The following is a 57671-nucleotide window of genomic DNA, read 5'->3' as shown; positions in this document are numbered from 1 at the left end:
CTGGCTTATATGCAGCAATTAGTGCTGAATGAGCGGATGCAACAAAGCTGCGAACGCGATGCCCTGTTTACTCTGCATTATGCCTTACGCGACCGACTGGAAGCACTAAGAAAGACCTGCGGAATTTTGGAGCGGGTCGCCCATCCGCAGCCAATAAATTCCAACCTTACGCTTCTTGAATAAGTCACTGTGATCGGTGCCTGAGGTGTCTGCCATTACACCCCGCACGATCACCTCTCATGGGCGCCCTGCTGGTCTGCGGCTCCACCACCCATCCGCAGGCCAGCGCTTTGCTCCAGCAAGCTTCCAAACAAAACAAACCCCGCCATGAAAGACGGGGTTTGATAATATCCGGCGGACTTGTAGGGCATCAAGGCCGGCAGGATTACCTTGCTGGTCTACCAGCCGCAGGATTTGTCTTTGTTCTGCTCATCCAAATAGGCTTTGAGCGGAGCAAAATACTCAAGAATAGCGGTCGCATCGGCCTCACGGCTGCCAGTGAAAGCTTCCAGACTGTCCTGCCACGGCAGAGCGGAGCCCGTTTCCAGCATCGCATTGAATTTCTTGCCAACTTCCTTGTTGCCATAGATGGAACACGCAGCCAGTGGTCCTTCCCAACCAGCAATGCGGCAGGCCTCACGGTAGAACTGGAACTGGAAGATATGCGCGAGGAAGTAGCGGGTGTACGGAACATTGTTTGGAATGTGATACTTGGCACCTGGATCAAATGCATCCGCTGCCCGCTCAACTGGTGCAGCAACACCTTGATACTTCTCACGAAGCTCCCACCAACCGTCATTGTAGGTCTCTGGCGTCAGTTCACCGTTGAACACCTTCCAGCGCCACTGATCCACCAGCAGGCCAAACGGCAGAAACGCGATCTTATCCAGCGCCTGCGCCATCAAAATGTTGGTGTTCACCTCCTCTGAAGCATCCAGAGGCAGAAGGCCAATCTGTTTCAGATACTTAGGCGTGATAGAAAGGCTCACCATATCGCCAATCGCCTCATGGAACCCGTCATTCGGGTCATCCTGATACATGGGCGACTGGTGGTTATATGCACGCTGGTAGAAGTTGTGCCCCAGCTCATGGTGAACGGTGTTGAAGTCCTCCCCCGTCACCTCGGTACACATCTTGATGCGCAGATCCTCTTTGCCATCCACGTTCCAGGCAGATGCATGACACTGCACATCCCGGTCGCGCGGCTCGGTGATCAATGAGCGCTCGTAGAAGGTCTCAGGCAGCCTATCAAAGCCAAGTGAAGTGAAGAAACCTTCTGCCGTTTGCACCATTTTCAGCGGCGTATAGTTCTGCTCTTCCAGAAGTTTGGTCAGGTCATAGCCCTGATCGTCCCCATCAGCCGCAACCAGCGGATAGATGTTGCCCCAGGATTGCGCCCACATGTTGCCCAGCAAATGCGCAGGGATTGGCCCATCCGCAGGCACTTTATCGGCCCCGTAATGATCCACCAGCTTGCCACGCACATAGCAATGCAGGCTGTCGTAAAGTGGCTTCACCTCACCCCACAGGCGATCAACATCCTGACGGAAATCATCCGGATCCATATCGTATTTGGAACGCCACATGGAGCCAGTGTCTTTGAAGCCAAGCTCCTGAGAACCCTGATTGGCGATACCAACCATCTCCGCGTACATGTCCTTCATAGGCGGAGAAACAGTGCGCCAGCCTTTCCAGACCTCCAGCAGCTTATCGTAGTCACGGCTGGTCGCCATGATGCGGCTCAGCTTGGAAAGAGACAGCGCCTCACCATCAATCTCATACTTGCCGGTGCCATAGATGGTTTCCATCTCGGTATTGAGCTGAGCAAGCTTCTTGATCTTGGCAGGGTCGTTTTCAGGCGCAGGCAGTGTCAGATTCAGCTTCAAAAGCTTCATTTTGCGGGCAAGATCGGGCGGAAGATCAAGCCCATCAAACTGCTTTGTCTGGTTGGCGAGTGATACGTAAAGTTTCGTGGTCCGCTCAGACATCAATGCGTTCAGCCAGTTGGTGTCATAAGTGATGAAGTTGGCATTCACCCACGCAATGCGGCCAGCTTCCTCTCCAATCTCCTGAATGGCTTTTTCTGAGGACTCGATGAATGCTTTCGCATCCTCAACCGTAACGGCCTTCTCCCCCTCAGCCTGCGCTGCACTCAGCGGAATAAGCGCAAGCGAAAGTGCAGGCAACACAGATAAAAAACGCTTCATGAGAGCCTCCCCCAACCATGGCGTACTTAAGAGATTTCAAATGTATTTCTTATGCATAATCTCTCTGTTATGCCGTTACGGTAAGGGTTTTATCCTGTAAGTCTAGCCCGTTTATCCGCGATATTTATCCTATTTTGACGATAAAATCGCAAAATTATTGCACGTGCATCAATGGTAAATTGCAACCACTTAGTTCTCTTCAGCAGCTCTATGTCTATTACTGAAGCTGGCTAACCATTGCGGCTCAGTACATCGTTTCTGGTGCGCAATGGTCACCATCGTGAATCACCAAAAGCAAGCGTTCTGTCACCCAGGCAAAAACGATCACGCAACGTTCACTTGTCTGTCTATATGTGCTGTGTTTAATCCCTCTAAGGGTCACGATCCCTCTTAATCTGAGTAGAACATGACAGAGATCTCCAGACGACAGCTCCTGCTCTCCGCCGCTGCCTTTTCCGCTGCTCCCCTCTTCATTGGGCGCGCTCAGGCAACGGATACAGATGTGGTGGTCATCGGAGCTGGTGCCGCTGGCATTTCTACCGCTCGAGCATTGAAGAGCCGTGGCTACTCAGTCATCACCATAGAGGCATCGGGTCGTATCGGCGGAAGAATTCTGACTGATAACGAGAGTTTCGGTGTTCCCTTCGATATGGGCGCCTCTCGCCTTCACAACCGGGAAAACAACCCCTTTGCAGATTATGGCCTCGCCAACGGCTTTGATATCTACCGCGCACCTGATGAAACCCTCATGTATGTCGGCGATCGCCCGATAAATGACTCTGAACAAGCAGCGTTTTTTCAAGCACAGCGCAAAGCCCTCCGTGCCATGTGGCGTGCTGGCCGCGATGAACTGGACGTCTCTCCCGCTTCCATCATTCCGGATCTGGGAGATTGGGGCCTGACCGTGGACTTCCTCATCGGTGCCTACGAAATCGCCAAGGATCTCGACAGCTTCTCCTGCGTGGATTGGTACACCGCAGCAGGCGGCAGTGACTTCTATTGCAGACAAGGCATCGGCACTCTGTTTCAGCACTCCGCCCGTGATGTTGCTGTACAAACCGATGTAACGGCAGAGAAAATCCGCTGGGGCGGGCAAGGTGTAACTGTCGAAACCAGCGAAGGCACCATCACAGCAAAGGCGGTTGTGGTCACCGTCTCAACAGGTGTGCTGGCCTCCGGTGATATTGAGTTCGATCCTCCGCTTCCGGTAAGAAAACAGGAAGCAATTCAAGAGCTTCCAATGGGCCACTACTTCCATGTCGGCCTACAGATGAGCAAAAACATCTTCGGCACCGGAGCTGATGCCTACTTCAACTACAAAGTGGATGAAGAAGTTGACGGCTCTCCCAAAGCCTTCGGTGCGCTCACCAACGCAGGCGGCACAGATCTTTGCTATTTTGATATGGGCGGAGATTTCGCCAAACACCTGCTCGAAGCAGGCAACAACGCAGCCTATGACTTTGTCGTTTCAGAACTGAAACGGATGTTTGGCAACCACATCGAAAAATACATCGTAGAGTCCAACAGCTACGACTGGCTGCACGATCCTTACACCTACGGCTCCTATGCTGCAGCCAAGCCTGGTGGGTTCTGGGCAAGAGATGAGATGCGCGAAAACATAGCCGACCGCATCTGGTTCGCAGGTGAGGCCATGAGTGATGATGATTGGTCCACCATCGCTGGCGCCCACAAATCCGGCCTCATCGTTGCCGAGGAAATCTCAAAGGTTCTTTAGAGAGCTGACGGCCCAAGGCGATCTCATAGCCCCATAATCTCTGGATAGGATCAAACTACGGTTTTTGTAGTGTTGCAGGACTTGATGACCAGCTACTCAGCTATCGTTTCCTGTAGGAGCACGCATGACCAAAGTTCTGATCCTGTACTATTCCACCTACGGGCATATCGAAACGCTCGCCAACGCGATGGCTGAGGGTGTTGAAGCGGTTGGAGCAACGGCAACCATCAAACGTGTGCCAGAATTGACGCCGGAAGATGTCGCGCGGGCACACAACTTCAAACTGGATCAACCAGCTCCAATCGCTGAGCCAAATGAGCTCGCTGATTATGATGCCATCATCTTTGGCACCCCAACCCGCTTCGGCAACATGGCATCTCAGATGCGCAGCTTTCTGGATCAGACTGGCGGCCTATGGGTTCAGGGCAAACTGGCAGGCAAGGTTGGCAGCGTGTTTACATCCACCGGAACCGGCTCAGGCAACGAAACAACCATCAGCTCGTTCTGGACCACCCTCGCCCATCAGGGAATGGTCATCGTCGGATTGCCCTACACCTGCCCAGAAATCTCGGATATTTCGGAGGTGCTGGGTGGTTCGCCTTACGGAGCAGGAACTATTGCCGGGGGAGACGGGGCGCTGAAGCCAAAGGAAAAAGAGCTGAACATGGCTCGTTATCAAGGGAAACACGTCGCCGAAATCGCGAAAAAACTCAGCGCCTGACACTCCTGCAAGGCAGTCGCCGAGATACAAACGAGGTATTGAGGGGGCTTGTCCGCGAGTTGTGTTAAATCCCGAGAGGCCTGCATTTCCGCTTCAAAAACTGATAAGATTTCTCGAAATTTGTCCTTGACCTCAACTTAACTTGAGGAGCTAGAACGCCCCAAAACGCCAGCAAAAAATATAAGAATCCGCTGGTCAGATCGTTCTTGAAAGGAACTGAAATGCAGGAACCGGGCGCAAGCGCCAACAGCAGTTGGGCTGAAATATTCACGGGCAAGCAAGCTGTTGCTTCACTGGTCCTTTCTGGTGGGATCGCGCTGCACGCAGTGAACACTTACATCTCCGCAACCATGCTCCCCTCCATCACCGCAGATATCGGCGGGCTGGACTATTATGCATGGAACACCAGCCTTTTCATTCTCGCTGCAATCCTCAGTGCAGCCGTAGCAGGCAAAGTGCTGCAACGTATTGGCGCCCGGCATTCATTCTTTCTGGCAGCTGTTGTGTTCATGACAGGCAGTGCACTGGCAGCCATCGCCCCTAATATGGGCGTCATGCTTCTGGGGCGGTCTGTTCAGGGGGCTGGCGGCGGCCTCATCTTTACCCTCTGCTATTCCATGATCGCTTTCATGTATCCGGAGCGTCTCTGGTCCCGTGCCTTCGCGCTTCTTTCCGGCACATGGGGCATCACAACCCTGTTCGGCCCCGCCATTGGCGGCATTTTTGCCGAGCTTGGCGTCTGGCGTGCAGGTTTCGGTGTCCTCGTTCCGGTGACGATTCTGTACATCATGGCGACGCTCGCCCTTTTGCCAAAGCATCAGGAAAACGGCGGCTCAGAGCACCCAATCCCGCTTGGTCAGCTGGCTCTTCTCGCAGGATCCGTGCTCGTGCTCTCCATCACCAGCGTGTTTGAAGGCATCATCTGGAGCGTTCTCGGCTTTGCCCTGTCCATTGCAATGATCCTCACCCTGATGAAACGCGAGAAGAAGGCATCTACTCGGCTTTTTCCAAAAGGAGCCTTGGAGTGGGGCTCGCCGTTGTTCTTTGTGTTTGCCAGCATGGCGCTCTTGATCCTCTGCGTGAACACGGAATTCTTCATGCCGTTCTATCTCCAGAAGCTGTTCGCTGTTTCTCCGTTATGGGCTGGATACATTGCAGCAACGGTTTCAATTGGGTGGGCGTCCATGGAGGTCTATAGTGCCCGCTTTACAGATCAGGCCATGCGCCGCGTCGTGAACGTCGGTCCTGTTCTCATGGCCATTGGGTTGATAACACTGGCCGTCGTTCTGCCGATTGGCACTGCAGGAAACCTCATGGCGCTGGTAGTAATCACCCTCGCTCTCATCTGCATCGGTGCCGGCATTGGTATCGGCTGGCCACATCTGGGCGTATTCGCGCTTCACTTGACGCCTGATGATGACAAGGAAAATGCCGCTTCCGCACTGGCAACCGTGCAGACCTTCGCAGTTGCATTCGGAACAGCGCTCGCGGGCCTCATTGCCAACTCAACCGGCTTTAACAGCACTGTTGGCACCGCTGGCATCGCCAATTCAGCCTTCTGGCTCTTCTCCAGCTTTGCTGTTTTCGGTGTTCTCGGATTTTTCAGTGCGCGCAAGATCACCAAGTGGCACGCCAGTCACGGTATGGAAGAGGCACAAGCTCAGACTTAAGACATTGAAGAGAAATAGTTTTAGAGCGCCAGTGTGATCCTTGTTTCTCCTAAAGATCTAGCAATGCTTGCTTAAGGCAATTATTAGATTGCGGGTTACCGTAAACGTAAGTTGGCAATCTCACTGTGATACCACCCTCAGAACAATATGAGGAGAAGTGTCATGTTGAGGAAACTTGGCGCAGAATTTGTAGGAACCTTTGCTCTGGTCTCCGCGGTGTGCGGCGGGGCATTGGTTTCTTACGCACCGGTTGAATGGTATGGCGGATCTGGCCTGCTGGGTGTGGCTTTTGCTGTTGGTCTTTCAGTTGTTTGTATGGCCTACGCTTTTGGCAATGTCTCAGGTGCTCATTTCAATCCATCGGTGACCATCGGCCTATGGGCCGCCAAGCGGTTCCCAACCGCAGATGTAATTCCCTACATCATCGCCCAGGTCATCGGCGGCACTGCCGCCGCCTTCGTGTTCTGGACCATTCTCGCCCACGGCCCCGGTGATCCTCCAGGCTTCGCCTCCAACGGCTATGGAGAACACTCCAACGGTGGCTTCTCTGAAATCGCAGTGGCGATTACGGAAATCACTGTGACTGCCCTCTTCCTGATCGTGATTATCGGAGCAACCTCGAAAAAGGCTCCCGCAGCCCTTGCACCACTTGCCATTGGCCTCATGTTGGCCTGCATGCACATCATCGCAATCCCGATTTCCGGTGCATCCTTGAACCCAGCTCGTTCCACCGCAACAGCTATCGTCAACGGTGGTTGGGCTCTTGAGCAGCTCTGGATGTTCTGGTTTGCCCCAATCGTTGGCGCTTTAGTCGGAGCAGCAGTCTGCTGGATCATCGGCACCTGCGGGCGTGAAGAGACCGATTAACCTACAGAATTTACAACACAAACTAGCCCTGCTCACGTTTGAAAAGATGTGAGTAGGGCTTATTACATCTGCTCATTAAATCCCCAGCTAGGGAAAACCCCTCAATTAAAACTTGACTATTATACTCATATTTATAAAACACAGCTAGAAACAACGTTTGCAAAATGCAGACTCAAGCTAGCTAAAGCAGCGTCTCAGCCAGCCACTCCCATACAAATTCAGACTGAGGCGATCATGTCTAATTCGCGCTACTCCCGTGCGGCCCTCCTGGCCAGCACGACCCTCTCGCTCGCCCTGATTTCTGCAGCTGTTTCAGCGCAGGAAGCTGCAGATCCAGAAAGTGATACATCCACTTTGCTTGATGAGATCGTTGTCTCTGCTGGCACAGACAAGGTCGCCATTGATACGCCGCAAGCGGTAACCGTCGTTACTCAGGACGCAATTGATGAAGGCGTGGTTGGCACCGCGAGTGAACTGTTTGGCAAAGTACCGGGGGTAAACGCTGCAGGTGGAGACTCAATTTTTGGCCAGAACTTCAACATCCGCGGCTTTGGGCCTGAATCGACTGGATCTGGGCAAGAAGGCCGCGTTTTGGTACGGGTTGATGGCGCAACAAAATACTATGAGTCTTATCGGTTTGGTGGGTTCTTCGGAGAGCCTGAGCTCTATAAGCGTGTTGAAGTACTTCGTGGGCCTGCGTCAAGCATCCTCTATGGAACAGGTCTTATTGGTGGTACCGTTAGTTTTACCACGAAAGATGCTTCGGATTATCTGGAAGAAGGTGATACTGCTGCCTTACGCCTAAAAGGAACATACAGCAGCAACCAAGAGGGCTTCAGTACAACTGCAATTGCAGCAGTAAAAGCGGCAGAAGATCTCGAGCTGCTCTTTGCGGGTAACTTCCGAGATTTCCAAAGCTTAGTTGATGGGAATGGAGATGAGCATTTCCTCGCTGATAGAGGCACTCCGTCTGGTCTCGCAAAAGCAACCTATTACGTCGGAGGAAATCGTGATCGTGTCCTCCGTGCCTCCTATGAGCATACTCATTTTGATGGCGAAACGTCTACTACGCCGGGAGGGACTCCTTTTGACCCATCCAGTAGAACTGAGCGAGTTGTAGAAGGTATAACCGCCAAGGTTTCCTATGAGCATTCAGATGATGCCAATCCTTGGCTGGACTTGAATTTTAACGCGTCATATTCAAAGCAGAGAAACTCAGATGATGAGTTTATTAATGCTGATATGAGTTACACGTATTATGAGGCAAGACTAGAAAACACACTTGAATACAACTTTGCAGGTTATGAGAACTATTTCCTGCATGGTATCGACGGAAAGTTCCAAGAGCGCCGTCGTGAAGATCTCGATAATACTTCTGTTAATACGCATCCTGAAGGTGATGAGACAACGATTGGTCTCTTCGCCCAGAATGAAACACTGTTTAACAAAAATCTTTCACTTACGACCGCTTTTCGTGGCGAATGGAAGCAAATGAAAGCCATTGGCTCAACCTTGGAAGATTCTGACGGTGATCCTCGGGCTATTTTACCTGACGATGTAAATGGTTTCTCATTTGCGGCTTCTATCGCACCACGATATGAGTTCAATAACGGATTTGCGGTATTTGCTTCATACGCATATGGTGAGCGTCAGCCTACAATTGATGAAGAATATAGCTGGTTTGAGCATGTGCATCAGACCATTAATCCAGGAACTGTCACCACAATAGTTCAAGGCAACCTAGAGAATGAGAGATCACATTCTCTGGAGATTGGCTTCAGTCAACGTTTAGATGACCTTCTGTCAGAAGGTGACACCTTCTCGTATAAGCTAACAGCATACAATAACTACATCTCCAATATCATTGAACGTGGCACAACAGTTATTGATATTGTGCCTGGTCGATCTGGCCCCACTGATGTTACTATTGCTCCTTGGGAGAACGGATCGAATGGCCGAGTTTATGGTGTTGAGATTGAAGCTAGTTACGATGCCCAGTTTGTGTTTGCAGACGCAGGTTTAAACCTGACACGAAGCTCTGGCGTGGCAAACACGCACCCTGTTGCAGATCGTATTGCGCCTGACGAACTGTATTTGACTGTTGGTGGTAAACTTCCAGAGTATGATCTGCGATTTGGCTGGGATGGACGCTTTGTCGATGCAGTTGATCGACCTACCAGTGGAGCGACACGTTCAACAAAAGGCTTCGCCGAACACGACTTGTTTGTGACATGGAAACCAACAGAGGGCCTTTTCAAAGGCCTTGAAGCGACTGCTCGCGTAGATAACGTATTTGATAAGCACTATGAGAACTACCTTGTAACCAGCACACCTGCAAAAGGTCGTGACTTCAAGCTTTCTTTGGCAAGAACGCTTAAATTCTAAGCCTCTTTTCGGCGCGCTGTGAGAGCAGTGCGTTTGGCAATGCTGGTGAGACAGATTTGCCTGAATGAGGCCAGGCCCTTTGTGGCGGAGGGCTGGAGACGGCGGGGAAGCAATTCTCCGCCGCTTTCTTTTTGCAGCGTATCGCTGAAAAGTGAGGGCCGCTTTAGGTAATGACGAGAGTGGCTTAGCCGTGCTCCGCTTCCAGCATTTCGGCCCAGGTCTTTGGACTGTCGCCGTTAAGTGGGTTTTTCTTGGAGCGTTTGTATTTGATGGTCTCAAAATGCATGCTCAGGGTATCAGCCAGCAGCATGCGCCCGATCAGGCCTTCACCAAACCCAACAATCTCTTTGATTACCTCAAGAGCTTGAAGCGTACCGACAAGGCCGGTCAATGCACCCAGCACGCCTGCTTCGGTACAGGTTGGGATCGAGCCAGCTTCAGGGCGTTTCGGGAAAAGACAGCGGTAGGTTGGGTTAATGTAGTTGCCGTCATCATCCTGTACGTAGGGCTTCAGCAGCGTAACAGACCCGTCAAACTGCCCCACAGCAGCGGTAACCAAAGGACGTCCGGCATAAAAACACGCATCCGAAACGAGGTAGCGGGTAGCAAAGTTATCAGAGCCATCAACGACGATATGGTAGTCATTGATCAGCGCCATCGCATTCTGCCCGTTAATGCGGGTCGGATGCGGAACGACGCGTACATTCGGGTTCAGACGCGCAATCGCTTCCGCCGCGCTGGCAACCTTTGGCTCCCCAAGTTTCTCAGTATCATGAATGATCTGACGCTGAAGGTTGGAGAGAGATACAACGTCATCATCAACAATGCCGATGGTACCAACACCCGCCGCGGCAAGGTATTGCAGAACCGGAGCACCAAGTCCCCCTGCTCCAATCACCAGAACACGCGCAGCTTTTAGTTTTTGTTGTCCTGGGCCGCCAACATCGCGCAGGACGATATGACGAGCGTAACGTTCCAGTTCAGAAGCTGTAAGGGAAAGCAAGTGGGACTCCAATAGTTTAGCCGAGCAGGCGGCTCACCAGTCGGGCTGTGTAATCCACCATGGGAATGACACGCGCATAGTTGAGACGAGTCGGCCCGATAACACCAAGCACGCCCACAACGCGCTGTTCACTATCGCGGTATGGGGAAACGATCAAGGAAGAACCGGAAAGCGAGAACAGCTTGTTTTCCGAGCCGATAAAAATACGTACGCCTTCACCGCCCTTGGCAAGATCCAGCAGCCGTATCAGCTCGCTCTTGTTTTCAAGGTCATCAAATAACAGACGAATGCGCTCCAGATCTTCCTTTGCGCCCACGTTTTCCAGCAGGTTGGAGCGCCCCCGCACGATTAGCGTACCGGGATCATTCTTGTCTCCACCCCAAACAGCAACACCTGCATCCACCACCTTAGAGGTGAGTGTATCCAGCTCTGCCTGAAACTCGTTTCGCTGCCGAACAAGCTCAGATTGCGCCTCGGCAAGCGTACGGTTGCGGATGATGGAGTTCAGGTAGTTAGAAGCTTCTGTCAGAGCGGAAGGCGGCAGGCCAGCAGGCAGATCAACAACACGGTTTTCGACCGAGCCATCCTCGCTCACCAGCACGACGAGCGCTTTCAGCGGCTCAATCTGCACAAACTCGATATGGCGAAGCGTTGTGTCGGTCTTGTTGGAAAGAACAACCCCTGCCCCTCGGCTCAAACCAGAGAGCATCTGGCTGGCTTCCGTCAGCACCTGTTCCGGCGTTTTATCTCCGCCCTTAGCCTTCACCTGAACAGCAATCTGCTGGCGTTCTTCCTTGGTCAGGTCACCCACTTCAAGGAAACCATCCACGAACAGGCGCAATCCCGACTGTGTAGGCAAGCGGCCTGCGCTGGTATGCGGGGAATAGAGCAGCCCATGATGCTCCAGATCTGCCATCACATTGCGAATGGAGGCGGGAGAAAGAGGCTGGGAAAGGCCGCGTGCAAGGTTACGGGAGCCAAGCGGCTCACCAGTATCAAGGTAGTTTTCAACGATGCGCCGGAAGATCTCGCGGGAACGCTCATCAAGATCCTCAAGAGGGACAGAAGGAGGAACGCTCGTCACGGTTTCGGTACTCCACATCAACAGCAGGTTTCGGGCAAAGGCCTCCTTCAATCCCTAGCACAGGACAACTGAACAGCCAAAACGCAATTTTCGCAGAAAATCAGCTCCCAAACCAAAACCAGTCTTTGCGCTTGCGGCAATCCGCAGCTAAAAGATCCGCAATACCATTTGTGAGATTATAGCTATTAAGCAACCCGAGGGAGCTTACCTTGAACCGTCCATCCAAACGTACACCTGAAGAAATGCGTCCAGTCAGCCTGGAGCGCGGTGTTGCAAAGCATGCCGAAGGCTCTTGCCTGATCAAATTCGGCGATACCCACGTTCTGTGTACAGCAAGTTTGGAAGAGCGTGTTCCGCCGTGGCTCCGTGGTCAGAACCGTGGTTGGGTCACAGCAGAATACGGCATGCTGCCACGTGCAACACACGATCGTATGCGCCGTGAGTCCTCCGCAGGCAAGCAGTCTGGCCGTACTCAGGAAATCCAGCGTCTTATTGGCCGTTCTCTGCGTGCTGTTGTTGATCTGGGTGCGCTGGGTGAGCGTCAGATCACCGTTGACTGTGATGTCATTCAGGCAGACGGCGGCACCCGCACAGCGTCCATCACCGGCGCATGGGTTGCTCTGCATGATTGCCTGAAGTGGATGGAAGCGCGCGACATGGTCAAGACCGACAAGGTTCTGAAAGACCACATCGCAGCAATCTCCTGCGGCATCTACGAAGGCACTCCGGTTGCTGATCTGGACTACGCAGAAGACTCTTCTGCTGACACCGATGCAAACTTCGTCATGACTGGCAAAGGCGGCATCGTTGAAATTCAGGGCACTGCTGAAGGTGAGCCATTCTCTGAAGAAGAACTCGGCCAGCTCATGGGCCTTGCAAAACAGTCCATTTCCAAACTGGTTGAGCTGCAGAAGCTGACGGTGCTCTAATGCAGGCAGAAACAACAGAAAGTCGCCGCCTGGAACCTGGCAAGCTTGTGCTTGCCAGCCACAACAAAGGCAAACTGCGCGAAATTCAGGATATGCTTGCCCCGCACGGCTTTGAAGTTCTCTCTGCTGGTGATCTGGACCTGCCAGAACCGGTAGAAGATGGCGATACATTCGAAGCAAACGCGGCAATCAAGGCTTTGGCGGCAGCAACGGCAACCGGCCTGCCAGCTCTTGCAGATGATAGCGGTTTTTGTGTAAACGGCCTGAACGGCGATCCGGGCATCTATTCCGCACGCTGGGCAGGGCCGGGCAAAGACTTCGGCGTTGCCATGCAGTCTGTGCAGGACAAGCTGACAGAAACTGGCGCAACAGATCGCACCGCTTACTTCGTCGCTGTGCTGTGCATGGCTTGGCCGGATGGTCACACCCAGTTCTACCGTGGTGAAATCCACGGCGAGCTTGCCTGGCCACCACGCGGTCTGGAAGGTTTCGGCTACGATCCAATGTTCGTACCAGAAGGGTTCGACAGAACCTTCGGCGAAATGGACAAACAAGAAAAACACACAACGAAGGAAGGCGAGGCCCTGTCTCATCGCGCCCGCGCCTTTGTTAAGTTTCAGAAAGAGTGCTTGCCGGCGTAATACGCGTTCCTGAAAAGTGGCTTCCGGTTTTCGGATTAGAACTCGTACAGAAAAATCTTTGGCAAGCGCAAAGGAAAAAGAATGACTGTGTCACCGGCTGGCGGCTTTGGGATTTACGTGCATTGGCCATTTTGTCTGGCAAAATGCCCGTATTGCGACTTCAACTCCCATGTACGCCATCAGCCGGTCTCACAGGAACACTATGCCAAAGCTCTGGCAACAGAGCTGGCACGCTATGCGCAGATGGTGCCGGGCCGTACGGTCGACTCCATCTTCTTTGGCGGCGGCACACCTTCTCTTATGGAGCCCAAAACCGTTGAGACCATTCTCAACGAGATCGCCCGCCTCTGGCATCTGCCGGATAGCGCTGAAATCTCCATGGAAGCCAATCCAACCAGCGTGGAAGCGACCCGCTTTGCAGGCTACAGATCCGCTGGTGTAAACCGCCTGTCCGTCGGTATTCAGGCGTTGGATGACAAGGAACTGAAGATCCTTGGACGTCAGCATTCTGTTTCGGAAGCGATTCAAGCCGTTGAAATTGCGCGCAAAACATTCCCGCGCATTTCGTTTGACCTGATCTACGCTCGCCCAAACCAAACCTTGAAGGCATGGGAGCAGGAACTCAACCGCGCCATCGATCTGGCGGCTGACCACCTGTCCATGTATCAGCTCACCATCGAAAGCGGCACCATGTTCCAGCGCCTCTATGCAGCTGGAAAGCTGGAGATGTTGGACCCTGATCTGGCCGCAGACATGTTTGACCTGACACAGGAAGTCACAGCTGCCCGCGGTTTTCCAGCATACGAGGTGTCCAACCATGCTGCGCCTGACGCTCAGTGCTTGCACAACCTTATTTACTGGCGTTATGGCGACTATGTCGGCGTTGGTCCCGGTGCTCATGGTCGTTTGACGTTGGAGGACGGCGCCAAACTGGCCACGTCCACCGAAAAGCACCCGGAAACATGGTTGGGGCTGGTTGAAACCAAAGGCCATGGCGCTATTTCTGAAGATAGACTTGTTCGTGATGAGCAAGGTGATGAGCTATTGCTGATGGGTATGCGGTTGCATGAAGGCATCGACGTACCTCGTTATGAACAACTCTCTGGTCGTCAGTTCAGTCCGCAACGCCTGCTGAACCTGCAGGAAAACGGAATGGTGGAATGGGTGAGCAACACCCGCCTGCGTGCAACGCAAACAGGCTTTCCTCTACTGAATGCCGTAATTGCTGAGCTGGCTTCCGATTAGCATTCCCAAATAAATTTCATTAGCAATTTCAACTTAGTGAAATAATTGCATTCGAATTACTCGATTCGATTGGGGTATTATTTTACATATTGTGCAATGCAACATGGTCGGTTACACTTACAACCACTTTGGCAGCGGTGAAGAACCTATTGATCTTCAATGCAAGTTAAGGTTGGTTTGTATTTCTCCATGAGTCTATGTTGCTGAAAAGGTATAGGGCTGCCTATACTTTTGCGGTGCAGCACTTCGGGCTAAAGTGTATTCGTGCTGCGGAAATCAAAAAACTACATGAACGAGAGTTGGCTGAAGCGAACGTCTGGGGAGGAAACATTCTGTGCTGTTCTACCATTTGTATGAAATGAACCATGCAGCGATGTCCCCTGTCCGGGCTGCAGCGGATATGACACGTTTGTATTTTCAAAACCCGCTGAACCCCATGGCGCACACGCAAGTTGGCCGCACAGTCGCCGCATCCTGTGAGATGTTGGAACGTGTGACCCGTCGCTATGGCAAGCCGGAGTTTGAGCTCTACACCACTGTTGTTGATGGCGAAGAAGTCGACATCACTGAGGAAGTCATCTGGTCTAAACCATTTTGCGACCTCCTGCACTTCAAGCGGGATCTGCCGAGAAGCAGAAAAGACGACCCGAAAATCCTGATCGTCTCTCCTATGTCTGGCCACTACGCAACACTGCTGCGCGGTACTGTTGAGGCTCTGCTGCCAAATCTGGATGTCTACATCACAGATTGGGAAGATGCCCGTCAGGTGCCTATTGCGGATGGCCGCTTCGATCTGGACGACTACATCGAATACATCATGCAAATGCTGCATTATCTGGGGCCAAACACGCATGTTCTTGCAGTGTGCCAGCCGTCAGTCCCGGTATATGCTGCCGTCTCTCTAATGGAAGAAAATGGAGACAAATGCGCTCCAGCAACCATGACGCTGATGGGCGGTCCGATCGACACCCGCGAAGCGCCAACTGCCGTGAATGATTTGGCCGTCGAAAAAGGCATCGACTGGTTCAAGCGCAATGTCATCATGGAAGTACCCTTCCCGCACAAAGGGTTCACGCGCCAGGTTTATCCGGGCTTCCTGCAGCTCTCCGGCTTCATGAGCATGAATCTGGACCGCCACATGGTCGCTCACCGCGATTTCTTCCAGCACCTGATTGAAGGTGATGGTGACAGCGCTGAAAAGCACCGGGATTTTTATGACGAGTATCTCGCCGTCATGGACCTGACCTCTGAATTTTATCTTCAGACAGTCGAGACCGTCTTTATCGAACATTCTCTGCCTAAGGGCGAGATGATGCATCGTGGCAAGATGGTCGATCCGAAAAAGATTACCGGCACCGCGCTCTTCACCGTTGAAGGTGAAAATGACGATATTTCCGGCGTTGGCCAAACGCAGGCCGCGCAAAAACTGGCTGAAAACATTCCCTCCAGCCGCCGCTTACACTACATCCAGCCGGGTGTGGGTCACTACGGGGTCTTCAACGGTTCAAAATACCGCTCAGAAATCGCTCCACGGATCGTAAAGTTCATTCAGGACAATCCGATCAACGTTCGCGCCGAGCAAGCCACTAAACGTGCTGCTAAAAAAGCGCTTCGCGATAACCCTTCTGAGAAATTCGCAGGTGATCCACTGCGTGAAATCTTGTTGGCGGAGCCAAAAGGTGCTGCTGATGATTTGCAGCTGATCAGCGGTGTTGGGCCGAAACTGGAGCGTGCCCTGAACGGCGCTGGCATCTTCCATTACTGGCAGATTGCAAACCTGACAGAAGATCAGGCAGCCGCTTTGGATGACCGTCTAGACATCCGTGGCCGCATGGTTCGCGACAATTGGGTTGAGCAGGCGCGTCGCCTCAATGATTCAGTGCATTCTAATTGAATGTAAGTGAATATAACCAATCGTCTAATAAAATTTCATTCTATATCTTGAAAAGAAAATAGAACCACCCCATCTCAAGTCTGTTGATTTGAGAAGGGGTGATTTTAATGAATGTAAATGCAATAAAACCCTCCTGGAATCCTCTAAGTATTGCACTTATGGTTCTGGGATTCGTAATTTTCTGGCCTCTTGGTCTTGCTATGCTTGCCTACATCTTGTGGGGCGACAACTTTAATGGCTGGAAGCGTGAAGCTAAATGCCAGTGGAATCGTAGCAATCTGAAAAATGCGATGGACAATATGCAAACTGCGACCCGCAGCGGTAACGCTGCATTTGACGACTACCGTGAAAAAGAACTGAACCGCCTGGAAGAAGAGCGCAGAAAGCTCGACAGCATGCGTCAGGAATTCGATGATTACATGAACGACCTGCGTCGGGCTAAAGATCAGGAAGAATTCGACCGGTTCATGAGAAACCGTCACAACCGCTCAAGCGAACCTTCAGCAGGTGAAGCAATCTAATGGGTCTTAAAGGTTCATAATAAGCATCCGGTGCTCTGTCTTGGCAGGGCACCCTTTTCTGCGTTTGAACTGTGTTGCAAGACTTCAGCGCACTAAAGTAAATGGCACTGGTTGACTTTCAAATCACCCTTTTCTCTGTAATAACGAGAGCAATCAGTGCAATTTTTGAGGTGACATGGGGTTCTTTGCGACAAAGGTTTTGCCGGAGTTTATTGAGGTGGATCTGGGCCATAAGTCCCTACAGATCCGCCTGAAACGAAACTCAAGAGCAAAGCGCTACATCCTCAGAATTCCACCGGGAGACCCAACCCCGGTTATCACCGTGCCAGCCCGAGGCAATCTGAAAACGGCTCAGGACTTCGCCAATCGGCAAGTAGGCTGGCTCAAACAGCGATTAGGCTCTCGCCCAGATACAATCAAGTTTGAAGAACATGCCCGTATCCCGATCAGAGGCATGCTGCATACCTTGCGCTCCTCAGGCAAACTGCGCGGTCTGGCCCAGCTTGATATGGAAGAGGAAACCGACGAGCCACTGCTGCTGCTGCCCGGTGAAACGCAAAGCTTCCACCGAAAAACCAAAGACTTCCTGCGCAAACTAGCCAAGGATGATATTGAAGGCCATGTACGGCACTTCACCCAACAACTCGGCCGCAACTATCACAGCATCACACTGCGAGACACCAAAAGCCGCTGGGGCTCTTGCTCCCACGATGGCAAACTGTCCTTCTCATGGCGCCTTGTGATGGCTCCAACTGATATTCTAGAATACGTGGCGGCTCATGAGGTCGCCCATCTTGTGAAGCTGGATCACTCACCGGAGTTCTGGCGCATTTGTGAGGAGCTAGCTCCTCACACCAAGCAAGCCCAACGCTGGCTCAAAGAGCACGGCTCGCAGCTACACTTGTACGGGCAAGAATAACCTTACCCACCTCCGAATAGCCTTCCAAGCAGATCCAAAGGGCTGGCGCTGTTGTTGTTTTGCCGTGGTGGTGGAGCGGTTGTTGCCTGCACAGCTGGCCGCGGAGGCTGTGGCTGCTGAGGAGCAGTGACAAAGGTTGGCTGATGCCGTGCTGGAGTTGTACCCGGCTTTTGCAGAGGAGATGTCTCCGCAAGGTTGATCGGCACACCCGGCAACCGCGCAATCGGAATGTTCTGATGCTGCGTTTCCATTATCCAGGCCCAGATCTCTGCTGGTAGTGTCCCTCCACTCACCTTCTTCATCGGCTTGTTGTTGTCATTTCCAAGCCAGACAGCAGTGGTCAGTGAACTCGTGTAACCAATGAACCAAGCGTCTTTATAGCCCTGCGTGGTACCGGTTTTGCCGCCTGCAGGACGCCCCGCCAACAATGCCCGCTTACCTGTGCCGCCATAAATGGTTTGCGCCATCATGCTGTTGATTTCGCTGAGCTTATCGCCTCGAACAACGCGTCCTGTCCCATCACCAGAACGCCGGTAAAGCACTTCACCCTTCTCATTGCGGATCTGTCGAACCACGTGCGGAACTACACCATATCCACCATTGGAAAATGGCACATAAGCTGCTGCAATCTCTAAAGGCGTAACTTCAGAGGTACCCAGTGCAATCGATGGATTGGACTTCAAAGAGGAAGTAATGCCCAAGCGTCGCGCAGTTCGAGCCACATTCGCAGGCCCCACCTCATGCGCCAGCTTGGCAGCGACGGTGTTGATGGAAAATGCTAGCGCTTGTGTCAGCGTCACATCACCATAGTAGCGCTTAGTGTAGTTCTTCGGCGTCCAACCACGATACGTCACGCGCGCATCACGGCGAATGGTATTCGGCCCAAGTCCGCGTTCCAGCGCTGCCAGATAAACAAATGGCTTAAAGGCAGAACCGGGCTGTCGGCGCGCGTAAACCGCACGGTTGAACTGGCTCTTCCGATAATCAACTCCGCCCACAAGAGCGCGGATCGCACCACTGCGATTGAGCGTAACCACAGCCCCCTGAGTCACGTTAAACTCCTGGCGAGACTCCGCAATACGTGAGGTCAGAGCTGTTTCTGCCGCCTGCTGCATGTCCCAGTCGATCGTCGTGTCGACAATGATATCTTCACCGATAGACCCCACATAACCCGGCAACAACTCCATCACATAATCAGCCACATAATTGCCGCTGCTGCTGTTGTGGCTGGTGACCACATGTGCAGGATTAAACAGGGCATTCTTGGCATCGTCAGCCGTGATGAAGCCCGCACTATGCATAGCTGCAATCACCACCTGTGCGCGCCCTTCCGCCAACTGCGCGTTACGCGTTGGAGCATACTTACTCGGCGCTTTCAGCAGTCCTGCAATGGTCGCAGCCTCGGCCAGATTGATCAGCCGTGCTGATTTTCCAAAGTAAACCCGGGCCGCCGCATCTACACCATAGGCTCCAGCGCCGAGATACACCCGGTTCAGGTACATCTCCAGAATTTCTTCTTTGCTGTAGTTCCACTCCAGCCACAGCGCCATCACCACTTCCTGCATCTTTCGCTGCATGGTGCGTTCCGGCTTCAAAAACAGGTTCTTAGCCAGCTGCTGTGTGAGTGTGGAACCACCCTGAACAGTACGCCCGCTGGTGTAGTTTACAAACGCTGCACGGGCGAGACCGATCGGATCGATCCCAAAATGATACTTGAACCGCCGATCTTCAATCGCCATCACGGCATCAGGCAAGTACTTCGGCAGTTGCTCCAGCCGAACGGCCTCGCCGCCAGTGTCTCCACGGTTTGCGATCAAAGTTCCGTTTGCAGAAACGATGCGCACATTCGGTGGTCGCTGCGGCACAGCCCACTCTGAGGCTGGCGGTAAATGTGCCGCGTAATAAGCAAGAATACCGCCAACAACAACAATGCCCCAGATACCAAGGACCACGCTCCAATACATGCAGAAGCGCAGCGACTTCCACATAAATCGCCGGAACTTACTCTGGCCTTTGGGCTTTCCAGAGGATGTTGCGGCATCCAGCGCCGCCAATGTCTGCTGTTTCGCCTTCCGGCTCGGCTTCTTCGCAGGCCTCTTGGCTGTGGTGTTTTGCGTTTGTCGCGGCCTCTGCGGTGCAGGTTTTCTGCTCGACGCTGAGGGAGTTTGTGGTGCACGGCGTGGTCGTGGGGCCGCCTGCTTGTTCGTGGCCGCGACCCTGTTTGGACGGCGGATGTAATCCTCGTCGTCTTCAGGCCGCAGTGCAACGCCTTGCAGACGAGGACGTTGTGATTGTGGAGGGCGTTTGGGCTGACCGGCACCGGGCTGCTGAGGCGGTCTGCTGGAAGGGCGTTGCCCGGGGCGCACAGGCCTCCGTTTTCTGCCATTTCCATTTTGGCCAGTCGCCATAACTCCAAATCACCCCGATACTAATCACTTATCTCAGGCGATGGCGATCAGATAAGACTGAGCATGCCTGAACAAACACAGGCCACAGACTGCTTGGGAGTGAGACCGTAACCTGGATACAAAACACGAACGATTTTAAGGAAACAGGCTTAATTCTGCGTTAAACCATTCACGCGAATTGCGAAGATCAGCAATCAAAACTGGAGAGCGTGTATCGATATTCGCGCAAATAAAAAGGGCGGAAACCCGCCCTTCATTGAATGAGATGCTTCTGAGAATCTAGCTGGAATACCGGCTAGCATCCTCGCCATAGTAATTCACGTAGCGTGAGTTCAGCTTGGAGACCGGCATAATGATCAGCACATCAGTTGTTCCAAACTGGTGGTCAATTACAGCGCCATCACCAATAAAAGCACCAAGGCGCAAGTAGCCCTTGATGAGCGGTGGCAATGAACGCAGTGCAGCTCGTTGATCGACCTGATCTTTTGGAATGCGGTTCATGTCCACGTACTGGTCAGGAAGTGCTGAAACTCGCCACTCTTCGGGAGCTCCGGCAAAATGATGCAGGAAGGAAAGTTGTTCTGCAAGCAGATCAGGATCGGTGCCCTCAATCGAAGCACAACCAATCATCACATCTACATTATGCATCAACACATAAGACCAGATGCCATGCCACAGCAGTTCAACGGTCTTCTTGGTGCGATAAGGCTTCAGAACACAGGAGCGACCAAGCTCCATAAAGTTCAGATCGCTGTGACGATCCAAGATGCCCTGAATATCAAACTCGCCAGCCGTATAGAAACCACCGTTCAACTCAGCCAGTTCCTGACGGAGAAGACGATATGTGCCGACAATCTGAGGTTTCAGTTTGGAGAACGGTTTATTGCGAACCTGACTGTTGTGATCCACAACCAGCAAATGATCGCAGATCTCGTCGTAACTGTCGCGATCAAGGCGGCTTAGCTGCGTTTGAGCATCTGCAATCGCAGACATCTCTTCGTAAAACACTTCGTAGCGCAAACGCTGAGACATCTTGAGTTCTTTGGCGCCATTGGAAAGGCGAACTTCAAGCGGTCCAATCTTACCGAGGCTTTGTCCTGCCTCCGGCATTTTTCCCAGCATTGCCTGTGGGATCCACCGCGGCGCAGGTCGCCCTGCAAGCTTGTTCGGTGTGATTTTTCTTAGGACTTTCATCGGGGAAAGATGTCCAGATCCAGCCATACTATAAATATCTCATATTGCTTAGGTGTTTAAAAAACATTGCAATAATGAGAACGCCTTTCTGAATTTGCACCAATCGAGTAACCCATGTCAATTTTGGGTAGTCAATCTATGATATAAGCTCGTTTTAGGACAGTTGAGTGACATAGCACCAACATTTATCCGCTTAAGCGTGCCCATATCTGCTAAACCATGCTGTCACCACAGTTAACCTGAGTATAACAACCGCCTCTTGATATTGAACAGGCTAAATATACCAAGTTACCCCTTAGCATACCGCTTTAGCACAGCTTCGAGATCCTGCTTTTTCAGGGGTTTGCTCAAAAATCCATCTGCACCAGCCTTCAGAGCTTCTTCTTTTGCCTCCGGCATAACATCCGCTGAAACAACAAAAATCGGAACCTGAGCCGCAGAATTGTCTTCTCTGCCTCTAATTTGGGAAATCGCTTCCAGTCCATCAAGGCCTGGCATGTGCAGATCCATCAGAACTACATCAAATGTTCCTGTTGTGCTGAGAGCAACAGCCTTGTGCCCATCTTCGGCGAGCTCCGCGTGGTGCCCCAGTTTGCCTAATAGAGCCTTGACCAGTATCCAGTTGATCGGATTATCTTCTGCTACAAGAACATTGAGATGAGGTGCGCGCTCCCGCGGTTCCTCAGGCGGCTCGTTCTCTTCTGGAGCCGCATTGTGTTGTTCATCCGTTTCTTCAACTTCGGGACCAAGTGCAATGAGGCGCAACAAAGATGCGCGGCGTACAGGACGTGTGAGATAGCCAGAAAACTCGCCAGTTTTGATATCGGCAATGCGAGCTCGTTCCTGAGGTTTGATGAGCACGATGATCTCAGGAGCATGAATAGAATACTCCTGATAAAAGTCGCGAATACGCTCAACATACTCTTCACCAACCAACAGGCGATCAAGCTGTGCTGTAAGCAGATTTGCTTCCAATTCTTCTATATCAAGCACTCGGGTCTGAACAAAACCGTTGCTAATCAGTGTTCTCTGAACCAGATCAGCTTCAACATAATTACTGGTCAGGATTGCAATGTGCTCTGAATGTTCTTCAATAGCCTCATCGACAATCTGATCGAGTGGCATTTCAAGAAGGAACGTCGAACCACATCCGAGCTGACTTTGAACAGTCAATGAGCTGCCCATCAGTTCTGCAAGTCTCTTGGAAATCGCCAGTCCCAATCCGGCGCCATCGAACTTGCGATCGCGCCCATATTCGCCTTGTTCAAACTCCCGGAAGATGCGTGCTGCGGTGACTTCATCCATACCAGGGCCGGTGTCTTTTACTGCAAATTCCAAGAGATGATTGCCAGCGGAATCCTGCGACACCTGCAAGACCAGTGAAACACCGCCCTGCTCTGTGAACTTGATCGCATTGCCGACCAGATTGTAGAGCACTTGCTGAAGCCGGGCTGGATCGCTCTGGATCGTTTCCGGGACTTCCGGTGCAATGTAAGAACCGATTTGTAGTCCTTTGGCATGAGCCTTGGGAGACAGCAACTCCACCACACGCTCGACCAATGGTGTCAGTTCTACTGCTCCAGTCTCTAGCTCCAGTTTTCCGGCTTCTATTTTTGAGTAATCAAGGACCTCATCAATCAGCATCAGAAGCGTTGAGCCAGATGTTTTGATAGCGTTGATGTAGTTCTGCTGCTCGGCGGTTGTTGAAGTGTCGTCAAGCAAATCAGCCATGCCCAGCACGCCGTTGAGCGGCGTTCGGATTTCATGACTAACCATTGCGAGAAACCGGGATTTAGCTTCACTGGCATTTGCGGCATGGTCCCGGTCTGCACGTAGCTTTTGCTCTGCGTGCCGCCGGTCTGTGACATCCGTGAGGATCCATTGGATGATCGGAGCTCCCCCGCTGCCGTCACGAATGCTCAAACGCAGCAGAGAATACCAACGGGTTCCGTGTTTTGTGCGCAAGGCAACATCTTCCGTTGTTCCTGCTGCACTTTCTTCAAGTTCTGGTGTGAAGTCTTCCGCATAAGGCAAGTGAATGGCTTTGCCGACTTCAATGCCAAATCCAGTAGGAAAATTCCGCTTACCCGCATCATTGATGGAGAGCACGAGACCGCTGCTGTCACAGCGGATAACAATAGCGCCCAGCGCATCCAGAATGGAACGGTGCCGGTCATCGGCTTCACGCAGCTGCCAATCCGCATCACTTGCCAGTTCGGAAGGGTCTTCCAGCTGCTCCACCTCACTTTGGATTTGAGCAGCTTTCCAGCTTTGTGCAATCACATCACTTGCAGGAAAACGGCGGAACAGAACAGCTCCGGCCCCAAAGGCAAGCAGCACCACATAAAGGCTTTGTGCAGAACGCCAATCCGTCAAAAGCAGCGCGATTGCAAGACAAACAACACCAACGAAGATGGAAAGACTCTTGAGAATAAATGAGGACTGCTCTGAGACTTCTGTTTGCTTGATCAGAGACACGCGAGCCTGAGTAACAACGTGGGTGCTCTCCTCGGTTTTTAGTCTCCGCTTCAACACTGCATTTGCTCCAGTCGAACTATTTCGGAAATTCAGTAAAATTCAATTGGTAAGATATAGCAGATTATGCTGCTGCCAAATAGGCCGAAGAGCGCTTGAAACTCAGCGCTTCAGCTAGATGAATCCTCTGCACCTTATCCGAACCATCCATATCTGCGATTGTGCGAGAGAGTTTCAAAACGCGATGATAGCCTCGTGCAGATAAACCAAACTGGATGGAAGCCTGCTCAATCAGTTCCTTGCTGCCATTATCAAGTGCAACAATCTGTTCGATGATCCGCGCACTTGCATGAGCGTTTACAGTTATGTCCAGCCCCAGCGATGTGTAGCGTGCCTGCTGAATAGCCCGTGCTCTTGCTACGCGTTGGGCCACTGTTTCGGAGCTTTCCGAAGTTATTGGACTGATTAAGTCCTTTGCTGAAACTGCTGGCACATGCAGCTGTAGATCCATGCGGTCAAGGAAAGGGCCGGATACGCGAGATTGATAGGAACTAGCGCATTTATCACCTCGTCGGCAGGTGTGACCTGGCTCGCCAGCATAACCGCAACGACATGGGTTCATCGCTGCAACCACTTGCACTTTGGATGGGTAGCTGACGCGGTAGTTAGCCCGCACAATCGTTGCCACTCCGTTCTCGATCGGCTGCCGCAAACTATCCAGAACGGAGCAATCGAACTCCGGTAGCTCATCCAAAAACAGAACGCCGTTGTGAGCCATTGAGACTTCTCCGGGCTTGGCTTTTATCCCTCCTCCCACCAGTGAGGCCATGGAAGCAGAATGATGCGGTGCCCTGAAAGGGCGTTGATTGCTTAAAGCGCCATCTTCCAGCTCTCCTGAAATCGAAGCGATCATAGAAACTTCCAGCAGCTCACGAGCAGAAAGCGGTGGGAGCAACGAAGGCAATCTACTGGCCAATAAGGTTTTCCCGGAACCTGGGGGCCCAACCATCAGCAAGTTATGAGAGCCTGCGGCAGCAATCTCCAAAGCACGTTTTGCAGTCTCTTGCCCACGAATATCTGCAAGGTCCAAAGAACTAGCGGCAAGTGGTGAACTGCGCGGTTTCGGATCGGATAGTGTAATCTCCCCTTTGAGAGCACGATAAAGCTGAACCAGTGAGTTTGCTGCGATGATCTTCAGGTTTTCATCGGCCCATGCAGCCTCTGATCCGCAACTTGCCGGACAAATCAATCCCTTCTCATTGGCAACAGCTGCGATTGCGGCTGGCAGAGCCCCGTTGACGTGGGAGATACTGCCATCCAGCGCAAGTTCGCCAATAACAACAAAGCCTTCTACCGCCTCAGCAGGCAGAGCTCCCATGGCCACCAGAAGTCCCAGAGCAATCGGCAGGTCGTAGTGGGAGCCTTCCTTGGGAAGGTCTGCCGGCGCAAGGTTCACCGTCACGCGCTTGGCTGGTAGCGCCAATCCCGAGGCAATGAGTGCGGAGCGTACCCGTTCCTTGCTTTCTGCAATTGCTTTATCTGGCAGTCCAACGAGAGTGAAGTAGACAGAGCCGGGGCTGATCTGCACCTGCACATCAACATTGGCAGCATCGACGCCCTGAAAGGAAACGGTAGAGATGCGAGAAAACACCAGACACTCCTGCAGCCACAATTTATCAGAATTGCAGTAATTAAGCAGGAACGAAGGGGAAACACACAAGCCTTGAATACTCAGAAATACGAAAGCTACCTTTAAAAGCTTCAGGTAATTTCTTGAGTTAAAGAAACGGCTGATCCGATAAAATGAAAAGGCCCTGTCGTGAAACAGAGCCTTGAACTTGTTTAGCTTTCCAGCTTGCTTTCCAGCACATCCCAAACCCGGCCCGCCACATCAGGGCCACCAAGTTTCTGAATGGCGCGAATACCCGTTGGTGCTGTCACGTTGATTTCGGTGAGGTTTCCGTCAATCACATCGATACCAACGAGAATGAGGCCCTGCTCCTTGAGCGTTGGCCCAAGGCGCGCGCAGATTTCTCTTTCACGTTCAGTCAGATCGCTGTCCTTTGGAGAGCCGCCACGCACCATATTGGAGCGTAGATCGCCTTCAGCAGGTACACGGTTCACCGCGCCAGCGAACTCACCATCCACCAGCAGAATGCGCTTATCACCGTGTTTTACATTCGGCAGGAACTTCTGAATGACCCATGGCTCACGGAAAGTCACGGAGAAGAAGTCGTAGAGAGAGCCGTAGTTTAGGTCGTCTTGCGTCACGCGGAACACCGCCGCACCACCGTGGCCAAACAGCGGTTTCATGACGATATCGCCATGTTCTTCGCGGAAGGCATCAATCTCTTCACGATCATGGGTGATCAGTGTTGGTGGCATCAGATCAGCGAACTGGGTCACAAACAGCTTTTCAGGTGCATTGCGCACGGAAATCGGATCGTTCACCACAAGCGTTGTCTTCGAGAGCTTCTCGAGAATGTGGGTTGCTGCAATGTAAGCCAGATCGAAGGGAGGATCCTGACGCATCAGCACCACGTCCATATCGGACATGTCAACGCGCTGCGGCTCACCAAAACTGAAGTGGTTGCCAGCTTCATCGCGCACCGTCACCGGCTCAACGCGGCACATAACCTTTTCACCCCAAAGCGCTAGACGCTCCGGTGTGTAGTGATACAGTTCGTAACCACGATCCTGCGCTTCCAGCATCAGGGCAAAAGCACTGTCGCCTGCAATGTTGATGGTGGAGATGTGGTCCATCTGAACCGCGACTTTAAGCGGCCGCTTGGCACCAGAAGTAGCTGCTTGGGGCATAGGCACTCCTAAAATAACGCAGGGGTAGAAATCCACGTAAATAATAATGGATGTTAGCCGCAGATATGTGGGTCAGAAAGCAATTTGTCTACATTTTTGCGATAAAATATTTGTTTCCTAAAAAATTTCAGCTTCGAAAAGATTAGGAAAATGCTGGGCTTCCCCGTGTTTTGGCAGAATAACTGCATCAAATCTCAAGGTTTTTCCCACCACTTCATGGTGGTGAGAAACCCATTCCCGCGCGGCATTGGCGATCCGTCGCTGAGAGCGTTGCGTGATTGCATATAAGCCATCATCCACACCCCGCCGTGCCTTCACTTCCACAAACACGATTGTCTGGTCCTGTTCGGCAATCAGATCTATCTCGCCTTGCTTGGTTTTGTAGCGCCTTTCCAGAATCTGCCAGCCCGCCTGACGAAGCAGCATCTCAGCCTTCAGCTCCGCTTGTAGCCCTTTGCGGTAGGCCGCCTGCTTCTTAAGAAGATTGCTCTTAGTCGCTCTCGGTGTCTTCTGCGGATCCTGCATTTTTCAGCTCCATCGCACGGGCATAAATCGTTTTTCGATCCACCCCGGTTGCTTTGGAGACTTTCTTCGCTGCTGCGCTCACTGGCATTTCTTTCAATGCCTCCATCAGCAGCGCGTCTGCATCAACCTCGGTCAGTTCCTGCTCTTCAGGTGGTGAGACAAGGATAACAATTTCTCCCTTGGGGCGATCCCCCGAGAAGAAATCACTCAGTTCTGCAAGGGTTCCTCGCTGAAATGTCTCAAACCGCTTGGTCAGCTCTCGTGCCACAACGGCCTGTCGCTTCCCGAGAATTTCATTCATGTCAGCAAGCGAAGCCCCAACTCTGTGCGGACTTTCATAAAACACCAGCGTTGCCGGAATATCCTTCAGCTCTTCAAGACGCTTCTTCCTGCCGTGGGTCTTGTTTGCCAGAAAACCAGCGAACAAAATCGTATCAGACGGAAGACCAGCTCCAACGAGACCACTCAGCATGGCAGAAGCACCAGGGATGGGAATTACTTTGTGTCCCTGCTCAACCACGTCACCCACAAGACGGAAGCCTGGATCGGAGATCAGCGGTGTCCCGGCATCTGAAACCAGAGCCACCGCACGGCCCGCCTCAAGCGCTTCCATAATCTTCGGACGCTGCTTCTGGGCGTTGTGCTCGTGATAGGTCATCATCTGTGTGCGGATGCCATAGCGTTGCAGCAAAACACCCGTCACACGGGTATCTTCACAGGCAATAAGATCGCAAGCTGCAAGGGTTTCCAGCGCACGGATTGTGATGTCCTGCAGGTTGCCGATTGGCGTTGAAACGATGTGCAGGCCCGGTTCAATCCGTTTAGCGTTCAGCGAATGCTCGCCTATGTAGTATTTCCGCTCAGATGCAGCTTCGGAATGATCCATGGTCGCCTCGTGAAAGCTCCAGAATGGAGCAAGTTTTGCACAGTAGAGAGTGCACATCTAACCAACAAACCGCAAAATGACTAATTACAACGGGGAGTTTTTGACAGAATCCTTAAAAAAATCGCGGATTTCCTTGGGTTGAGGCTGTATTAACTGCGGTGGATCTGTAGAAATAAACCAAATGACAGCCTCTCCCCGAAAAGTGGGAACCGGTTTTCGGATAGGGACGGCGCAAAACAATCGATTAGAGCTGAGTGCATGCGGGCATGCGGTGAACTCTAAATGTAAATTGCCGGATTTCATTCCTTGTTAAACGAGGGATTGATCTTACGGCCTTCGGAATAGATGGGGCATCCATGAGCTTAGGATCAGCCACACTGCGTGGAATGAGCTTCCGCAAACTTGTGACAGGGGCTGCACTTGGCATCTCGGTCCTGTTGGCTGGCTGTGTGAATTCACCTAACTTCTCATCGGTGAACACTCCTCTTCAGCCTGATTTAAACCCAAACGGACAGCCGCAATTGGTCTCTGGCCGTGCTATCGGCAACGGTTCAGTACGTGTTGGCCTGCTTCTGCCGTACTCAGGCGAAGGTCAGTCTGCCGTTTCCGTGGCAACCCTTTTTGAGAATTCTGCCAAGCTGGCACTGGAAGATTTTCAGGGCGCTGACATCCAGCTCCTCGTAAAAGACACCGGCGGCACCGCTGAAGGCGCAAGTATCGCGGCACAGCAGGCAATCAGCGAAGGCGCTGAACTGCTGATCGGCCCGGTCTTCGCGCCAGCTGTTCAGGGTGCATCCGCAGTTGCACGTCGTTCTGGTGTTCCTATCGTTGCATTCTCCTCTGATACCAACGCAGCCAAGCCGGGCACATATCTGCTCAGCTATCTGCCGGTTTCTGACGTAAACCGCATCGTTTCTTACGCAGCAGAGCAGGAACGTCGCTCCTACTCAGCCTTGCTTCCAAACAATGCTTACGGCGCGGTTGCTGAAGCAGCCTTCCGTCAGGCTGTAGGGCAAACAAATGGCCGCATCATCACCATTGAGCGCTACATTCCGGGCAATGCCGAAGACATTCGTGCCCGTGTTGCCAGCCTGAGCCGCTCCATTTCTCAGGTAGACACTCTGTTTGTGCCTGAAGGCGGCGGTGTTCCTCCGTTCGTTGTGCAGGTGATGACCGAGATGGGCGCCAACCTTGGCGAAGTGAAGATGATTGGCAGTGGACAGTGGAACACGCCGGAAATCCTTCAGTCTCCAGTCATGGTCGGCAGCTGGTTCCCGGGTCCGGACAACCAGAGCTTCGAGCGTCTCGCAACCCGTTACCGCGAAACCTATGGTTCTCAGCCACCGCGCAATGCGTCGCTGGCATATGATGCAACCATTCTGGCCGCTGGGCTTGTGCGTTCCGCAGGGCCGGATCGCTTCTCTGACCGTGTGCTGACCAACCGTGATGGCTTCCTCGGAATTGATGGCATCTTCCGCTTCCAGCAGGATGGCCTGAACAACCGCGGTTTGGCTGTTTACGCCGTGACCGGCAAACGCGAAGCAGAGCCAATTGCTCCGGCACCGCGCAGCTTTGCAGGCCAGTTCTAAGCCTCGCAAAATCTGATGCTAAAGAGCCTCGCTCGTTTGAGCGGGGCTTTTTTATTGGTATTTTCAGATCCTTCCAATTGTGCTGGTCCTGTTGGCCCTACGGTGATTACTCTGGCTTAGGCTGGTTTCGTCTCATGCCGAACAAAGGCACACAGCCATGCAGGAATTACGCTTTCACCATGTTGGCATCCCAACCAGCGAAAAACTGCCGGAAGCGGACCACAATGAAAAACTGAAGCTGACAGCCACTGGTTATTATGATGGCCCCTACGCCATCGAGTGGATGAACTTCGACGATGACAACCCCCTTCCCGATGTGATCAAAACAACGCCGCACGTTGCCTATGTGGTTGATGATCTGCACGAAGCTCTGAAGGGCAAGGATGTTATCCTGCCCCCTCAAAGCCCGACAGAGGGTGTCTGGGTTGCCTTCATTCATGATGGCCGCAACCTTATTGAACTGATGCAATTTGACAGGCCCGAACAGGAAATCTGGCCCCATCCGGATAAGTTCAGGCTCTGATCTTGGATCTGCGTCACCGCGATTTACCCAATGGGACGAATAGCCTTTAGGAAACTAATGAAATCCGTAGGGAAAACGGATAGAACTAGCTCAGGAAATGAGTTGGTGGGTCTACGCCCGCGCAAAAGGTGGTTTTAATAATGCTTTCAGACAAGCGCATTCTTCTCATCATCACAGGCGGAATTGCGGCCTATAAATCGCTGGATCTGATCCGCCGCCTTCAGGAGCGTGGCGCAAAGGTTCGTGCGGTTCTCACCAATGGCGGCTCCCAGTTCATCACACCTCTCGCAGTCGGCGCCCTAACCGGCGACACCGTGTTCACCGAGCTGTTTGACCGCGAAGCGGAGCATGATGTGGGCCACATTCGCCTTTCTCGTGAAGCGGACCTTGTGGTTGTTGCCCCTGCCACCGCAAACATCATGGCCAAGATGTCTCATGGGCTTGCAGATGATCTGGCATCCTGCGTGCTTTTGGCAAACGACAAGCCGGTCCTCGTTGCCCCTGCCATGAACTCCAAAATGTGGAGTCACCCGGCAACCCAGCGCAACGTGGCGCAACTAAAAGCTGATGGCCTTCACTTCGTTGGACCGAACGCGGGCGAAATGGCGGAAAAAGGCGAAGCTGGCTATGGCCGCATGTCTGAGCCGCTGGAAATCGTAGCTGCGATTGAAGACCTCCTTTCTCCCAAAGACCTGCCTTTGAAGGGCAAGCGTATCGTCATCACCGCTGGCCCAACGCATGAGCCGATTGATCCAGTGCGATACATTGCCAACCGCTCCTCCGGCAAACAAGGCTACGCCATTGCTGAAGCCGCTGCCGAAGCTGGGGCGCAGGTGACACTGGTCTCCGGGCCGACAATCCTGGCGGATCCGAAGGGTGTTGAAACCATCCGCGTTGAATCCGCAAACGCTATGCTGGCCGCTGTTGAATGCGCCCTCCCTGCTGACATTGCGATTATGGCCGCTGCCGTTGCTGACTGGCGCGTTGCACATGACAGCGACCAGAAAATCAAGAAGGACGGCAGCGGATTGCCGCCAGCGCTCAGCCTGGTTGAAAATCCGGATATCCTGAAAACAGTTGGTCACCTACAAGACAAACGCCCGAAACTGGTTGTTGGTTTTGCTGCCGAAACAAATGATCTCATCGCCAACGCGCGCGGAAAGCTGGAGCGCAAAGGCGCTGATATGATTGTAGCAAACGATGTCAGCCCCGAGAATAACGTGATGGGCGGTGACAACAACACGGTGCGGCTTGTGACACATGGCGGCGTCGAGGACTGGCCGAAAATGGGTAAGGACGAAGTGGCCCGCCAGCTTGTCCAAAAGATCGCAGAGCTTTCCTGAGAGCCCAGCGACTGAAATGAATTTTAGAAGGCCGGTGCAATCCGTACCGGCCTTTTGCTGTTTAGGCAGACACCTGCTCGGTTTCGCGTTCAGTGCCAAGCGGTTGTTTGCCCAGGATCATGTCGGATGCTTTCTCGGCAATCATAATTGTTGGTGCGTTGGTGTTGCCGGAGATCAGTGAAGGCATGATGGAAGCATCAATCACGCGAAGCCCTTCAACCCCGTGTACTTTCAGGTCAGGCCCAACCACGGACATCTCATCCTTGCCCATCTTACAAGTGCCAACAGGATGATAGATTGTCTCAGCTCGCTCCCGCACCGCCTGTTTGATGCTGTGCTCGTCGCGACCGAAATCGTGGATCATGTCCTCACGATACTCAGAGAGCTCGGGTCCTTCCAGAATATCCCGCGTCATGCGAATGCCCTTCACCAGAACATCCAGATCCTCCTGATCTGTCAGATACTTCGGATCAATCCGTGGTGCATCCATAGGATCAGCTGAGCTCAGCCCCACTTCCCCCGTTGATTTCGGACGCAAAACGCAAACGTGGCAGCCAAATCCGTAACCGCCGTAGAGCTTTCGGCCATGATCATCGATGATAGAGATGACGAAATGCAGCTGAACATCCGGGCGCTCCAGCTCTGGACTGGTTTTCAGAAACGCACCACCCTCTGCCGCAGGCGAGGCAATCATGCCCGATCCATCTTTCCGCCAGCGCATAATCTCCTTGATCAGCTGAATCCCCGGCTTCAGGCCCAACCCCAACATATCCGTTTTGTTGGAGCGATAGCTGATGGTGTAATCCAGATGATCCTGCAGGTTCTTGCCCACGCCCGGCAGGTCAAGCAGCACTGGAATGTTGTGTTTCGCCAGCTCATCCGCAGGCCCAATGCCAGAAAGCATGAGTAACTGCGGTGATTGAAAAGCACCTGCAGAAACAATCGTTTCCCGCTTCGCCTTCACCACTGCTAACTTGCGTTTTTGCTTGTACTCAACGCCAATAGCTTTCTTGCCCTCAAACAACACCCGCGTGCTGCGAGCATGTGTGATGACGGTCAGGTTTGGCCGGTCCATGACAGGATGAAGATAGGCCGCTGCCGCTGAGCAGCGCTCACCCTTTTTGTCGTCCTGATGGAACTGCGTGACCTGATAAAGCCCAACGCCTTCCTGATCACCGCTGTTAAAGTCATTGTTCCGTTTGATTTGCCGCCCTTCAGCAGCAGCAAGAAAAGCGTGAGAGATTGGCAATGGGGAGCGTTGCTCTGAGACCTGCAAAGGTCCGTTAGCCCCATGCATGGAGCTTTCACCGCGTTGATTGCTCTCCGACTTTTTGAAGTAAGGCAGCACTTCATCAAATGACCAGCCATCCGCGCCTTGTTCGACCCAGCCGTCGTAGTCTTCTTTTTGGCCGCGAATATAAAGCTGCGCATTGATCGCGCTGGAACCGCCCAGCGCCTTGCCGCGCGGATGGAATGTCGTACGATCATTCAGCTCGGTTTGCGGAACAGAGTCGAAAGCCCAGTTGTTGATCGCAAATGGCTTTGCCGAAACCATTGCCGCGATACCAAGCGGCGCGCGTACCAGAACGGACTTACCCTCGCCACCAGCCTCCAGCAGGCAAACAGAAATTGAAGGGTCTTCAGAAAGGCGAGCTGCAAGCACACATCCCGCCGAGCCACCTCCAACAATCACATAATCAAAATCCATTGCGCCCCTCCCCAGAAACAAAAGCACACTTCCGAAAGCCCTCTCCTCCTTCGAAAATGCAGCAGCAAAAATGGTCTTTGGCGTATTCCTGAGAAGTTCTCCCGGTTCTCAGGTGAGAACACGCCTCAAAACAAGAGCTTTGCACTCGCCTGACTACGGCGAGCTGTTTTATGGTCTGATGTTAGTGAGCCTTTCCCTAAACGGAAACCTGAACATTCTGGTGAGTATGTAAGGCCTGCAACTGCGCGTAGTGTATTCGCCGAAAAACTCATTGAAACGCAGAGACTTGCTGAGTTTCTTCCCCAGCTTATCCCCGCCGCAGGTTTCTCTGGTTCGGATCAGTCAAATCATGCAGGCGGTTCCCAGCAGCTTGCGCAAATCGCAAAATCACGGCTTTGCGGGTGGCCGCTGAAAGCTTGTGCTCGGGCGCTTCGCGGATAATCTCGGCCATATAGTCATCCGCCAGAATAAACCCGGTCTCCTCCGGAAAGATCTCCTGCGGAACATCAGGGCTGGTCGCAAAGAACAGCCGATCGCAGTAATCGCGATACTCATGCCATTTACTGTCGGTCTTGAAGTCCTCAATGGATGATTTGATCTCGATAATCCAGATCTCTGACTTCTTGCCAAGCACCACCAAATCAGCCCGCCGTCCCGATGCAAGTGTGACCTCAGGAAGGCTCGTCAGGCCCAGAACGCGCAAATACCGCTGCACCCCTCGCTGGATTTTCAATGCGCGGTCAGACTGACGACCATCGACCAGAGGATCATCAAGTTGAACGCGATTTGAGCCCTTCACAAATTCCATGAAATCGTTCCCACTTTGTTCTTTGTAATATTAGCAAGCTGCCAGACAAATTCAATCGGAGATTAGAGGGATCTTTAGTAAGGGGCCGACACTGCGATATCCAACTGACCCGCTAATTCTCGCATGTTCTCATCAACCGGGAACAACCTGATACAGTCTGCCAATGCGTCACGAGCTTCCGATGCTTGTCCGGCTTGCAGATAAAGCTCTGCAGCCCGCATCAAAAACGTCTTCCGCCAGCGCTTTGGGGACGTCCTCATCACCGCATCATCGTGAAGGGTCACATGCCACTCCCGAAGCAGCTCCGCTCCATCATAAGGCTCCCCAAGGAAAGCAAACTGCTCTGCTTCCAGCAACCCATAGCCCGGATTGCTCCGCAATGCCTCTGAGACTTCCAAAGTAGGAACTTCACCACATGCCAATGCATGCCCCAGTTGAGCAAATGCCTCGCAATCTGTGAGGCTTTGCGAATACAGCAAGTTCTTATCCGCAAGAAGCTTAGATATGTCTCGCTGAAATGTTTTGATCAGCTGGCGGATGATGTTGAGCGAATACAGCTGGTCATGCAGTGCATGCGGCCCTGCAATTCCATAACAGTTCAGGTGTTCGTTCTTGGGAAGGCGCTGAACCGCAAGGTATCCGCATGTATCGACCCAATCGAACAACCCAAACAGCAAATGCACTGGAAACCTCAGTTCTCCTGCCAGGCGTCCCAGAAACTCCAGCTTATCTGGAGCAGATCTAGCCAGATAATCAGCGCTTTGCGTGCCTGCAGTGCCCAGTTCCAGCTCAGGCGAAAAGGCATAGATTTCGCCATCTTGCCTGCGCAAACCTGTGACCAGTGCTCCATAAGCCCCCATGGACGCGCCGTAATAGATGATCCGTTCAGGTTGCTCCTGAGCGATAGCAAGGTCGATCGCCTGATCAATCTCTCGCTCCGCATCAAGGTACCACTGTGAGGCGGTATCATTCAGAAAAATACAGGCATGCTGTGTCTTGGCAAACAGTCGCTCCAGTCCGAACTTGCCGGAGGGAATGCGAACTTGTGAGAACACCACCACCAGCACTCCGCTGCGGCCACCGGATTGGAGTTTCACCTCCAACCCGCGTGAAGACACACAGGATCGCTCAGCTAAGTCCGGCATCAGTGGATGGGCTTAGGGCTTCTTGCGCTTCAGGTAACCACCGGTGTCACCAGCCGGAGCAGATGCGTTGTCGGAAGACTTGCTCGGTGAACGACGAGGAGGAGACTTCTTGCCAGTAGGTTTGCCCTTTGGCTTCTGCGCAAACTTGCCATTGCCCGGCCCTTTGCGCGGACCGCTACCCTTCGCTCGCTTACCAGCCACCTGCGCATTGCTGCGCGCGCTTTTGGGCTCACGATCGGATGGGAAGAAGGTGAAACCATCCATCTCCGCGATCTTCTTGCCAATCAGCTTCTGAATGGCACGCAGCATGCCGCGATCTTCCGGCAAACAGAAGGTGATCGCCGTTCCGCTCTTACCCGCACGCGCTGTACGGCCAATACGGTGAACGTAGTTCTCCGTCGCGTTTGGCATGTCGAAGTTGATCACGTGAGAAATGTCGGACACATCAATACCGCGAGCTGCAACATCAGTCGCCACAAGGGTCTTCAGCTTACCGCGTTTGAACTTATCCAGCGTCTTCTGGCGTTCTGCCTGAGACATGTCACCATGGATCGCCTCAGCAGGCACTCCATCTGCATTCAGGCGGGCTGCAAGACGGGCACTGCCCTTCTTGGTCAGAGTAAACACCAGTGCGCGCTCGCACTCGTCCTTCTCCAGAAGCTCTTTCAGCAGCGGGAATTTAGCATCTTTCTCCAGATGCGCAATCTGCTGTGTCACAGTCTCAACCGTGGTCGCAGGCGGAGCAGTGCTCACCTCTACCGGGTTGGTCAGAAAACGTTCTGACAGATCGCGGATCTCGCGCGGCATGGTCGCGGAGAAGAACAGGGTCTGACGCTTCTTCGGCAGCAGATAAGCGATCTCTTCCAGCTCTGCGATAAAGCCCAGATCCAGCATCTGATCCGCTTCATCCAGAACGAAGATTTCCAGCTCATCAAAGCTCACACCGTTCTTGCGGTGTAGATCCAGCAAACGGCCTGGCGTTGCCACCAGCACATCCAGACCACGCTGCAACGCGTGGAACTGCGGAGGAAACGGCACACCGCCCACAACACAGCTGGTGTACATCTTGGTGCGGCCCGCATAGGCCTTGATGTTCTTGGTGATCTGGTCCGCCAGCTCGCGGGTTGGCGTCAGAATAAGGCTGCGCACGCTCTTCGGCGCAGCACGATACCGGCTCTCAAGCAAGCGCTGAAGTAGCGGCACTGCGAAAGCGGCGGTTTTACCCGTTCCGGTCTGAGCAAGGCCAAGCAGGTCCTTGCCATCCAGAATGTACGGAATTGCGTTTTCCTGAATAGGTGTTGGCTCGCTATAGCCTTTAGATTTCAGGGCGATCTGAAATGGTTTTGCAACACCAAGTTTGTCAAAGTCGGTCAACAGTGATCTCTCAGATAAGCAGAGTATCCGTTTCCGGTTCTGCTGATTTCGTCATGTGCTTCCCGCAGTCCTCTGAAACGTAAAGTGCGTTCCTCAATTGAGCAGATGCGTGAAACAAGCTTGAAGAAGTTTGCCTTCGAGAAATCCAGCACAGCAGCACGCTGTATCAGTTAATTCTACTGGAATAGTCTCTGGGGCGTGGTTTGATCGGGCTATTAACATAGACCCGCCACATTATGCTAGAATTATTGCCGGGGAGCATAATATTCTGGTTGTCCTGACAAGAAAAGGGCGACAATTCCGGTTAGCGCAGTCCAGCTACTTGCATGTTTCATGTTCTTCTTTATGTATGGGTACCAAGAAAAATGATGCTGCTTTTATGGCCATTATCCTAAAACTGGCCTGCTGCTAATAACATTAAAGATTAGGGTTCGAGCTTTGATTGATGCAAATTTTGAAGACTTAGAAGAAAACGCTGAGGAAGCTGCCCGGCTTCTTGCTAACATGGCGCATCCCAAGCGCCTGATGGTGTTGTGTCGACTTGTTCAGAGCGAATGTACTGTAGGTGAACTTGCAGAAGCTGTGAACTTAAGCCAGTCCGCTCTTTCACAACATCTTGCCAAGATGCGTGCCAGCAATCTGGTCTCCACCCGTCGCAGTGCCCAGACAATCTATTATTCTCTGGCCAGCGCCGAAGTGGAATCCGTTCTGCAAACTCTTTACGGTCTTTACTGCGCTCCTCAGGAAGAAGCATAGCAGGGCCTGCCTTAAGGCCCCGCGATAACCACTGAGCTACCGTCCCACCTGCGTTTCTCTTCTGCATTTGGTAGCTGGTTGAACATATGAAGATCTACCGGAATTTCATCCTCGGACTTCAGACCTGAGAACTCACCAAACAGGCGGACGGTTTCTTCGTCCAGCGCGCCACCAATATACAGATGGGAAATGTCTCCGTTTACATCGGAGAGCTTGAAGCGTGTTTCCCAAAGCCAGAACACCTGCCGGTGATCCTGATCGCTTTCGTAAACCATCGTCAGCGCAGGCAGGAAGCCCGCATTGGTGTGCGGCACTGGTGGCAGCTCGCCTGCTGGTGTTTCCCCTTTCAGGTAGCCAGTCGCAGTTGGGAAAGACCATTCCGGTGCTTTGCGCCATCCAAGTTTGGTCAGCTCCTGCTCCAGCTGTTCCGGCGTGCCGGACCACTGCAGCGTAATCGGCTCTTCCAGTTCACCCGTAATGGAAACGCGCTTGGCAGGCAGCAAGCGCCAATCCTGCATGCGCCAGCTGGATTTCTGGATCACAACGGACTCGCTGCGCGGCTCATAGGCCTCAGCAGCTGTCGAATAGTTCTGGCTGATGTGCCATGTGGAGGCGATCGCCAATGCACATAGCGAGATGATCGTCAGAGCAGTTCTGCCCACCTTCTCATTGTGAATGTGCCCGAAGACGAACGAGAAGAAGAACACGGTACCAGAACCAAACAGCAGGCCTGCCAGCACGTCTGAAAGCCAGTGTGCGCCCAGATATACCCGTGAGAACCCGATCAGGATCGCGAAAGTCGCTGCAACAGAATAGATGATCGTCTTGCTCAGGCGGGAGCGCTCATGAGCCACCAGTACCGCAATCACACCAATCAGCACCGTATTGATCGTGGCGTGCCCAGATGGGAATGAGAACGCATCAGCGCCGGAGTACAGCTCAATCGGACGATCTCGGCCAATCAACGCTTTGGTGATGACCACAAAGATCGAGGAGCTGACAATCGCAATTACAAAGCCCGTTGCGCGGCGCCATGCTTTGCGGCCAAACAGATAGATACCCACGGGGAGCGTAACGGTCGCAGTTACCGTGCCATCGCCCATCATGGTGATCATAACCATGATCTTATCGATGATCGGCGTCCGTGCGATCTGGAAGAAGTTGCTGATCGCCAGGTCCGCTCGCGCCATCGGCATGCCCGGAGCGACTGCACCGGTAAACCAGATGAAGCCCGGCAGCGTCACCAGCAGGAAGAATGCAGAGACCAGCATGCCCACGCTGCGTGGGTTTTCAGGATCATATGTCCGCGCAATCCATTGGCTGAAGCGATCAGGACGACGACCAAACCAGTTGACGATTGCCTGATGCGAACCACCAACAATTGGCAGAATAAACATGATCAGCCAGCGGATAATCGCCACGGCGATCAGAAGAACCAGCAGCAAACCGCCAAGGATAATTGCAAGGCGGGTGTTGATCTCACCAATCGCAAACAGGGCAGAACCGGCCATCACGCCGGGCACCAGATGCAGTGCTGCCCAGGCAAAAGCAGAGGTCACGTTGAAGAAGGTAAAGCGGCCAAAACTCATGTCCGCCATGCCGGCAATGCCCGGCACAACAGACTTCACACCCGGCACAAAACGGCCAATAAAGATGCTCTTACCGCCGTGTTTGGCAAAGTAATCTTCACCACGCTTCAACCAGTCGGGATAGCGGCTTAAAGGCCAGATTGTCCGTACTTTGTCTTTGTAAAAGTAACCAAACCAGTAGGAAAACGCGTCGCCTGTTACGGCGCCTGCAGTCGTCCATAAAAAGATACTCAGAAACGGTAGTTCACCAAGGCCGATAAGCGTACCAGCCCCCACCAGAACAACCGTGCTTGGAAACACCAGCCCGATCAGAAAGAGCGCTTCACCCATTGCGACGATAAAACAGATAAGGCCAGCAAAAGCCGGATTTGCTGCAATGAAATCAACAATGTGGTTGAGGAATGTGGTGACGAAATCGACGTTCACTGAAAAGTCTCTAGCTCTTTCTTAAATTACTTAGATCGCTGGGTGACCACTGAAAATGTATACATCGTGCCAAGGTGACCAAAATATGGTGCGCATTCTGTTACATTTATATGCAGGCATCTGGCCCTTTGAAAGGGAAATAACAAGCCCTATTCCCTGCAAAAAGCATAATAGTCCCACTAATCAGACCCATACGTTAATTCTGGTGACGAAAAACATCGTTTAGCTCTTTAAGCAATAATACAGAATGGTTATTCTTGGCCCAAAGCCGAATGAGCAAAAATAACATTTTACGCCATGCCCCAGATGCGAAGGTCACTTGCATGTTTCAGTCTGCAAACATTCCTCAGACAGTCAGTAAAGAGCTGCTTCAGAAAAGACTGCCTGAACTCCGTGAGGAATTGTTGGAAGTTCAGCATAAGCTGAGAGAGAACAAAGCTTTCGCAACAATCATTCTGCTCGCTGGCGTAGACGGCTCGGGTAAAGGTGCGGCGATCTCCCGTTTATACGAGTGGATGGATACGCGTTACCTGTTCTGCAACGCCTATCATGAAGAGCGCAGCGAGTCTGAAAGCGCCCGACCAAACTACTGGCGTTACTGGCGGGATCTGCCTGCACGCGGTGAAACCTCCATTGTGTTTGGCTCCTGGTATCAGGAACCTCTGCGTGATGCGGTTATGGGCAAGATTGATGACGCAGAGCTGGAGCGCCAGCTGTCTGCCATCAACCGTTTCGAAAAAATGCTCGCCTACGAGAACATTCTCCTTCTCAAGTTCTGGTTCACCCTGCCCAAGGCAGAACAGCAGGAACGCCTGCATGATATCGAAGCCAAAGGCAAAAAAGGCCGCAACTTCATTGAGGAATGGTCCGGTGCTGAACATTATCGCGCAGCTCAGACCGCAGGTGAAAAAGCTTCCTTGCAAACCAGCACCGGCTACGCGCCATGGTTCGTGATCCCATCACAGGATCCGGATGTTCGTGACCTTGCACTGGCAGAAACCATCGCCCAGTCCATGAAGAAGAAGCTGGAAAGCGGCAACGGCAAACCGGTTTCAGCGCCTGCCGTGGTCACCACCCTATCTCAGGCCAATGCGGTGGATGCAATTGATCTGTCTGCGACCATCTCCAAGGAGGAGTACAAGGAAGAGCTTGAAGAACTTCAGGACAAGATGGCGTACCTGACAGACCGCAAGCGCTTCAAAAAATTCGGCTTTATCTCAGTCTTCCAGGGCAATGATGCAGCTGGCAAGGGCGGTTCAATCCGCCGCCTCACCCGCTCCATGGACCCGCGGAACTATAAGGTGCACCCAATCGCAGCGCCTTCTGTGGAAGAAAAGCTGCACCCATACCTCTGGCGCTTCTGGCGCCGCCTGCCGAAGAAGGGCCACAGTGCCATCTTCGACCGCTCTTGGTATGAGCGTGTTCTGGTGGAACGCGTCGAGGGCTTCTGCTCTGAAGCTGACTGGATGCGAGCCTACAACGAAATCAACGCTTTCGAAAAAGAGCTGACGGATTCCGGCTTCATCCTCTGCAAGTTCTGGCTCGCGATCTCTGAAGAAGAGCAGCTGCGCCGCTTCAAGGCTCGTGAAGAAACCGCCTACAAGAACTATAAGATCACCGAGGAAGACTGGCGCAATCGCCTCAAATGGAACGAATACGCCATCGCTGCCGGTGACATGGTGGACCGCACTTCAACCCGCTACGCTCCGTGGACGCTGATCTCCTCCGAGGACAAGCGCTACGCTCGCATTCAGGTGCTCAGAACCACCGTGAACGCGCTCGAAAAAGCGATGAAGAAGAAGGACAAGGACAAGGACAAAGAGATCTGAGCCAGCTCTCTTCGTCTGCCTTTGGTAAATCACGTCCTGTCACACGCTGTTTTGTGACAGGACTTCAGCGGAAACCAGATCAACGTCCTGGCCTCCGCGCCAGACGTTGATCACCGCTTCAATCTTCAACGACTTCTTCACGCCCTCATACTCCGCAACCTGCTGCTGCATCTGTTCGTAGTCGGCGCTTTCAACGTCCGCAGCAATGTCTTTTTCCATGTAAGCCTGAATCCGCAAATCATCCGGCCCCGGCTTGCTGATATCAAACCGCATCTCCTGATGGTTGGACATGCACATCACGGGACCAGATAACAGCGGAAATAACCCTTGATGACACACCGCGAAGACGGTGGCACGCTCCTGCGGTGAAAACTGATCGAAGAAACTCATGTCATCGATTGGTTTGGAATCGAAGGTGAACGTGCGCTCCTGACGGCGTTTAAAGTCCTCCAGAAACTGACGTCCCTGCTGCTCAGGTATCCTGACACCTTCCATCATGATGTCGTTCTTCAGAGTGCCTTCCACACTGTCTGGATCCGGGCTGCGCACATCAAACTCCAGCTTGAAGTCCAGCACGCTGTAGCTCTGAAAACGCGGACCGTCATAGATCTTGAAGTTCTCCTGAAAGTTCGCACCAGCCATCTCGCGCAGTTGCTCAAAGGCTGTGACCTTGTTTTGATCCGTCACGCTTGGGGAGTACAGATCAAACACCAGCTTCTTCGCATTGACGCGATCAGTGCCGCAAAACCAGTCGACAATCTTATCCCAGAGCCGCGTTGCCGGACTGCCAATATGCTCCCGGTCAGATGCACCTTTGATGCTCTGAAGATCGCCCGCAGAGATCTGCGGATGAATGCGTGTTGTATCCAAACCAACTGAAGATGACATGGTCCACCCTCCTTCACGTGGTCAACTGGTCATGCAGGGGCTTTGCCTCTGCCTGTCAGATTGAAGGAAAATGCAGCGTTTTGCTGTTCTGAATGGCACTGGAGCGGGAAAATAAACACCAACAGCACCACATGGCAGCCCATGCAGTGGTGAAGCTAGATCTCCCGAAGGTCGGGAGGGGCAAGGCGGCAGGCAACACCTGCGCATTGAGTTAGTAATAGAGTCTTCGGCATTGGCTACGCGCCTTGCCCGGGCATTTTGGTATAGCCAACATCGCCTCTTATCCTGAAAGACACGATAGCCGGTTTCCCGGAAGGATAGTGGCTTTGCTCAGATAAGTTTCCGTATCCAAACAGGTCCTCTACCCCTGACATGTGCTGCTCTGACCAGCAAATGCCACTGCGTGATGCCCTTCAGGCTTGGGCCCTTCCTCTCAGACCATGCAGTCACGCCTGAAAATCGGTGCCACCGGACCTTTGCAAGATGCGTTACCCCTTGCAAAAGCCCCACCCAGCCCACGACACGCCGACGGACGGCCCGCCAGCAGCCCGTCACGTGGGCATGGGATTAGTATGGAGCCATCTTTCGCTAGAGGGGATAAGTTTTTCCAGCTTTTAGAGGGCTAGCCTAGGCATTCAGCCCTTTCATGCCTTCAGGTGTGTACCGTTCGCCGACTACTGAAATCAGAGCAAGCTTGGCTTCCAGCGCTTCAATCTCCTCAGAAGAAAGCACAATCTCAGTTGCCGCAACATTCTCTTCCAGATAGCGCAATCTCTTCGTTCCCGGAATAGGCACAATATCGTCTCCCTTCGCCATCAACCAAGCCAGAGAGAGCTGCGCAGGCGTACATTGCTTCTCAGCGGCAGCCTCCACAATAACCTTCGTGATCCCCTCATTCGCCTGCAGCGCTTCTTTAGAGAACCTCGGTAGGTTTGCGCGGAAGTCACCTTCTTCAAACTGCGTACCAGAGTTGAAACTGCCCGTCAGAAAACCTCTGCCCAAAGGAGAGTAAGGCACAAAGCCAATCCCAAGCTCGCGGCAGGTCGGCAGAATTGCCTCTTCCACATCACGAGACCAAAGAGAATACTCTGTCTGCACCGCCGCAATAGGATGAACGGCATGGGCACGGCGAAGCGTCTTTTCGCTGACCTCACAAAGCCCGATATTACCGATCTTGCCTTCCTCAACCAGCAACGAAAGCTCCCCCATCACATCTTCAACGGGTTGCTCTGGGTTCACGCGGTGAACGTAGTAAAGGTCAATGTAATCAAGCCCCAGACGCTTCAGAGAAGCTTCACAAGCCTGTCTTGCATATTGCCGGCTATTCTCGATTGTTCGCTTGTATTCACCGGGTTTGCGATTGATGCCAAACTTCGTTGCGATTTTCAGCGGCGCCTTGGTTTCCTTCAAAAAGCGACCAATCAGCTCCTCATTATGATGAGGGCCGTACATGTCTGCTGTATCGAAAAAATCGATACCCAGCTCAACCGCTCGCGCCATCACGCGCAAGGATACGCTGTCATCATGTGAGCCATAGAACTCACTCATTCCCATGCAGCCCAAGCCGAGCATGGCAACATTGAGTTTGGAACCAAGTTGGCGAGTTTTCATCAGCATCCTCCTTGTTTTGCAGCTCGTTACTTGCCATGTTTCAAAAATGGAAAATACGAGCAAAACCGGAAAGCAGATTTCCGAAAGTGGAAATGAAATCCTGCGCGATCTTATTTGGGATGACACCAAAGCCTTTCTGGCTGTTGCAAGAACTGGGACGCTCAGCGCTGCCGCTCATCGCTTAAGCATCGGTGTCGCAACGCTCTCAAGAAAGATCGATCGCCTTGAAGAAACGCTGAAAATTCCGCTGTTTATCAGGCATCAGTCCGGCTACCAGCTCACCGAGGATGGCCGCGACCTGCTGGCAAAAGCTGAAGCGCTGGAAGCCGCCGCCACAGCATTCGCTTCCGGTGCAAAGGCACAAGCAGGCATCTCTGGCAAACTCCGCCTTGCCACGGCAGAAAACCTCGCCACCCACCTGATCCTGCCCGCATTGCCAGAGTTTCGTGCACACTACCCGGAGCTGCACATTGAGATCCTGACCGACGTAAGCTCAGTCAACCTGCACCGCCGCGATGCAGATCTGGCCATTCGCATGGTGAAACCGGAAAGCGGCAACGTCACCCTCCGCCGCCTCGGAACACTCGGCTTTGGCCTCTACGCAAGCAAAGACTATGCGCTTAAGCGAGCAAAATGGACTGATCAGGAGAATTATGAGCAGGACGACTTCATTTCCTGGTGCGAAGCGCTCTCGCATCTGGTGAATGCAAAATGGATTGAACGCGCTCTGAAAGGCCGACAACCCGCCGTTCTGACATCATCTCTGGCAACGCAAGTCGCAGCGACACAAGCCGGTCTGGGCCTCGCCGTCCTACCGCATTTCCTCGCATCGGATGCTGGTCTTGTCTGCATGAATGCGGATATCGGTGTCGAACAACCAATCTATCTGGTCATGCACTCCGACCTCGCCCACTCCCCCCGAATGCGCGTCATGGCAGATTTCCTGGCCGACCTGATCATCCAAAACCGAAGCAAACTCAGCGGCCCACCTCAGCAGGCCACTTCCAGTTAAACCACGTTCCGTTCAATCAGCGGCTTGTTGGCGGCCAGACGGTCAACGCCAAGTTCGGAAAGGTCCAGCGTTTCATAGCCGCCCGTCACGATATGCTCTGCAAGCGCGCGTCCCGCGGCAGGGCTTTGTTGCAGGCCGTGACCGGAGAAGCCTAGGGCGATGTAGAAGTCTTCGATGCCTGGTACTGGGCCCATAAAGGCGTTGTGGTCGAACAGGTTAACATCATAATGCCCTGCCCATGCAGCGCCGGGTTTGATGGCTTCGAACGCAGGAATACGGTTGGCCAGTGTCGGCCATAGGTGCTCTTCAAAGAAGGAGTAATCCACCTCGTAATCATAGCAATCAGGGTCTTGCTCTTCATCCGGTGAACTGCCGCAGATAAAGCCTGTTCCTTCAGGGCGTACATAGGTTCCATTCGGATCAATCAGCAACGGCAGACCCGGCACCTCATCGCGGCATTCAAAAGTAAAGATCATCCGCTTTTTGGAGTGAACTGGTGCTTCAAATCCGGCTTCCAGACAGATCTGCGTGCCGCCGGAAGCCCCGGCAGCATTCACGACCACGCCAGCTTCCACCTGCTCTCCGTTGGAGAGCGTCAGAATCCAGCTGCCGCCCATGATCTTTTCAAGGTGAACCACCTGATACGGCTCATATGGCACGTTCAGGGAGCGTGCTTTACGGCGAAATGCCTGCATCAGCCCATACCCGTCAAACCAGCCTTCACCGGAAAGGCCATGACAGCCTGCGGAAAGATCAGAAACATTGAGCCATGGAAACTTGGCTTTCAGCGCATCAGCTTCCAGAAATCCAATGTCCGCGCCCATCTTCTGCTGCAGAGCGTGGTTTTCTTCCAAAATACTGCGCTTGTCAGGTGTGGCAAGGAACAGATAGCCGCCTTCAACCAGATCAATACGCGGCTTATCGCCGTCAACTTCCAGAAGATCGCCAATATTGCGCAGGAAATCGATGCCGTAGAGCGAAATATCGATGTTCACGGCAGAGGAGAACTGTTGGCGAATAGAAGCGGCAGAAAGTGCCGAGGCGCAATGTTGGTAGGATGGATCTTTCTCAAAGACCGCAATGCTACCCTTAAAATCGTCGCGCTGTGCAAGATGGTATGCCACCGATGATCCGATGACAGCCCCCCCAATAATAGCAACATCAACTGAAGCTATCGCCATAGTTACACCTGAATACTGAGAAATGGAGAAAGTAAGAACCGACGCCCGAAATATTTAGGCGGGTATTCGCGAGCGTCGGTCTAAAAGGGAGACGAAACGCCTCCCAAGAGTTTAAGCGTATTCCTGAAAGATGCCTCCCAGCTTTTTCAGGAATACGCTGTAGATCAGGGCTTAAAAGAAAGCCTGAAGGCCAGTCTGTGCACGACCCAGAATAAGGGCGTGAACATCATGCGTGCCTTCGTAAGTGTTGACGGTCTCAAGGTTCTGAGCATGGCGCATCACCATGAACTCTTCGGAGATGCCGTTACCACCGTGCATGTCACGTGCCTGACGAGCGATATCCAGCGCCTTGCCGCAGTTGTTGCGCTTCACGATGGAAATCATCTCTGGAGCAACGCGGCCTTCGTCAAACAGACGACCAACACGCAGGGACGCCTGAAGGCCGAGTGAAATCTCGGTCTGCATGTCTGCCAGCTTCTTCTGGAACAGCTGTGTCTGTGCCAGAGGACGGTTGAACTGCTTGCGGTCCATGCCGTACTGGCGAGCACGCATCCAGCAGTCTTCCGCAGCGCCCAGCGCACCCCAGGAGATGCCGTAGCGAGCGCGGTTCAGACAGCCGAACGGGCCTTTCAGACCAGAAACGTTAGGCAGCAGCGCGTCTTCACCTACTTCCACGTTGTCCATCACGATTTCACCGGTGATGGAAGCACGCAGAGACAGTTTGCCCTCGATCTTAGGAGCGGAAAGACCTTCCATACCCTTTTCAAGAACGAAACCGCGGATCTGGTTGTCATGTGCTTCAGACTTCGCCCAAACCACAAACACGTCTGCGATTGGGGAGTTGGAGATCCACATCTTGGAACCAGTGATGCGGTAGCCACTCTCAGTCTTCACAGCGCGGGTGCGCATGCCAGCCGGGTCAGAGCCTGCATCCGGCTCAGTCAGACCAAAACAGCCAACGTATTCGCCGGAAGCAAGCTTCGGCAGATACTTCATGCGCTGCTCTTCAGAGCCGTAAGCGTAGATTGGGTACATCACCAGCGAGGACTGCACGCTCATCATGGAGCGGTAGCCGCTGTCGATGCGCTCAACTTCACGCGCAACCAGACCGTAAGCCACATAGGAAGCAGCAGAGCCACCATATTGCTCAGGAAGTGTCACGCCGAGGAGACCCTGCTCGCCCATCTCGTTAAAGATGGAGCGATCAGTTTTCTCTTCACGGTAAGCTTCCATCACGCGTGGCAGAAGCTTTTCCTGAGCATACGCACGCGCGCTTTCCATGATGAGGACTTCGTCTTCATTCAGCTGGTCCCGCATCAGGAACGGGTCTTCCCAATTGAAGACGCCTCCGCCTGTTGGATCACTACTCATTCTCAAAATTCCTTATTCAACGTCAAACTTCACACCCTGCGCCAATGGGAGAGCGCCGGAGTAGTTGATGGTGTTGGTTGCGCGGCGCATGTATGCCTTCCATGCATCAGAGCCAGCTTCACGGCCACCACCAGTTTCCTTCTCACCGCCGAATGCGCCGCCAATTTCAGCGCCGGAGGGACCGATGTTGACGTTTGCAATGCCGCAATCAGAGCCAACAACAGAAACGAAGGTCTCAGCTTCACCCATGTCTTTGGTGAAGACGGAAGAAGACAGACCAGCACCAACACCGTTCTGAATTTCAATCGCATCATCAAAGTCGGTGTAGCGAATGACGTAAAGGATCGGAGCAAAGGTCTCTTCCAGAACAGGACCAACCTGACCTGGCATCTCAACGATCGCTGGCTGAACGTAGTAAGCATCCGGATATTCGTCAGCCATTACACGCTGACCACCATGCACGGTGCCACCAGCCGCTTTCGCTGCTTCCAGAGACTTCTGCATGTTGTCGAACGCATCTTTGTCGATGAGTGGACCGATCAGAGTGCCGTCTTGGGTTGGGATGCCAATCTTGACGGAGGAGTATGCTTTGATCAGGCGCGGGATCAGCGCGTCATACACGCTGTCATGGGTGATCAGACGACGCAGTGTGGTGCAGCGCTGACCGCAGGTGCCCATAGCCGCAAACGCAACGCCGCGCAGGGTCAGATCCAGATCAGCAGACGGGGTCACGATCGCTGCGTTGTTGCCACCCAGCTCAAGGATGGACTTGCCGAAGCGCTGCGCAACACGCGGACCAACCTGACGACCCATGCGGGTGGAACCGGTTGCGGAGATAACTGGGACGCGCTTGTCATCAACCAGAGTTTCACCGATTTCACGACCACCCTGAATGACTTCCAGCAGGCCTTTTGGTGCGTCATCACCAAACTTGGCAGCCGCACGCTCATAAAGCGCCTGAACAGCCATTGCTGTCAGAGGAGATTTTTCAGATGGCTTCCAGACAACGGAGTCACCACAAACAAACGCCAGCGCTGCGTTCCAGGACCAGACTGCAACCGGGAAGTTGAAGGCGGAGATCACGCCAACAACACCGGATGGATGCCAGGTTTCCATCATACGGTGACCCGGACGCTCGGTCGCGATGGTCAGACCGTAAAGCTGACGGGAAAGTCCAACTGCGAAGTCGCAGATGTCGATCATTTCCTGAACTTCACCTAGACCTTCAGAGGTGATCTTACCTGCTTCCAGGCTCACCAGCTTACCAAGGTCGTCTTTATAGGTGCGAAGCTCTTCACCCAGCAGGCGAACCAGCTCACCACGACGTGGTGCAGGCAGCTTGCGCCACTCTTTGAAAGCGTCATGCGCACGACCAATGGCAGCGGAGGTTTCCTCAACGCTGTCTTCCTTGATCATCGCCAGTGTTTCACCGGTGTTTGGAGAGGTTGCAGCCAGTGTGCCACCTTCCAAAGCAGAGCGGGCAACACCCATACGCTCCATGAGTTCAATTGTTTCTTCTGCGAATTTCACGGTATCCAGACCTACGGTCATTGAAGTCCCCAAACTGTGAGAGATGCTAAATTCATTATTTGAACAGAGTGTCTCTTGTCCGGACCATCGGTAAAAGCTACGTCTTTTCCATTATTCATTCGCATATGGAATGACTGATAATTTCGTCTGGATCTTGCGTCAGGAAGAAAACTGCTTAAAATCAGTAAGATAATAATGGGTACCGGCCTATTTGAGATTCTGTTTTATGAAGGAGATGATGCCAGATAGAACGAAATTTAATCGTGTTGGCTGTGCCTAACCTCGCGATTTCAGGAGTTTCGAGCTGTCCACGGCATCATGAGAGGTCAGGATGAAGCGTGGTTTTATCCCTCCGATTGATTGTTTGATTGCTTTTGAAAGTGCTGCGCGCCATGGCAGTTTCACCCGAGCCGCTGAAGAACTGTTCCTGACACAAGGTGCAGTGAGCAAACAGGTGCGCTTGTTGGAAGGGCGTCTGGGTGTCGAGCTGTTCAAACGGATTCGCCAACGCATTGTTCTGACAGATGCGGGACGCATTTACCTGCACGACATCCGCGGCACGCTGGAAAAGATGACCAGCGCCACCCGTCAGGTGATGTCCTTTGCAGGCAGTGAGGATGTGCTTAACGTCGCCGTGCTCCCAACCTTCGGCACCCGCTGGCTCGCCCGCCGCCTCCCGCGCTTCCACGAGCGCTACCCGGAAGCCAGCTTCAACCTCTCCGTCCGCCTGCGTCCCTTTGATTTCTCGGTAGAACCATTCGACGGTGCCATTCATTACGGTGAACCCGTCTGGGCTGGCGCTATTGCAGAGCCCCTGTTTCAGGAAGAGGTCATTCCGGTCGCTTCCAGAGCTTTCCGCGATAGACACAGCCTGCGCACGCCGGAGGATCTGGTGGATGTCATGCGCCTGCACCAGTCAACCCGCCCGGATGCATGGCAAAAGTGGTTCTCCCTGGCAGGTGTCGAAACAGATGGAGCCTTCCAGGGCCCACGCTTTGATCAGTTCACCATGATCTCACAGGCCGCGGCCTCAGGCTTGGGCGTTGCACTGGTGCCGAAGTTCTTTATCGAAGAAGAACTCGCCGCCGGCACGCTGGTCCGCCTCTTCGACATCAGCCTGAAACTCTCCTCTGCCTACCACTTCGTCTACCCCGAAAACCGCACCCTGCGCCCGGTCGTAAAGTCCTTCAAGGCCTGGCTACAAGAAGAAGCTCAGGAACAGCAGGTAGACCGGGAGACACTGCTGCCGCAGTAGCGGGGTGAGCAGGCGGCATACAATTTTGGAAAGCTGCAGTATTGAAAATTAAATCAGTTATTTTTGATTGGGATGGCACCTTAGCCAGAACTCTGGACGTTTGGCTCGACGGATATCAACGCTCTTTGGAGGTGCGAAACTTTACCTTCCAGCCTAAGGAAATTGTCGCCGAGTTCTTTCATGATCACCACAAAGTGCCAGACAAACATCCTCATTTAGGTTTCCCCGAGATTGCGGAGGAAACGAGGAAATATGTCTTGCAGGCCCTGCAAAAAGTTGAGCTCTATGAAGGGGCAACCAAGACACTTTCAAAGCTGAATGATGAAAACGTTCCTACAAGCCTCGTTAGCTCCAGTTCACGCCGTCTCCTGAATAGTGGAATGGAAGTACACAATCTCTCCAAGCACTTTAAGGCGACAGTCGCTGGGGATGATGGTTACGGACATAAGCCTGATACGCGTCCATTTGAAGAAGCACTTGATCGCATGGGAGCAGAGGCCGAAACGACATTAGTCATTGGTGACTCTCATGTTGATGTTCAGGCAGGCAAAGCGCTTGGCTGTCAAACATGCTTATTTGTGCCGAAACTCAATAGCCTCTTCCATAATTTTGAGTTTTTGAGGTCGATGGAAGCAGACCATGAGATCGATCACCTGCCAGACTTACTTGAATGCATCTGAAAACCAAAAGCGCGGGGTGCATTTTTATTAATGTCCATGCCTTGGTGTGAATTATGTATTTATTTCAATAAGATAGATTTCATCTATGGAAACTAAAACATAGTCTCTCTGTAGATGGAGTGATGCATGAACGTAATTGCAAAATCAGGAGTACTCTTGATGCTTGTTGCTGGCTTTATGGTGGGCCAGACTGCTTTGGCTAAACAAGCTCGTTGTTTTACATCTGATGATGGCGAGTATCTCTGTGAATTCAAAAACACCGACAATAAAGGTAGTTTTGAAGTGTCCGCACCGGGCAAACCTACAATGATCTTGGTAATAGATGCGCCCGGAGTTGCTTATGGTTGGGCCGATTTTGGTACTGGGCGCAACGTATCGCTGCCGGGTAAGTACCTCCGACAAGATGCAGATAAAGCATGCTGGTTGAATGATGAGACAAATGCCAAAATCTGTGTTTGGTAGCTTGTTTAGATACTAGTGGAGCTGCTTCGCTTGTGGCTCCCTACCCCAACTCATAACTCGCAAAGCTATAGATTTTGTCCAGCGGTAGGTTGGGGTCCTGTCCCTTATACATTCTGGCGGTAGCGAACACGGGTGATAGTTCGTAGCGTTCTGCCAGTTCTACGGCTTGTTCGTTGGGTAAAGGCAGGTCAATGTTGATCATCTGCCCCTTTGCACTGCCAGCCAAGGCGCGGAAGATGAGATCTGCGCCTTCAGGCGTTTCTGCTGCCATCGGGCCAATGCGGAAGCCATCTCGTGCCGCACGGATAACGCCGTAGCCTTGCACACTTCCATTCTCAACCAGATAAACACCGCGCCGCATGGGGTTCATAGGCTCCAGCCATCGCTCCAGAAAAGCAGCTCGCTCTGCGGGGAAGTAGTTGCGATCATATTCAATGATGCTGGGCAGAATGCCCTTGCCGATAATGGTGATGCGCTGATCCATTGGCATGGTGATGTTGGAAAGGCCGCAATACCGCATGTTCTGATGAACGAGCTTAAAGCCGGACTTGGCATAGTTGTCCTGCTCTTCCACCACTCCATCAAGACCAATGGTCCGCCCTTCCAGACGCCGCATGGCTGCATTCCATATCAATGCCCCCAGACCTTGCCGGCGAAACTCCGGGTGGCAAATGTAAAAACCGAGAAATCCAAAGGACTCGCCGTACTTCACTGCAGAGACCATCGAAACCAGCTGATTGTTCAGGTAACAGCCCAGATACCCTTCAGGATCCGCTGCATAATAGGAAGGAGCATCATCCTCACCCGGATTCCAGCCTTCAGATGCGGCCCAATCCAACATGGTCAGAATGCCATCCTCGTCCATAATGCGAATATCAGTACCTTGCGGAGCCATTGAGAGCCTCTTTCATCAACCCGGCATAGTTGAAGTGTAAACAGACACGGAAGATCAGCGTAGCGCATTATGGTTAAAGAGGAGATGAAGGGGTTTCATCTAAATCGACGAAGCGGAACCGGTCACCTGAAGAACTTTATGAGGAAAAGAAACCGGACGCGATAAATTGCAGATGGAGCCTTCGAAAAATCCGATAATCTGACGCACATATCGCTCACATGGGTAGGAGACGTCGCGATGAAGGTTCATGGTAAGGCATACCGTTCTATTTGGCCGCTGGAAGCTGGTAAAACAGTCGGCATCATCGACCAGACGCGCCTCCCCCATCGTTTTGTTGAGGTCGAGCTGCGCACTCTGGAAGACGCAGCCGTGTCCATTAAAGACATGTGGGTCCGCGGTGCGCCGCTGATTGGCGCAACTGCTGCCTTTGGCGTGGCGCTGGAAATGGCAAGAGACCCAAGCGATGCATCGCTGGACAATGCATGGGAGGTGCTGCACGCCACCCGCCCAACAGCAATTAATCTGCGCTGGGCGCTGAACGATATGCGCAGCCGCCTTTCTCAGTTGCCTCTGGAGCAACGTGCAGACGCAGCGTGGCAGCGTGCCGTTGAGATCTCCGATGAAGATGTGGCCTGCAATGCGTCTATCGGCAAACACGGTCTCAAGCTCATCGAAGAGATCGCTGCGCAGAAGAACCCGGGCGACACCATCAACATCCTGACCCACTGCAACGCCGGTTGGCTGGCCACCGTAGACTGGGGCACCGCGACCTCTCCGATTTATCACGCCCATAACAAGGGCCTGAAGGTCCATGTTTGGGTCGATGAAACCCGCCCACGCAATCAGGGCGCTGGCCTCACCGCCTGGGAGCTGGGCGAACACGGCGTTTCGCATACACTGCTGGTCGACAACGCTGGTGGCCACCTTATGCAGCATGGCATGGTGGACCTTTGCATTGTCGGCACCGACAGAACCACGGCTCACGGAGACGTCTGCAACAAGATCGGCACCTACCTCAAAGCGCTTGCCGCCCATGACAACGGCGTACCGTTCTACGTGGCACTCCCGTCCTCCACCATCGACTGGACGGTCGCAGACGGCCTGAAGGAAATCCCGATCGAAGAACGTGGCGGTGAGGAAGTTGCATGGATCAGTGGCGAAACAGCTGCTGGTGATGTCGAGAAGGTGCGCATCTGCCCGCCGGAAACTCCACTCTCCAACTTTGCGTTTGACGTAACACCATCCAAATACGTCACTGCTCTGATCACCGAACGTGGTGTCTGCGCGGCAAGCAAAGAAGGGCTTGCAGGGCTGTTCCCGGAGCGGGCGAACGCCACCGCCTGATAGAACTAAGACAAACGGCTACCTTGCCGCTAAGCCATCACTCTTCAATGTTAGGGCAGAAATCCAAGTTGATTTTATTGGGAGGGACATATGTCCTACGAGAATATTCTGGTTGAGACACGCGGCAAGGTTGGCCTGATTACGCTAAACCGCCCGAAAGTATTGAATGCGCTGAACAGCGACCTGATCGCTGAGCTCGATGAAGCGCTAAATGTGTTTGATCGCGATCCTGAAATTGGCGCGACCGTCATCACCGGCTCCGAAAAGGCATTTGCTGCGGGCGCTGACATTAAAGTGATGGCTGAGTACGACTATCCGCAGACCTATCTGATGGACTTCATCACCAGCTGGGACCAGATCGCGCAGAAGCGTAAGCCGATCATTGCAGCTGTTGCAGGCTTCGCGCTAGGCGGTGGCTGTGAGCTTGCTATGATGTGTGATTTCATTCTGGCAGCGGAATCTGCTCAGTTTGGCCAGCCAGAGATCAAACTTGGCGTTATGCCAGGTGCAGGTGGTACACAGAGATTAACAAGGCTTGTTGGCAAGTCGAAAGCAATGGAAATGTGCTTGACAGGCCGTATGATGGATGCAGCTGAAGCTGAGCGGTCCGGCCTTGTCTCTCGCGTTGTTGCAAATGACGATCTGGTCGAAGAAGCACTCAAAGCTGCTGAAAAGATTGCAAGTTTCTCGACTCCAATTGTTATGATGACGAAGGAAAGTGTAAACCGTTCTTACGAAGTAACCCTTGCAGAAGGTATTCGTTTTGAGCGTCGCTTGTTCCATTCTATGTTTGCAACCAGCGATCAAAAAGAAGGTATGAAGGCCTTCATCGAAAAGAGAAAACCTGAATTCGAAGACGGATAAGCCGATTTTGGGCAGGTCTACACCTTTTTTCATTGACGAGGCTAAGACTCCCAACTATAAGCGCTCCACAACCGGTGGCGGATTTTGTTCGTCACTGAATTCGTTTGACCGGGGCGGCTCTGGGCGGCCTCGTTCGCGATTTGAAAACAGTTCTTACTGACAGATCAGGACAGAGCCCATGGCCAACACTCCTTCGGCCAAGAAGGCGGCACGTAAAATTGCCCGCCAGACGGCCACTAATAAGGCTCGCCGTAGCCGCGTACGTACTTTCGTACGTAAAGTGGAAGAAGCAATTGTCGCGGGTGACCAGACAGCTGCTAACGAAGCATTCAAAGTTGCACAGCCTGAAATCATGCGTGCATCTACTAAAGGCGTTATCCATGCGAACACTGCGTCTCGCAAGGTATCCCGTCTGAATGCTCGTATTAAGGCACTCGGCGCCTAATCCAAGTTTTTTGGACTAAAAAAGCCCGGTCGTATGGCCGGGCTTTTTTGTTAGCTGGATAAGCTTACCCTAGGATAAAACTGGGGCATTTTCGCGGCGAATAGCCTGTGGAATAGTCTCGGAGCCTGTCAAGGAAAATCCTTAAAAAACAATAGGTTAGCTCTAGGTTAAAATTGTCGCAGCTGAAAAGAGCAGATTCTTGGCGAGTCAAGTGACGGCCGGATAATTTTTTTTTATTCGCCTTAGCCGCCCGCCATTAACCAAGTGCATATGAAGAAAGTTGTTGAGTTCACTGCTTTTTGCCGAACTTAGCCGTTGACGACATATGGGCTTGACCTTGCGTCACAGAAAGGGCATTTGCGTTTTGTAAACTTTCCGCTATTGCGGGACCAAAATCGGCTGTGTATGGTCAAGAAGAAGTCGGGTTGCTACCCGATCCCAGCATACAAGTTAGAAGAATCGAACCAGGGTCGGGCAAAGCTGGTCAGAAGGCGTAAAGTCTAGGCGTTGCATTTTATAGTAATTGCAATCTAGGCTACTAGAGTTGTTGCGTCATTTTGCTGCTTTTATTGCTTCCCCCTTTTGATTTTTCTTGAAATTCGATTTTGAGTCTTTTTATAGTGGCCCACTCATTTGGGTGAGTTAACGGAATGCGTCTAGGTTAGTAAATGGAAGTATCTATGCATGAGGCCTATGCAGGCGATCGAAACGTAACGGATGTTTTCGAGAGCCTGAAAGCTGATAGTTCTGCAACTCTTGTAGATGTGAGAACCAACGCTGAATGGACCTTTGTAGGCATACCTGATCTTTCCATGTTGGGTAAGGAAGTCATCCTCGCTGAATGGCAGGGTTTCCCGTCCAACGGCCCTCACGAGGGCTTTGCGAGTCAACTTTCTGACCTTCTGGCGCAAAAAGGACTTGACCAAAACGCTGCAATCTACTTTTTGTGCCGCTCTGGAGTACGAAGTAAGGCCGCAGCGATTGCAATGACAGCCCTTGGCTATACAAACTGCTACAACGTGGCAGATGGCTTTGAAGGCGGTCATGATGCTGAAGGTCATCGAGGCTCGGTTTCTGGGTGGAAGGCACAAGGCCTTCCGTGGAGCCAAGGATAGCTCCCAAGAAATATTAGAATTCAGCAACGGTGCGTTGGCGTCGCACCGATGTGATGTTTTTGTCTAATGACAACGAAATAAAAAGCGTCTGGTACAACAAAGCTCAAAATGAGCAAATTTGATTTAAAGGTTGGGTATCTGTGGCGGAATACCCAACGGCTGCAAGGAGGCGAGCATGCACGTTCAGGAAGCTCCAGGGCCGGAGCAATGGGATCGCGTTAAGAAGCGTCTACGTGCGGAACTTGGTGAAGACGTATTCACCAGCTGGTTTGCACGCGTTGATATGGAAGGGCACAACAACGGCACCGTCCGTCTGTCCGTTCCTACTCGGTTTCTAAAGCAATGGATCCAGTCTCATTATTCAGAGCGTCTGATGGGACTTTGGAAAAATGAATGCGACGACATTCATAAGATCGAACTCACCGTACGTGGTGCTGTTCGTCCACGTCCAGCAGCGGCTAAGCCAGCTGCACGCCCAGCACTGGGTGGCAAGGTAGCTGATATGCGCCCAATTCAGGTAAATGATCCTGTTGGTCTGCGCGCCGCATCCCCAGCACCTGCTATGATGGGTGGCCGGGCTGGTCGTTCCGACCTCTCCTCCAAAGACGTGCTCGAAGGTGCTTCCCTCGATCCAAAATACGTCTTCGATAGTTTTGTTGAAGGTGAATCCAACGTTCTCGCTCTTGCTGCAGCTAAGCAGGTTGCTGGCGGCGGTGTTGTAACCTTTAACCCACTTTACCTCCATGCTTCTGTAGGTCTTGGTAAGACCCACCTGATGCAGGCGATTGCAAATCAGGCCCGCATGGCTGGTCGCCGCGTTCTGTATCTCACTGCAGAGCATTTCATGTACCGCTTTGTTGCAGCGCTTCAGGCACAGTCTGCAATGTCCTTTAAGGAAACTTTGCGTTCTATCGATCTTCTTCTGATCGATGACATGCAGTTCCTTCACGGCAAGCAGGTGCAGCAGGAGTTCTGCCACACTCTTAATGCATTGATTGATGGTGCTCGTCAGGTTGTTGTTGCAGCTGACCGCGCTCCGGCTGAATTGGAAAGCCTGGATGATCGCGTTCGCTCCCGCCTGGCAGGTGGTCTGGTCGTAAATATCTCCGAGCCAGATTTCCAGCTTCGTCGCGCCATCATCGAAGACCGTATGCGCGCTCAGCAGCGCTCATACCCGAACTTTACCGTGCCGGACGCTGTTCTGGACTACGTAGCGCGCAACGTCACCTCCTCCGGTCGTGACCTTGAAGGCGCTCTGAACCGTCTCGTTGCACACAATCAGCTGACCAATTCTCCGGTAACTCTGGAAATGGCTGAAATCACTCTGCGTGATCTCATCCGTGCAGCTGAGCCACGCCGCGTCAAAATCGAAGACATTCAGCGCGTCGTTTCCAAACATTATAACGTCACAAAAGCAGATCTGCTTTCTGCACGCCGTACCCGCACCATCGTGCGTCCGCGTCAGATTGCAATGTATCTCGCCAAGATGATGACCCCACGGTCTCTGCCTGAGATCGGTCGTCGCTTCGGCAACCGTGACCACACAACAGTGCTTCACGCAGTTCGTAAAATCGAAGAGCTCTCCAAGGCAGACAATGGTCTGGCTCAGGAGCTGGAGCTGCTGAAACGCATGCTGGACGCCTAAGCGCGTTCCATTTGATTGTTTTCAATCAAATGACAAGAATTCGCTCAGAAAGAAAATTTGAGCGCGATACGTGAATGCAAATGAACGTGACGTGCTCTAATTCGCGTTCCCTACATAGGAGTATATGGACTCCGTGCAGGATTTTGGTGATTATTGG

47 protein-coding genes (1 of these 47 only partly in view) are annotated in these 57671 nt (G+C 52.7%); 26 read left to right on the top strand and 21 right to left on the bottom strand.

From position 1 onward, the window contains the following. A protein-coding gene (locus PJE062_RS15225; RefSeq protein WP_008550263.1) for a hypothetical protein crosses the window boundary here: on the top strand, positions 1-183 show its 3' portion. Its footprint begins 90 nt before the window's first position; the window shows 183 of its 273 coding nt (coding positions 91-273); the start codon falls outside the window, past its left edge; the stop codon is at positions 181-183. Positions 184-398: 215 nt separating this feature from the next. Here PJE062_RS15225 and PJE062_RS15220 read toward each other — a convergent pair whose 3' ends face one another. Then, positions 399-2207 carry a M2 family metallopeptidase gene (locus tag PJE062_RS15220; protein WP_008550431.1) on the bottom strand — a complete coding sequence of 603 codons (1809 nt, stop codon included), beginning with the start codon at positions 2205-2207 and terminating at the stop codon, positions 399-401. 406 nt (positions 2208-2613) lie between these two features. Between PJE062_RS15220 and PJE062_RS15215 the strand changes: the two genes are divergently transcribed. The 5 genes from PJE062_RS15215 to PJE062_RS15195 all read left to right on the top strand — a co-directional run bounded on the left by PJE062_RS15215 (position 2614) and on the right by PJE062_RS15195 (position 9585). Continuing rightward, positions 2614-3942 carry an NAD(P)/FAD-dependent oxidoreductase gene (locus PJE062_RS15215; RefSeq protein WP_008550272.1) on the top strand — a complete coding sequence of 443 codons (1329 nt, stop codon included), beginning with the start codon at positions 2614-2616 and terminating at the stop codon, positions 3940-3942. A gap of 124 nt (positions 3943-4066) precedes the next feature. Then, complete coding sequence (gene wrbA, locus PJE062_RS15210) at positions 4067-4663, top strand: NAD(P)H:quinone oxidoreductase (RefSeq protein WP_008550216.1); 597 nt, start codon at positions 4067-4069, stop codon at positions 4661-4663. A 221-nt stretch (positions 4664-4884) separates the two neighbouring features. Then, on the top strand, positions 4885-6333 hold the full coding sequence (locus PJE062_RS15205; RefSeq protein WP_008550602.1) for an MFS transporter: 1449 nt from the start codon (positions 4885-4887) through the stop codon (positions 6331-6333). A 162-nt stretch (positions 6334-6495) separates the two neighbouring features. Next, a complete protein-coding gene (gene aqpZ, locus PJE062_RS15200; RefSeq protein WP_008550731.1) occupies positions 6496-7200 on the top strand; it encodes an aquaporin Z in 705 nt (234 codons plus the stop codon). Positions 7201-7434: 234 nt separating this feature from the next. After that, the gene (locus tag PJE062_RS15195) at positions 7435-9585 is read left to right on the top strand and encodes a TonB-dependent receptor domain-containing protein (protein WP_008550513.1); all 2151 of its coding nucleotides are present in this window, start codon (positions 7435-7437) and stop codon (positions 9583-9585) included. A gap of 184 nt (positions 9586-9769) precedes the next feature. On the opposite strand, the gene PJE062_RS15190 is transcribed toward PJE062_RS15195, so the two are convergent. Continuing rightward, on the bottom strand, positions 9770-10588 hold the full coding sequence (locus PJE062_RS15190) for a molybdopterin-synthase adenylyltransferase MoeB (protein ID WP_008550625.1): 819 nt from the start codon (positions 10586-10588) through the stop codon (positions 9770-9772). 16 nt (positions 10589-10604) lie between these two features. Further along, positions 10605-11690 (bottom strand): heat-inducible transcriptional repressor HrcA, encoded by a 1086-nt coding sequence (gene hrcA / locus PJE062_RS15185; protein WP_050773931.1) that lies wholly within the window; start codon positions 11688-11690, stop codon positions 10605-10607. A 191-nt stretch (positions 11691-11881) separates the two neighbouring features. On the opposite strand from hrcA, the gene rph reads away from it, so the two are divergent. The 6 genes from rph (at position 11882) to PJE062_RS15155 (ending at position 17821) form a co-directional block, all read left to right on the top strand. Further along, positions 11882-12601 carry a ribonuclease PH gene (rph, locus tag PJE062_RS15180; protein WP_008550448.1) on the top strand — a complete coding sequence of 240 codons (720 nt, stop codon included), beginning with the start codon at positions 11882-11884 and terminating at the stop codon, positions 12599-12601. After that, positions 12601-13242 carry an RdgB/HAM1 family non-canonical purine NTP pyrophosphatase gene (gene rdgB / locus PJE062_RS15175; RefSeq protein ID WP_008550688.1) on the top strand — a complete coding sequence of 214 codons (642 nt, stop codon included), beginning with the start codon at positions 12601-12603 and terminating at the stop codon, positions 13240-13242. The genes rph and rdgB overlap by 1 nt, the downstream gene beginning before the upstream one ends. Before the next feature lie 81 nt (positions 13243-13323). Continuing rightward, on the top strand, positions 13324-14487 hold the full coding sequence (gene hemW, locus PJE062_RS15170) for a radical SAM family heme chaperone HemW (protein WP_008550712.1): 1164 nt from the start codon (positions 13324-13326) through the stop codon (positions 14485-14487). Positions 14488-14860: 373 nt separating this feature from the next. Next, entirely contained in the window at positions 14861-16381 is a 1521-nt protein-coding gene (phaZ, locus tag PJE062_RS15165; RefSeq protein WP_050773941.1) for a polyhydroxyalkanoate depolymerase, read from the top strand. Positions 16382-16488: 107 nt separating this feature from the next. After that, the gene (locus tag PJE062_RS15160) at positions 16489-16902 is read left to right on the top strand and encodes a DUF2852 domain-containing protein (RefSeq protein ID WP_037037203.1); all 414 of its coding nucleotides are present in this window, start codon (positions 16489-16491) and stop codon (positions 16900-16902) included. A 175-nt stretch (positions 16903-17077) separates the two neighbouring features. Further along, positions 17078-17821: a M48 family metallopeptidase gene (locus PJE062_RS15155; RefSeq protein WP_008550261.1), complete on the top strand. Its 744-nt coding sequence runs from the start codon at positions 17078-17080 to the stop codon at positions 17819-17821. Positions 17822-17823: 2 nt separating this feature from the next. Here PJE062_RS15155 and PJE062_RS15150 read toward each other — a convergent pair whose 3' ends face one another. The 7 genes from PJE062_RS15150 to rsmI form a co-directional block, all read right to left on the bottom strand. Continuing rightward, positions 17824-19809, bottom strand: a complete 1986-nt coding sequence (locus tag PJE062_RS15150; RefSeq protein ID WP_157039200.1) for a transglycosylase domain-containing protein — start codon at positions 19807-19809, stop codon at positions 17824-17826. Between the two features lie 699 nt (positions 19810-20508). Then, the gene (locus PJE062_RS15145; RefSeq protein ID WP_128647431.1) at positions 20509-21450 is read right to left on the bottom strand and encodes a GNAT family N-acyltransferase; all 942 of its coding nucleotides are present in this window, start codon (positions 21448-21450) and stop codon (positions 20509-20511) included. 261 nt (positions 21451-21711) lie between these two features. Further along, positions 21712-23958, bottom strand: a complete 2247-nt coding sequence (locus PJE062_RS15140; protein WP_208982336.1) for a PAS domain-containing hybrid sensor histidine kinase/response regulator — start codon at positions 23956-23958, stop codon at positions 21712-21714. Between the two features lie 64 nt (positions 23959-24022). Beyond that, positions 24023-25549, bottom strand: a complete 1527-nt coding sequence (locus PJE062_RS15135) for a YifB family Mg chelatase-like AAA ATPase (protein WP_008550210.1) — start codon at positions 25547-25549, stop codon at positions 24023-24025. Between the two features lie 191 nt (positions 25550-25740). After that, positions 25741-26715 carry a glutathione synthase gene (gene gshB, locus PJE062_RS15130; protein ID WP_083793262.1) on the bottom strand — a complete coding sequence of 325 codons (975 nt, stop codon included), beginning with the start codon at positions 26713-26715 and terminating at the stop codon, positions 25741-25743. 117 nt (positions 26716-26832) lie between these two features. Further along, entirely contained in the window at positions 26833-27240 is a 408-nt protein-coding gene (locus PJE062_RS15125) for a YraN family protein (protein WP_008550364.1), read from the bottom strand. Next, positions 27206-28126 carry a 16S rRNA (cytidine(1402)-2'-O)-methyltransferase gene (gene rsmI / locus PJE062_RS15120; RefSeq protein WP_008550519.1) on the bottom strand — a complete coding sequence of 307 codons (921 nt, stop codon included), beginning with the start codon at positions 28124-28126 and terminating at the stop codon, positions 27206-27208. The genes PJE062_RS15125 and rsmI overlap by 35 nt, the downstream gene beginning before the upstream one ends. A gap of 356 nt (positions 28127-28482) precedes the next feature. Between rsmI and PJE062_RS15115 the strand changes: the two genes are divergently transcribed. The 3 genes from PJE062_RS15115 (at position 28483) to coaBC (ending at position 31581) form a co-directional block, all read left to right on the top strand. Continuing rightward, positions 28483-29715 carry a penicillin-binding protein activator gene (locus PJE062_RS15115; RefSeq protein ID WP_008550237.1) on the top strand — a complete coding sequence of 411 codons (1233 nt, stop codon included), beginning with the start codon at positions 28483-28485 and terminating at the stop codon, positions 29713-29715. 157 nt (positions 29716-29872) lie between these two features. Next, a complete protein-coding gene (locus PJE062_RS15110; protein ID WP_008550530.1) occupies positions 29873-30238 on the top strand; it encodes a hypothetical protein in 366 nt (121 codons plus the stop codon). 140 nt (positions 30239-30378) lie between these two features. Next, positions 30379-31581: a bifunctional phosphopantothenoylcysteine decarboxylase/phosphopantothenate--cysteine ligase CoaBC gene (gene coaBC, locus PJE062_RS15105; protein WP_008550175.1), complete on the top strand. Its 1203-nt coding sequence runs from the start codon at positions 30379-30381 to the stop codon at positions 31579-31581. 61 nt (positions 31582-31642) lie between these two features. Here coaBC and PJE062_RS15100 read toward each other — a convergent pair whose 3' ends face one another. The 4 genes from PJE062_RS15100 to PJE062_RS15085 form a co-directional block, all read right to left on the bottom strand. Further along, the gene (locus PJE062_RS15100; protein WP_008550744.1) at positions 31643-33289 is read right to left on the bottom strand and encodes a GMC family oxidoreductase; all 1647 of its coding nucleotides are present in this window, start codon (positions 33287-33289) and stop codon (positions 31643-31645) included. Positions 33290-33596: 307 nt separating this feature from the next. After that, positions 33597-34097, bottom strand: coding sequence for an MmcB family DNA repair protein (locus PJE062_RS15095; RefSeq protein ID WP_008550463.1), 501 nt, complete (start codon positions 34095-34097; stop codon positions 33597-33599). A gap of 74 nt (positions 34098-34171) precedes the next feature. Beyond that, on the bottom strand, positions 34172-35215 hold the full coding sequence (locus PJE062_RS15090; RefSeq protein ID WP_208982335.1) for a hypothetical protein: 1044 nt from the start codon (positions 35213-35215) through the stop codon (positions 34172-34174). Positions 35216-35254: 39 nt separating this feature from the next. Then, positions 35255-36616, bottom strand: coding sequence for a DEAD/DEAH box helicase (locus PJE062_RS15085; protein WP_008550636.1), 1362 nt, complete (start codon positions 36614-36616; stop codon positions 35255-35257). A 438-nt stretch (positions 36617-37054) separates the two neighbouring features. Here PJE062_RS15085 and PJE062_RS15080 point away from each other — a divergent pair, with 438 nt between their 5' ends. Further along, positions 37055-37372, top strand: a complete 318-nt coding sequence (locus tag PJE062_RS15080) for a helix-turn-helix transcriptional regulator (RefSeq protein ID WP_008550373.1) — start codon at positions 37055-37057, stop codon at positions 37370-37372. 11 nt (positions 37373-37383) lie between these two features. Here the strand turns inward: PJE062_RS15080 and PJE062_RS15075 are convergent, their stop codons facing one another. After that, positions 37384-39387 (bottom strand): bifunctional DedA family/phosphatase PAP2 family protein, encoded by a 2004-nt coding sequence (locus PJE062_RS15075; protein WP_008550504.1) that lies wholly within the window; start codon positions 39385-39387, stop codon positions 37384-37386. Between the two features lie 323 nt (positions 39388-39710). On the opposite strand from PJE062_RS15075, the gene pap reads away from it, so the two are divergent. Continuing rightward, positions 39711-41216, top strand: a complete 1506-nt coding sequence (pap, locus tag PJE062_RS15070) for a polyphosphate:AMP phosphotransferase (RefSeq protein WP_008550540.1) — start codon at positions 39711-39713, stop codon at positions 41214-41216. A gap of 39 nt (positions 41217-41255) precedes the next feature. Here the strand turns inward: pap and PJE062_RS15065 are convergent, their stop codons facing one another. Together PJE062_RS15065 and PJE062_RS15060 are read right to left on the bottom strand one after the other, a co-directional pair. Next, positions 41256-42104, bottom strand: coding sequence for a hypothetical protein (locus PJE062_RS15065; protein ID WP_008550608.1), 849 nt, complete (start codon positions 42102-42104; stop codon positions 41256-41258). A gap of 627 nt (positions 42105-42731) precedes the next feature. Then, positions 42732-43715 (bottom strand): aldo/keto reductase, encoded by a 984-nt coding sequence (locus PJE062_RS15060; protein ID WP_008550556.1) that lies wholly within the window; start codon positions 43713-43715, stop codon positions 42732-42734. Positions 43716-43761: 46 nt separating this feature from the next. Between PJE062_RS15060 and PJE062_RS15055 the strand changes: the two genes are divergently transcribed. After that, positions 43762-44727, top strand: a complete 966-nt coding sequence (locus PJE062_RS15055) for a LysR family transcriptional regulator (protein ID WP_008550361.1) — start codon at positions 43762-43764, stop codon at positions 44725-44727. On the opposite strand, the gene PJE062_RS15050 is transcribed toward PJE062_RS15055, so the two are convergent. The 3 genes from PJE062_RS15050 to PJE062_RS15040 form a co-directional block, all read right to left on the bottom strand. Further along, entirely contained in the window at positions 44724-45908 is a 1185-nt protein-coding gene (locus tag PJE062_RS15050; protein WP_008550601.1) for an FAD-binding oxidoreductase, read from the bottom strand. The genes PJE062_RS15055 and PJE062_RS15050 overlap by 4 nt on opposite strands. 171 nt (positions 45909-46079) lie before the next feature. Continuing rightward, positions 46080-47279: an acyl-CoA dehydrogenase gene (locus PJE062_RS15045; RefSeq protein WP_008550412.1), complete on the bottom strand. Its 1200-nt coding sequence runs from the start codon at positions 47277-47279 to the stop codon at positions 46080-46082. A gap of 12 nt (positions 47280-47291) precedes the next feature. Then, positions 47292-48830, bottom strand: coding sequence for an aldehyde dehydrogenase family protein (locus tag PJE062_RS15040; RefSeq protein ID WP_008550323.1), 1539 nt, complete (start codon positions 48828-48830; stop codon positions 47292-47294). A gap of 310 nt (positions 48831-49140) precedes the next feature. Between PJE062_RS15040 and PJE062_RS15035 the strand changes: the two genes are divergently transcribed. From PJE062_RS15035 to PJE062_RS15025, 3 genes are all read left to right on the top strand, one after another. Then, positions 49141-50064: a LysR substrate-binding domain-containing protein gene (locus tag PJE062_RS15035; RefSeq protein ID WP_008550597.1), complete on the top strand. Its 924-nt coding sequence runs from the start codon at positions 49141-49143 to the stop codon at positions 50062-50064. Between the two features lie 41 nt (positions 50065-50105). After that, positions 50106-50744, top strand: coding sequence for an HAD family hydrolase (locus tag PJE062_RS15030; protein ID WP_008550405.1), 639 nt, complete (start codon positions 50106-50108; stop codon positions 50742-50744). Between the two features lie 126 nt (positions 50745-50870). Continuing rightward, the gene (locus PJE062_RS15025; RefSeq protein WP_008550741.1) at positions 50871-51206 is read left to right on the top strand and encodes a hypothetical protein; all 336 of its coding nucleotides are present in this window, start codon (positions 50871-50873) and stop codon (positions 51204-51206) included. Between the two features lie 40 nt (positions 51207-51246). Here PJE062_RS15025 and PJE062_RS15020 read toward each other — a convergent pair whose 3' ends face one another. Next, positions 51247-52101, bottom strand: a complete 855-nt coding sequence (locus tag PJE062_RS15020) for a GNAT family N-acetyltransferase (protein ID WP_008550647.1) — start codon at positions 52099-52101, stop codon at positions 51247-51249. A 237-nt stretch (positions 52102-52338) separates the two neighbouring features. On the opposite strand from PJE062_RS15020, the gene mtnA reads away from it, so the two are divergent. From mtnA to dnaA, 5 genes are all read left to right on the top strand, one after another. Then, positions 52339-53445, top strand: a complete 1107-nt coding sequence (mtnA, locus tag PJE062_RS15015; protein ID WP_008550141.1) for an S-methyl-5-thioribose-1-phosphate isomerase — start codon at positions 52339-52341, stop codon at positions 53443-53445. Between the two features lie 90 nt (positions 53446-53535). Then, complete coding sequence (locus PJE062_RS15010) at positions 53536-54309, top strand: enoyl-CoA hydratase (protein ID WP_008550441.1); 774 nt, start codon at positions 53536-53538, stop codon at positions 54307-54309. A gap of 178 nt (positions 54310-54487) precedes the next feature. After that, positions 54488-54754: a 30S ribosomal protein S20 gene (gene rpsT, locus PJE062_RS15005; RefSeq protein WP_037037191.1), complete on the top strand. Its 267-nt coding sequence runs from the start codon at positions 54488-54490 to the stop codon at positions 54752-54754. Positions 54755-55434: 680 nt separating this feature from the next. Continuing rightward, complete coding sequence (locus tag PJE062_RS15000) at positions 55435-55869, top strand: rhodanese-like domain-containing protein (protein WP_008550732.1); 435 nt, start codon at positions 55435-55437, stop codon at positions 55867-55869. A 175-nt stretch (positions 55870-56044) separates the two neighbouring features. Next, positions 56045-57514, top strand: a complete 1470-nt coding sequence (gene dnaA / locus PJE062_RS14995; protein WP_008550160.1) for a chromosomal replication initiator protein DnaA — start codon at positions 56045-56047, stop codon at positions 57512-57514. The last annotated feature ends 157 nt before the right edge of the window (positions 57515-57671 follow it).

Source organism: Pseudovibrio sp. JE062 (assembly GCF_000156235.1).
GTDB lineage: Bacteria > Pseudomonadota > Alphaproteobacteria > Rhizobiales > Stappiaceae > Pseudovibrio.
The sequence above is the reverse complement of the archived record's forward strand: the minus strand, read 5'-3'. Positions and strand labels throughout refer to the sequence as shown.

Excerpts from the sequence above, each read along its gene's own strand:
- PJE062_RS15220 (WP_008550431.1), bottom strand. The coding sequence starts at position 2,207 with ATGAAGCGTTTTTTATCTGTGTTGCCTGCACTTTCGCTTGCGCTTATT.
- PJE062_RS15215 (WP_008550272.1), top strand. The coding sequence starts at position 2,614 with ATGACAGAGATCTCCAGACGACAGCTCCTGCTCTCCGCCGCTGCCTTT.
- wrbA (WP_008550216.1), top strand. The coding sequence starts at position 4,067 with ATGACCAAAGTTCTGATCCTGTACTATTCCACCTACGGGCATATCGAA.
- PJE062_RS15205 (WP_008550602.1), top strand. The coding sequence starts at position 4,885 with ATGCAGGAACCGGGCGCAAGCGCCAACAGCAGTTGGGCTGAAATATTC.
- aqpZ (WP_008550731.1), top strand. The coding sequence starts at position 6,496 with ATGTTGAGGAAACTTGGCGCAGAATTTGTAGGAACCTTTGCTCTGGTC.
- PJE062_RS15195 (WP_008550513.1), top strand. The coding sequence starts at position 7,435 with ATGTCTAATTCGCGCTACTCCCGTGCGGCCCTCCTGGCCAGCACGACC.
- hrcA (WP_050773931.1), bottom strand. The coding sequence starts at position 11,690 with ATGTGGAGTACCGAAACCGTGACGAGCGTTCCTCCTTCTGTCCCTCTT.
- rdgB (WP_008550688.1), top strand. The coding sequence starts at position 12,601 with ATGCAGGCAGAAACAACAGAAAGTCGCCGCCTGGAACCTGGCAAGCTT.
- hemW (WP_008550712.1), top strand. The coding sequence starts at position 13,324 with ATGACTGTGTCACCGGCTGGCGGCTTTGGGATTTACGTGCATTGGCCA.
- phaZ (WP_050773941.1), top strand. The coding sequence starts at position 14,861 with ATGTCCCCTGTCCGGGCTGCAGCGGATATGACACGTTTGTATTTTCAA.
- PJE062_RS15160 (WP_037037203.1), top strand. The coding sequence starts at position 16,489 with ATGAATGTAAATGCAATAAAACCCTCCTGGAATCCTCTAAGTATTGCA.
- PJE062_RS15155 (WP_008550261.1), top strand. The coding sequence starts at position 17,078 with ATGGGGTTCTTTGCGACAAAGGTTTTGCCGGAGTTTATTGAGGTGGAT.
- PJE062_RS15150 (WP_157039200.1), bottom strand. The coding sequence starts at position 19,809 with ATGTGGAAGTCGCTGCGCTTCTGCATGTATTGGAGCGTGGTCCTTGGT.
- PJE062_RS15145 (WP_128647431.1), bottom strand. The coding sequence starts at position 21,450 with ATGGCTGGATCTGGACATCTTTCCCCGATGAAAGTCCTAAGAAAAATC.
- gshB (WP_083793262.1), bottom strand. The coding sequence starts at position 26,715 with ATGCCCCAAGCAGCTACTTCTGGTGCCAAGCGGCCGCTTAAAGTCGCG.
- PJE062_RS15125 (WP_008550364.1), bottom strand. The coding sequence starts at position 27,240 with ATGCAGGATCCGCAGAAGACACCGAGAGCGACTAAGAGCAATCTTCTT.
- rsmI (WP_008550519.1), bottom strand. The coding sequence starts at position 28,126 with ATGGATCATTCCGAAGCTGCATCTGAGCGGAAATACTACATAGGCGAG.
- PJE062_RS15115 (WP_008550237.1), top strand. The coding sequence starts at position 28,483 with ATGAGCTTAGGATCAGCCACACTGCGTGGAATGAGCTTCCGCAAACTT.
- PJE062_RS15110 (WP_008550530.1), top strand. The coding sequence starts at position 29,873 with ATGCAGGAATTACGCTTTCACCATGTTGGCATCCCAACCAGCGAAAAA.
- coaBC (WP_008550175.1), top strand. The coding sequence starts at position 30,379 with ATGCTTTCAGACAAGCGCATTCTTCTCATCATCACAGGCGGAATTGCG.
- PJE062_RS15100 (WP_008550744.1), bottom strand. The coding sequence starts at position 33,289 with ATGGATTTTGATTATGTGATTGTTGGAGGTGGCTCGGCGGGATGTGTG.
- PJE062_RS15095 (WP_008550463.1), bottom strand. The coding sequence starts at position 34,097 with ATGGAATTTGTGAAGGGCTCAAATCGCGTTCAACTTGATGATCCTCTG.
- pap (WP_008550540.1), top strand. The coding sequence starts at position 39,711 with ATGTTTCAGTCTGCAAACATTCCTCAGACAGTCAGTAAAGAGCTGCTT.
- PJE062_RS15065 (WP_008550608.1), bottom strand. The coding sequence starts at position 42,104 with ATGTCATCTTCAGTTGGTTTGGATACAACACGCATTCATCCGCAGATC.
- PJE062_RS15060 (WP_008550556.1), bottom strand. The coding sequence starts at position 43,715 with ATGAAAACTCGCCAACTTGGTTCCAAACTCAATGTTGCCATGCTCGGC.
- PJE062_RS15055 (WP_008550361.1), top strand. The coding sequence starts at position 43,762 with ATGGAAAATACGAGCAAAACCGGAAAGCAGATTTCCGAAAGTGGAAAT.
- PJE062_RS15050 (WP_008550601.1), bottom strand. The coding sequence starts at position 45,908 with ATGGCGATAGCTTCAGTTGATGTTGCTATTATTGGGGGGGCTGTCATC.
- PJE062_RS15045 (WP_008550412.1), bottom strand. The coding sequence starts at position 47,279 with ATGAGTAGTGATCCAACAGGCGGAGGCGTCTTCAATTGGGAAGACCCG.
- PJE062_RS15040 (WP_008550323.1), bottom strand. The coding sequence starts at position 48,830 with ATGACCGTAGGTCTGGATACCGTGAAATTCGCAGAAGAAACAATTGAA.
- PJE062_RS15035 (WP_008550597.1), top strand. The coding sequence starts at position 49,141 with ATGAAGCGTGGTTTTATCCCTCCGATTGATTGTTTGATTGCTTTTGAA.
- PJE062_RS15025 (WP_008550741.1), top strand. The coding sequence starts at position 50,871 with ATGAACGTAATTGCAAAATCAGGAGTACTCTTGATGCTTGTTGCTGGC.
- PJE062_RS15020 (WP_008550647.1), bottom strand. The coding sequence starts at position 52,101 with ATGGCTCCGCAAGGTACTGATATTCGCATTATGGACGAGGATGGCATT.
- mtnA (WP_008550141.1), top strand. The coding sequence starts at position 52,339 with ATGAAGGTTCATGGTAAGGCATACCGTTCTATTTGGCCGCTGGAAGCT.
- PJE062_RS15010 (WP_008550441.1), top strand. The coding sequence starts at position 53,536 with ATGTCCTACGAGAATATTCTGGTTGAGACACGCGGCAAGGTTGGCCTG.
- rpsT (WP_037037191.1), top strand. The coding sequence starts at position 54,488 with ATGGCCAACACTCCTTCGGCCAAGAAGGCGGCACGTAAAATTGCCCGC.
- PJE062_RS15000 (WP_008550732.1), top strand. The coding sequence starts at position 55,435 with ATGCATGAGGCCTATGCAGGCGATCGAAACGTAACGGATGTTTTCGAG.
- dnaA (WP_008550160.1), top strand. The coding sequence starts at position 56,045 with ATGCACGTTCAGGAAGCTCCAGGGCCGGAGCAATGGGATCGCGTTAAG.